The sequence below is a fragment of the Candidatus Pelagibacter sp. HIMB1509 genome (genome assembly GCF_052047855.1).
Taxonomy (GTDB): Bacteria; Pseudomonadota; Alphaproteobacteria; order Pelagibacterales; family Pelagibacteraceae; genus Pelagibacter.
The window spans coordinates 1,375,847-1,424,097 of record NZ_JBNAIU010000001.1; the positions used below are offsets into that span (position 1 = coordinate 1,375,847).

Sequence of the window (48,251 nt, forward strand, 5' to 3'; positions counted from 1 at the left end):
GTTGGAGAACTACACATCCCTTTTTGCTCCAAAACTTTTGAAGATTTAAAATTGTATCTTGAAATGTAAGAATTTTCTTTTTTGATTTAGAAACCATATCTTTGCCAGATTGATCTTTCATCTAAAATATTTGCAAATTGGTCAATATGATTTGAAGATGAAAGTTTTTGACTTAACCACCCTTTTGTTTTTTCAAATTTTTTAATTACGACATCTTCTCCAAATTTTTCTTTTAAGATTTCATGTGCATCTCCAATACCATCTATTAATCCTAATTTCTTAGCTCTAGAGCCTGACCAAAATTCACCAGAAAATAACTCTACTTCTTTTTTATTTAATTTTGCTCCACGACTTTTTTCAACTACATTTATGAAATCTTGATGTAAATCTAATTGAATATTTTTAAGTCTTTGAATATCTTCTTCCTTTTCTTCCATAAAAGGATCAAGTGTGCTCTTATTCTTTCCAGCTGTGTGAACTCTTCTCTCAACACCTATTTTCTTAATTAATTCAGTGAAACCAAATGATGAATATATTACCCCTATAGAACCGATAATTGAACTTGAATTTGCATAAATTTCATCTCCAGCACATGAGATAAGATATCCCCCAGATGCAGCAACATCTTCTGCAAAAAAAATAACTTTCTTATTACTTTTTTTAGCTTGCTGACGAATAAAACTATAAATTAAATGTGACTGTACAGGTGAACCTCCTGGTGAATTGATTGATATTGCTACTGCAGCAGCTTTTTTTAGTGAAAAAGCTTTTTTAATAATTTCTTCCTGTCCTGCAAAATCAATACCTTGCTTAAATTTACCAGCATTACCAATGACACCATTTAATTTAATATGTGAAACAATTTTTTTCTTTTTTAAAAAGGAAAACATATTTATCTCTTACAGAATATTTAGTTGATTATAAAGACTACTTATAATTGAAGAAATAGGTGCGTCAAATGATAAGTAATAAATATAACTTATTTATATTAGTTTAAAATTAATATGGGAACTGTAGTACAGCTTAAAAACCAGATAAATAATTCATATTTCCAATTGAAGGATTCTGTTGAAGAAAAACTAGCTTTGACTGAAGAGAGAATAAAATCCAAATTGACTAGTGATGTTCAATTAGTTCAAAAAATGACTAATTATCATATAGAAACTGGTGGCAAAAGACTTAGAGCTTTATTGACATTAGGAAGTGCTAAGTTATGTGGTTACTCAAAAGGTTCGAGAGATGTAAATTTAGCAGCTTGTGTAGAACTTATTCACAGTGCAACTTTGATGCATGATGATGTTATCGACGAAGGTGAAATTAGAAGAGGCAAAGAAACTCTAAATAAAGTTTGGAGTAATCATTCTTCGGTTTTAATTGGAGATTATCTCTTAAGCAGATGCTTTGAGATGATGGTGGAAGATGGAAACTTAGAGGTATTAAAATTATTATCATCAACTTCATCTAAAATTGCTCAGGGAGAAGTATTACAACTACAACATAATAATGAAGTTGATATGCTTGAAGAAACATATCTAAAAATTATCTCTGCCAAAACCGCAGAATTATTTGCTGCTTCAACAAAAGTAGGTGCAATTTTGGCTGAAGTAGAAAATAAAGAAAAAGATGCGCTAGAATTTTATGGAAGGAATTTAGGGTTAACTTTTCAAATTGCAGATGACACATTAGATTATAATTCTGAATTAAAGTTATTTGGAAAAAAAATAGGAAAAGATTTTTTTGAAGGAAAAGTGACTTTACCAATAATTTTGCTTTACCAAAAATTAGAAAACAATGAAAGAAATAGGCTAAAAGAAGTATTTAATAAAAAAGAAAGAACAAAAGAAGATTTTAACAATATTATATCTTTGATTAATAAATATAAAATTATAAATGAATGCTACCAAAAAGCTCAGCACTATATTAATTTAGCATCAAATTCTTTAAGTGTGTTCAGGGATACTAAAGAAAAACAAATTCTTAAAAAACTTACATCTTTTAGTTTAGCAAGAAATTTTTAAGGACTTAATAAAGCTTTATTCCATAATCCATTCTGGCTTTTTGTATAGAGCAATCTTTCATGAATTCTATTTTCTCCATCTAGCCAAAACTCTATATTTTTTGGATTTAAATTCCATCCAGACCAGTGTTTTGGTCTAGGAACTTTTGTTTCATCAGAATATTTATTTTTGTACTCCTTAATTGAATTTATTAATTCATCTCTATTTTTTAATTCTTTGCTCTGATTTGATGCCCATGCACCAATTCTACTTTCATATGCTCTGGAAGAATAATATTCATTTGCAATATCATCAGAAACTAATGATACAGTCCCAGTAATTCTGATTTGTCTTAAAAGACTTTTCCAATGAAAACACATCGAAGCGTTAGGATTTTCCTTTAGTTCATTACCTTTTCGACTATTTAAATTAGTGTAGAAAACAAATCCATCTTTATTAAAGCCCTTTAGGAGCACCATTCTGACTGATGGAACATTATTTTTACTTGAGGTTGCTAGCGCAACTGCATTTGGATCATTTGGTTCAGTCTGTTTAGCTTTTTCCATCCATATTTCAAATAACTTAATTGGATCATCTAAATTTAAAAAGCAGCTGTTGATACCAAGTTTGTTTTTTTCATTCATAATTTAAACAAAATAATCTATATAATATAGATAATGTCATTTAACACTTTTGGAAAGCTATTTCGTTTCACAACTTGGGGTGAATCTCACGGTCCTGCTATTGGCTGCATAGTTGACGGTTGTCCTCCAAACATAAATCTAGATGAAAAAGATATTCAATTAGAATTAGACAAAAGAAAACCTGGACAATCAAGATTTACCACACAAAGAAAGGAAGATGATAAAGTCCAAATACTTTCAGGTATATTTGAAGGAAAAACTACTGGCACACCAATTTCTTTAATTATCTACAATAAAGATATGAGATCTAAAGATTATGGAAATATAAAAGATAAATTCAGACCAGGTCATGCAGACTTTACCTATTTCAAAAAATACGGAATTAGAGATTACAGAGGTGGAGGAAGATCTTCAGCTAGAGAGACGGCTTCAAGAGTTGCGGCTGGTGCTATAGCTAAACTAGTACTTCAAAAAAAATTAGGAAAAAAATTTAAAGTTATAGGTGCTGTAACTCAATTAGGTATCTTAGGATGTGATACGTCACAGTGGAATGATAAAATTATTTCAAAAAATCCATTCTTTTGTCCAGATAAGTCTATGATTAAATTATGGGAAAAATATTTACTTGGTGTAAGAAAATCAGGGTCATCATGTGGTGCTGTAATAGAAGTAAGAGCAAGAGGTATTCCCGCAGGTCTTGGTGCGCCTATTTATTCAAAATTAGATTCTGATATCGCATCGGCGTTTATGAGCATTAATGCAGTTAAAGGAGTAAATGTTGGTGCTGGAATGAATTCTGCACAACTAAGTGGCGAGCAAAACTCCGACGAAATATCATTAAAAAATAATAAATTAAAATTTAACTCTAATAATGCAGGCGGGATCTTAGGCGGAATTTCTTCTGGGCAAGAAATAATAGCATCATTTGCTGTTAAACCTACATCTTCAATTTTAACTACAAGAAAAACTATTAATAAATTCGGAAAAAATACGACAATATCAGTTAAAGGGAGACATGACCCTTGCGTAGGAATAAGAGCTGTTCCAGTTGGAGAAGCTATGATGAATTGTGTTTTATTAGACCACTACCTAATGAATCAGGCTCAGTGCAGATAAATAATTAGTTTTTTACTACTCTAATCGAATCCTTATTAAATAAAACTTCTAAAACTTTTTTTGTAATTTGTGGACTATTAAGTCCAGCAATATCATACATATTTTTTTGATTATCTTGCTCTATGAATTCATCTGGAAGAGTCATAGATCTAAATTTTAAACCTTTATCAAATATTCCTTTTTCAGCTAATAAATTTTTAACATGGGATCCAAACCCTCCAATAGAGCCTTCCTCAATTGTAATCATTAATTCATGTTCTCTTGCAGATTTTAAAATTAAATCTTCATCTAAAGGTTTAGCAAATCTGGCATCTATAATTGTTGTTGAAATACCCTTTGCTTTCAATTCTTCTGCAGCTACTTTACATTCCTCAAGTCTAGTTCCTAAACTCAACAAACAAACCTGAGTTCCTTGGTGAATAATTTTTCCTTTACCTATCTCTATTTTTTCCTCTATTGAAGGAAGTTCAACTCCAACACCTGTTCCTCTTGGATATCTTATTGCACAGGGTTTATCATTAATATCAACCGAAGTATTAATCATTTTTACTAACTCAGCTTCATCACTAGCTGCCATCACGATAAAATTTGGCAAAGTTGACAAATAAGTAATATCAAAAGAACCTGCGTGCGTTGATCCATCTGCACCAACTAATCCAGCTCTATCTATTGCAAATCTTACAGGTAGACTCTGTATTGCTACATCATGTACAACTTGATCATAGGCTCTTTGAAGAAAGGTAGAATAGATGGCGGCATAGGGTTTATATCCCTCTGTAGCAAGACCTGCAGCAAAAGTAACTGCATGCTGTTCAGCTATACCAACGTCAAACATTCTTTTTGGAAATTCCTTACCAAAGATATCCATACCTGTTCCACCTGGCATTGCCGCAGTTATTCCGACAATCTTACTGTCTTTTTTTGCATGTTTAACAAGTGTATTTGCAAATACTTTTGTATAAGCGGGTAAATTAGAACCACTCTTTTGTTGCTCTCCAGTTTCAACATTAAATTTTGATACTCCATGATAGTGATCGCTAGCTTTTTCAGCATAAGAATATCCTTTTCCTTTTTGAGTTTTAATATGTATCATAATTGGACCCTCATGCTTTGAGTCTCTAGCATTTCTTAAAATAGGGATAAGTGTGGAAAGATCATGTCCATCTATTGGTCCTGCATAATAAAAACCAAGTGAGCTAAATAGTGTTCCACCGGTGACAGCAGAACGAAAAAAATCTTCTGCCTTTCCAGCTTTAGCACTAAATCTTTTTGAAAAAGCTGAGGTGATTAATTTTAAAGTTTCTCTTAAGCTAAAATAGATTTTTCCAGTAAATAACTTTGCTAAATATGTTCTCATTGCACCTACTGGTTTTGCGATAGACATATCATTATCATTTAATATAACGATCATTTTAGTTTTTGATACGCCAGCGTTATTCATAGCTTCATATGCCATTCCTGCACTAATTGCACCATCTCCAATAACAGCTATTACGTTTGAAGATTTATTTTCTAATTTATTTGCTTCAGCCATGCCAAGTGCAGATGATATAGATGTGGAACTATGAGCTGCACCAAATGGGTCATACTCACTCTCAGATCTTTTAGTAAAACCTGATAAACCGTTGCCTTGTCTTAAGGTTGTAATTTTTTGTTTTCTTCCCGTTAAAATTTTATGTGGGTATGCTTGGTGTCCTACATCCCAAATTAATCTATCATTAGGTGTATCAAAAACATAGTGCAGAGCTACAGTTAGTTCAACAACCCCTAGACCTGCACCTAAATGTCCACCGGTTTTAGATACTGCACTGATCATTTCTTCTCTAACTTCATCAGCTACTTGTTGTAAATCATTTTCAGAAACTTTTCTTAAATCGGATGGAAAGTTAATATTATCTAAAAACTTGTAATTATTTTTCATTTATTTCTATTCAATATAAATTCTAATGTATCGTTTAAATTTTCTGATTTTGAACCATAAATTTTTAAATTTCTATTAATATCTAAAATAATCTTACCACAAAATTTGATTGAAGCATCATAGCCCAGTAAACTTATAAGTGTAGCTTTGCCTTTTTTTTGATCTTTTTTTGTTCTTTTCCCAGCAATTTTAGAATTACCTTTAAAATCTATTAAATCATCTGCTATTTGAAAAAGAAGACCAATATTAGAACCAATACTCTCAAAAAATTTTATTTCCTTAAGACTTTTCTCCTTAATGATTGCTGGTACTGCACAACAAAAACTAAAAAGTTTTCCTGTTTTTTTAATTTCCATATCTATAATTTGTTTTTTTGAAACTTTCTTTTTTTCAAAATCTAAATCTAAATATTGACCACCCGCTATACCCAAATGTCCTGAACACATAGAAAGTTTATCTACTAATTTAACTTTAATTTTGTCTCTCAACTTTAACTTAGAGCTAGTTAAAATTTCAAAAGCCATTGTTAATAATGAATTTCCAGCGAGGACAGCTGTCGATTCACCAAATTTAATATGAGCTGATGGTTTACCTCTTCTCATATTATCATTATCCATACATGGTAAATCATCATGAATAAGAGAATAAGCATGAATACATTCCACGGCAGCACCTATAGCAATTAGTGTGTGATAGTTAATTGAGAATAACGATCCAATATCAATTAATATTTTAGATCTAATTTTTTTTCCTCCAGGAAATAATCCATACTTCATTGCATAAATTAATTTGGAATTTTCTTGTTCCTGAATGTATTTTTTCAAGAATAAATTGGTATCTTTTGCAATTTTATTAAGTTGATTTTTCACTTTTTCTTAATGATATCCTTAATTTTTTTATTTGTATTTTCACTAATAGATCTCAAATTTTTTTGAAATTTTTTTTCAATTAAATTATTTAATTTTAGTAACTCTTGATAACTTTCTACAGAATTGTCTAGGTCATCTCTTTCTTCTAAAGATTTTATCATTTGATTTGCTTCATCTGTTAACTCTTCAAGCGTTCTATTATCATAATCGAGTGGTAAATTTTTATCTTTCATATATTAATCATTACTATTACATGAAAAATATTCAATCAAACATCAAAAAAGCGAAAAATTACTTAGATAAAAGTCATTGTGTAGCTGTTCCAACAGAAACTGTTTACGGACTCGCAGGTAACGCATACTCGGACACTGCTGTTAAAAAAATTTTTAACCTAAAAAGAAGACCTGCTAACAATCCACTAATTGTTCACTACTATAATTTAAAAAAAATTTCAGATGACTGTGAGATAAATGATAATTTTATTAAACTTTATAAAAAATTTTCTCCAGGACCAATAACATATATATTGAAGCTCAAAAAAAATTCTAAAATATCAAAGTTTGTAACTAATAATAAAAAAACAGTTGCTATACGATTTCCAAAACATCCTATATTTAGAAAATTACTCAAAAATTTAAAATATCCAGTTGCAGCACCAAGTGCTAATATTTCTTCAAGATTAAGTGCTGTAAAAGCGGCAGACGTCAAAGATGAATTTGGCAACAAAATAAAATTTATTTTGAATGGTGGCGTTTGTAAAATTGGTGTCGAGTCTACAATATTAAATGTAATAAATAAACCTAGATTACTAAGATATGGAGGATTGAGTGTTTCAAAGATTAAAAAAACTTTGAAACAAAAAATAATAATTAATATAAATTCAAAAGATAAAATTTCTCCTGGTCTTTTTCCTTTACACTATTCTCCAGGGTTACCTTTAAGAATGAATGCAAAAAAAAGCAAAAAAAATGAAGCTTTTGTACTCTTAAAAAAAAGAGAAAATATATCTAAAAATATTTATTATTTAAGCAAAACAAATAACTTAAATGAAGCTGCCAAAAATTTGTACAGTGTTTTGAGGAAAATAAAAAAAGATAAATATAAATCAATAGCTGTAGAAAAAATACCAAATGAAGGAATTGGAAAAACAATAAATGACAGACTCAAGAGAGCATCAAACTTCAAATGAAAAACTCAATAGAAGTAATAAATCTATCAAAATCATATAAGACTAAAAAAGCAGTTAATAATATAAATTTCAAAATTAATGAAAATGAAATAGTAGGACTGTTAGGTCCAAATGGTTGCGGAAAAACAACAACAATCGGAATGATACTAGGATTATTAAAACCCACAAGTGGCCAAGTCTTAATTAACGGTAAAAATATTGAAAATAATAAAATTTCAATTCTACACAAAATGAATTTTATTTCTCCCTACATTGAATTGCCTAAAAAATTAACAGTAAACCAAAATTTAATTGTATATGGGAAACTATATAATATTCAAAATTTGAATGAGAGAATTAATTTTCTCTCAGAAAAATTAAGATTGGGAGAACTTTTAAATAAAATTACGGGAGAGCTGTCATCAGGACAAAAAAATAGGGTAAGTCTTGCAAAAGCATTAATTAATGATCCTACTGTGCTCTTGTTAGATGAGCCAACTGCTGCTCTAGACCCCGAAACAGCAGATTTTATTAGAACCTTTTTAGAAAAGTATAAAGAAGAAAAAAAAATATCTGTTTTGCTGGCTTCTCATAACATGGATGAAGTAAAAAGATTATGTAATTCCGTTATGATGATGAAAGATGGTATAATCGTAGACAGTGGTACCCCAGAAGATTTAATAAAAAAATATGGACAAAAAAACTTGGAAGAAGTTTTTTTAGAAATTGTTAGGAAAGATAAATGAATATTACAAGAATATATGGATTATTTTTAAGGCATTTTTATTTAATTACTAGGTCGTTCCCGAGAATACTTGATTTAATATATTGGCCTTCTATCCAGATAACTCTTTGGGGTTTTATTTCCAATTTTTTTGCAGCACACAGTTCATACTATAGTGGAGCTGTTGGAGTTATATTGTCTTGTGCAATTCTTTATGATTTTCTTTTTAGAACAAGCATTGGTTTTAATATGTTATTTTTAGAAGAAATTTGGAGTAGGAATTTTACTAATTTATTTATTGCTCCAATGAAAATTAGTGAAATAATTACTGCACTTGTAATCACCGCTTTAATAAGAGCTTTAATCGGATTAATTCCAGCGATACTTTTAACCTCACCATTATTTGGCATATCTATATTAAACTTGGGATTACCATTAGCTTTTCTTTTTTTAAGTTTGTATATTTTTGGAATTACTTTGGGGCTTTTTGTATCAGCTGGGTTGCTAAGATTTGGGCCATCTTTTGAGAATATTGCGTGGTCTACAATGTTTTTATTGGCACCTTTTGGCTGTATCTATTATCCAGTTGAAATTTTACCTGAAATATTTCAATCAATAGCATACACATTGCCATTAGTTTATATATTTGAAGAAACCAGAAATATCTTAGTCAATGGAATTGTTAGCTATGAAAATATTCGTATCGCACTTTCACTAAATGCATTTTATTTTACAGTTGCTATAGCAACTTTTTATTTTTCGTTTGATAAAGCTAGAGAAAAAGGGACATTAATTAATATTGGAGAGTAAATGGTGCGCCTGCAAGGAGTCGAACCCTGAACCTCCAGAGCCGAAATCTGGCGCTCTATCCAGTTGAGCTACAAGCGCATTTAGTATTAATATTATATTTTATGGAAAAAAGCATTAATTTTATAGTTGAAGAAGAAGAAAAAAATTTAAGAGTAGATGTATTAATTAACAAAAGAGACGAAATTATTAGTAGAACCAGAGTTAAAAATTTAATTTTAAAAGAAAAATTAAAACTAAATAATGAAATAATTAAAAATCCATCTAAAAAAGTTTCGATTGGTGATGTTGTAAATCTTACGATTCCAGAACCAGAGATTGCATCTCTAAAACCTTATGATTTTAAATTAAATATTGTTTATGAAGATTCTGATTTATTAGTAATTGATAAACCTTCAGGAATTATAATGCATCCTGGAGCAGGAAATTATGACAAAACAATTGTAAATGCATTAATGCATTACAATAAAGAATCTTTATCAACTATTGGGGATGAATTAAGACCTGGAATTGTGCATAGAATTGATAAAAATACTTCAGGTTTAGTTGTTGTAGCAAAAAATAATGAGACCCATGAAAATTTATCAAAACAATTCAGTAAGCACACAATTATTAGAGAATACCAACTTTTAATATGGGGAAAGCTAAGACCATCTTTTGGTAGGATAGAAACATTTATTACTCGTAGTTCAAAAAATAGACAACTTATGGAAGTGAGTAGTTCAAAGGGTAAGAAAGCTGTAACAAACTATAAAACAATTGAAATTTTCGAAAATAAAAAAATACCAACATTAAGTTTAGTTGAATGCAAATTAGAAACTGGTAGAACTCATCAAATAAGAGTGCACATGAACTATAAAGGAAATAGTTTAGTTGGTGATGACAAATATAAAAAAAAATATAAAAAATTAAAAAACGTTGATTTTGACATTCAAAATTCAATTACAAATTTAGACAGACAATTTCTACACGCAAAGACTTTAGGCTTTCTTCACCCTAGAACTCAGAAAGAGCTGATTTTTACCTCAATTTTGCCTCAAGAACTAAATAATATTTTAAAAATGCTTAGAAACACTGAAGAATAAATTATTGAAAATTAAGTATAATTAACTAAATAAACTCTGCTATGAGCACAACTATGAGCAACAATCTTCCTACACTATCCAATGAGGGTGGTCTTTCTGCATATTTAGAACAGATTAAAAAATTCCCAATGTTGGCCGCAGAAGAAGAATATATGTTAGCCAAAAATTGGAAAACAACTGGAAATATTAAAGCTGCTGAAAAATTAGTAACTAGTCACTTAAGATTAGTTGCAAAAATTGCTATGGGATACAAGGGTTATGGTCTGCCAATTAATGAAATGATTTCAGAAGGAAATGTTGGTTTGATGCAGGCTGTTAAAAAATTTGAACCTGAAAAAGGTTTTAGATTAGCAACTTATGCTATGTGGTGGATTAAAGCGTCCATCCAAGAATATATTTTAAGGTCTTGGAGTCTTGTAAAAATTGGAACAACAACTGCTCAAAAAAAATTATTTTTCAATTTAAAAAAAATTAAAAACCAAATATCTCCTGAAACTGAAGGTGATTTAAGGGATGAACACGTAAACCATATTGCTAACAAACTAGATGTGAGTAAAGAAGAAGTTGTTTCAATGAACAGAAGACTTTCTGGAAAAGAGTTTTCATTGAATGCTCAAGTTGGAGAGGATGGTGATGAATGGCAAGACTGGTTAGTAGACAAAGAGCTTGATCATGATTTAAAATTTGCTCAACATGAGGAAATGGAGCAAAGAAAAGACTTATTAAAAGATTCTATTACAGTGCTTAATGATAGAGAAAGAGAGATATTGTATTCAAGAAGACTAAATGATGATCCAACAACCCTGGAAGATTTAAGTAAAAAATATAAAATAAGTAGAGAAAGAGTTAGACAAATAGAAAATAAAGCATTTGAAAAACTTCAAAAACAAATGTTACTTCTAGCTAAATCAAAAAATTTATTACCAGCGAATTAAGCTTCAAAAGGATTTTCAATTAAAATAGTATCATCTCTTTCAGGACTAGTAGAGACGCTAGATATTTTTGCACCAATAAAATCTTCTACTGCAAAAATATATTTTTTTGCATTATCAGGTAAGGAGTCCATATTTTTAATTCCACTAGTAGACACTTTCCAGCCTGGAAAAGATTTGTAAATTGGTTTTATTTTAATTTGATCCTCGACAGCAGCAGGCAAATAATCTAATTTTTCTCCATCGAGTTCATAAGCAACGCACATTTTAATTTCATCTAACTCATCAAGAACGTCCAATTTTGTTAAAGCTATACCATCTATACCTGAAACTTTAATTGTTTGTCTTACTAGAACACCATCAAACCAACCACATCTTCTTTTTCGACTTGTAACAGTTCCAAATTCTTTTCCACGTGTACCCAAAAGTTCACCAACTTCATCAGTTAGTTCTGTTGGAAAAGGTCCTTCCCCTACTCTTGTTGTATAAGCTTTTGTAATTCCTAAAACATAGTTTATTGAATTAGGGCCACATCCTGTTCCAGTAGCTGCGCTCGAAGCAACTGTATTAGATGAAGTTACAAAAGGATAAGTTCCATGATCTACATCAAGTAAAATACCTTGGGCACCTTCAAATAAAATTTTCTTTTTTTGCTTTTTAAATTGGTCAATTTTAAGCCATACAGGCTGTGAAAATTTTAATATTTTAGGAGCAATTTTAAGTAAATCAGATTTAAGTTGATCTTTTTCAAAAATTTTTTTTCCAAGTCCTTTTCTAATTGCGTTATGGTGTATCAATACAGAATCTAATCTTTGATCTAAATTTTTTTCCGATCTTAAATCCATAACCCTTATTGATCTTCTTCCTACTTTATCCTCATAAGCAGGTCCAATTCCTCTTCTGGTAGTTCCTATCTTACTTTTTCCTGCTGTGTCTTCTCTAATTTCATCCATTTCTCTATGGAAAGGCAAAATCAGATTTGCCGATTCTGATATTATAAAATTATCTACATCTACTTCTACTCCTTTAGATTTTATCTCTTCAATTTCTTCCAATAAGGCCCAAGGATCTACAACAACACCATTACCAATTATTGATATTTTACCTTTTCTAACAATACCAGATGGAAGTAATCTTAGCTTATAAGTAACGCCATCAATAACAAGAGTGTGGCCCGCATTATGACCACCTTGAAATCTAATAACTACATCTGCCTGTTCAGATAACCAATCAACAATCTTACCTTTTCCTTCATCGCCCCATTGAGATCCAACAACAACTATATTTTTCATTAATTAAATTTTTTATTTACTTTTATAGAAATGAGATGGTTAATTGGACCATGACCTCTTCCATAATTTGGGTTTGTTTTAATAGCTGAATTTACATACTTAATTCCAAGCTCACAAGATTTCTTTGCTGGTTTTCCACACGACACAAATGTAGTGACTGCACTTGATAAAGTACAACCTGTACCATGAGTATTGTTTGTTTTGTAACGCGTACTGTTAAAAATCTTAATATCTTTTTTATTAACAAAAACATCCTTAACTATTTTATTTTTTGAATGTCCTCCTTTAATAAGTACATTTTTAGCTCCAAATTCCATAAGCTTGTTTGCAGCGTAAATCATATCTTCAACAGATATGATTTTTGTTTCAGTCAAAATTTCAGCTTCAGGAATATTAGGAGTAACTAGTGAAACTTTTTTTATTAATTCCGATTTTAATAACTTTATTGCTTTATTATCTATTAATTTAGCACCACCTTTTGCAACCATGACGGGGTCTAAAATAATATTTTTAACTTTAATTAAATTTAAAGCCTTAATTACCATCTTGATAACATTAGATGAGTGTAACATCCCTATTTTGATTGCATCAGGCTTAATATCTTTGGAAGTAAAAACAATTTGATTGAAAATTTCTTTTGGATTGATACCTACTATTGATTTTACACCTGTAGTATTTTGAATTGTAACTGCAGTTATAGCTGTCATCGCATAAGAACCTAGAGCTGTAACAGTCTTAATATCAGCTTGTATACCAGCTCCACCAGATGAATCTGAACCTGCAATAATTAAAATTTTCGAATTTGGTTTCAATTTATTTTATTTTTTTGGATATCATGTTTACACATCTGGATAAAAGTATTTTATTTTCACTTTCTGCCATCACTCTAATTTTAGATTCTGTTCCTGATTTTCTAACTAAAACTCTTCCTTGACCATTAATTAATTTTTCTGAAAGTTTTATAACTTTTTTTATTTCAGGTTTATTAATAATATTTTTATCTTTAACAGTTATATTTTCTAATAATTGAGGAGTTTTTTTAAAACTCTGAAAAAATTCACTCGTTTTTTTACCTTTTCTCAGAGCAAAAAGAACTTCTAAAGCTACAAGCAGCCCATCTCCGGTTGTTGCAAATTTACCTAAAATAATATGTCCTGATTGTTCACCACCTAAATTAAATTTAAATTTTCGCATTTTTTCTTTAACATATCTATCACCTACATTAGCTCTTAAAAATTTTATTCGATTTAATTTTAAATATTTTTCTAATCCATAATTTGACATTAGTGTTCCAACAACACCACCTTTTAGCATTTTTTTATTTTTCCATCTTGTTGCTAAAGCAGCTATTATTTGATCACCATCTACAATGTTACCTTTTTCATCGCACATTATAATTCTATCAGCGTCTCCATCTAAAGAAATGCCAATATGAGCTTTATATTTTTTTACAGCTGTTCTAATTTTTCTTGGAAAAGTTGAACCGCAATCTTTATTAATGTTCAAACCATTTGGCTTTACACCTATCGCTATAACTTTAGCACCTAATGATCTTAATAATTCAGGCCCTGCTTTATAACCAGCACCATTGGCACAATCTATGACAATTCTTAATCCTCTTAAATTGAACTCTTTTGTGAAATTTTTTTTTAATATTTTAATATATTGTTTAGTTCCTGTTTCTAACCTTTTAACTCTTCCTAACTTTTCAGGACTAGAAAGGTTATTTGATATTTTTTTATCTATAAGAGCTTCTATTTTTTTTTCTATTTTATCTGATAATTTCATTCCATCAGGACCAAATAATTTTAATCCATTGTCGTAATGAGGATTATGAGAAGCTGTAATCATAATACCCATATTGGCCTTCATTTCTTTTGTAAGCATAGCCAATCCATTAGTTGGTAAAGGGCCCAAAGTGTAAACATGCATGCCAGCAGAAGCCAAACCAGAAACAAGCGCTGGTTCGAGTGTATATCCTGACAATCTTGTATCTTTTGCTATTATTGCTGTTTGTTTTTTTTTCTTTTGGGATTTAAAATATGTACCACTAGCTAGTCCAAACTTAAAAAACATATCTCCATTAATATTTTTGCTATTAACGGCTCCTCTTATTCCATCTGTTCCAAAATATTTTTTTGCCATTATTTATTTGTTATCTCTTTGAAAACTTTAATTGCTTGCATAACTTCATTAACATCATGAATTCTTAAAATCTGAACTCCTTGTGTCATCAAATATAATGATGACGATATTGTTCCTCCAATTCTAGTAAAGCTATCATTTTTTTTGGAAATATCTCTAATAAATCTTTTTCTAGAATTTCCTACAAGTATAGGAAATCCTAATGAATGAAAAATAGAAACACTTCTGATTAAATTCATATTATGTTTCAGTTTTTTTCCAAACCCGATTCCAGGGTCTAAAATTATATTGTTATGTTTAATACCTTTAGACCTTAGAAGTTTTATTTTCTCCTCAAAAAAATCATAAATATCTAGTAATTCATTATTATATTTTGGATTTTTTTGCATATTTTCTGGTGTTCCAAGCGTGTGCTGAATGACAAAAGGAACTTTATTTTTTTTTAATACGTTTATTGTTTCTGTATCAAAACTTAAGCCTGAAACATCATTAATTAGTTTTACACCTAATTTAATTCCATTTTTCATTATATCAGATTTTCTAGTATCCAAAGAAATCGGAATTTTTTTTACAATAGATTTTAAGATTTCATTAATTCTTTTCCATTCATCTTCTTTATTTACTGTCTTTGAACCTGGTCTTGTTGACTCTCCTCCAACATCGATTAAATCTGCGCCATCGTTATATAGTTTAAAAGCATGACTTATTCCTCTTTGTTTTGTATTAAATTTTCCTCCATCAGAAAAACTATCAGGGGTAAGATTTAAGACACCTAGTATATTTGGAACTTTTTTAAATTCTAAGTTAGAAAAATTTTTTTTTTTAGTTTTAATTTTTTTTAAATCTAAATTAACTTTTTTCTTTAAATCATTTGGTAAATATTTTATTTGATTAATTGAAATTTTTTTCTTTGATTTTCTAGTTATTATTTCAATATGATCAAACGATATTTCCCTAATTTGATGTAATGGTATAGCTTTTTTTTTACTTACTAAAATTTTTGATTGATTACCATAATAGAAATTACACGCTCTTGTGTAATATCTTTGCATTATAAATTAATGAACAATTTTTGGTTTTAGACCCATGGCTCCTAAAGCCGATTCATGATCATCTTTTGAGTCTTGATTTTCTAAAATTTTATCTTTTGGATATAAGTTTTTGTTAATTATGTTCTCAATCTCTTCACCTGTTAAGGTTTCGTAAGTAATTAATGCTTTAGCAATTTTATGTAGATCGTCAATTTTCTCAGTCAAAATTTTCTTTGCTTGATTATATCCTTCGTCGACTAGTTTCCTAATCTCCTTATCAATTTTTTGAGCAACTTCTTCAGAAACTGATTGTGTTTGAGTAACCGATCTACCTAAGAAAACTTCCTCTTGATTTTCTCCATATTCAACTGGACCCATCTCCTCACTCATACCATATTTAGTTACCATCGCTCTTGCAAGTTGAGTAGCTTGATTAATATCTGAACCACTTCCTCCACCTGCTCCTGTAGAAATGTTATCTTTTCCAAAAATTAACTCTTCTGCAACTCTTCCTCCAAAACAAACTGCTAGTCTAGCTTTTAAATATTTGATTGAATATCCATGTTTATCTCTTTCTGGTAAATTCATAACCATTCCCAAAGCTCTTCCTCTTGGAATGATAGTGGCTTTGTGAATTGGATCGTAACTAGGCATATTAAACGAGACTAAAGCATGACCACCTTCGTGATATGCGGTAAGTTTTTTTTCATCCTCAGTCATCACCATTGATCTTCTTTCAGCACCCATTAATACTTTATCTTTTGCCTCTTCAAATTCTAATAAAGTTACAATTCTTTTATTTTTTCTAGCTGCTAATAAAGCAGCTTCGTTAACTAAGTTAGCTAAATCTGCTCCTGAAAAACCGGGGGTCCCTCTTGCAATAGTTCTTAAATTTACATCGGGTGCCATCTTAATTTTTTTCACATGGACTTTTAAAATTTTTTCTCTTCCAATAATATCTGGGTTTGAAACAACTACTTGTCTGTCAAATCTTCCAGGTCTTAATAGTGCTGGATCAAGTACATCAGGTCTATTTGTTGCTGCAATTATGATAACTCCCTCATTAGTATCAAACCCATCCATCTCTACTAATAATTGGTTTAAAGTTTGCTCTCTTTCATCATTACCTCCACCTAAACCTGCACCTCTACTTCTTCCAACTGCATCTATTTCATCAATGAATATTATGCACGGAGAATTTTTTTTACCTTGTTCAAACATATCTCTTACTCTTGATGCTCCAACACCAACAAACATTTCAACAAAATCTGAACCAGAGATGGTAAAGAAAGGAACTCCTGCTTCACCTGCAATAGCTCTTGCTAACAAAGTTTTTCCTGTTCCTGGAGGTCCAACCAATAAAGCACCTCTAGGTATCTTTCCACCAAGTCTACTAAATTTTTTAGGGTCTTTTAAAAATTCTACAATTTCTTCTACTTCTTCTTTTGCCTCTTCTACTCCAGCAACATCATTAAATGTTACTTTGCCTTTAAGTTCATTCATCATCTTAGCTTTTGACTTGCCAAATCCCATTGCTCCACCTTTTCCACCTTGCATCTGTCGCATAAAAAATATCCAAACAGCAATTAATAAAAGCATTGGGAACCAAGAAAGTAATACACCAAATAAAGATGGCATTTTTTCTTCTAACGGAGCTGCTGAAATACTTACTCCTTTATCTGATAATTTTTCAATTAAATTTGGATCGTTTGGAGCATAAGTTGAAAATGAATTTCCATTCGAGTAAACACCCTTGATGTTGTTTCCCTGTATCTCAACTTTTAAAACTTCTCCATTTTCAACTGAAGTTAAAAAATCTGAAAAAATTATTTGATTTCCTCCTCTAATATTTGATTGAGGATTTTTAAACATGTTATAAAGACCAATGGTTAAAAAAACTATTATTCCCCACATAGCCAGATTTTTAAAATTCATGGTGTAAAGATAAGAATTATTGCAAATTAAACAAGTGACAAAATAACTATAAATTTAGTGATATTAACGCTCTTTATATACAATTACAGTTTTCTTGATTTTTTTTATTACACAATTTCCAAGTGTAGACTTAAAAGTAATTTTACTCTCTAGATTTTCTAAAATATTGGTAATTTTTTTACCTCTGGGCGGAAAATACTTTTTCCCAACTAATTGTAAGATTTTTGAAAATGACCTGAACAAAACTTCTTGAGGAAAGTTAAAAAATTCTTCTTTTAATACAACTTTATTGTGAGAAATAATCGAATTTTCTTTTAAATTTTTTTCACAAAAAAACTGGATTGATTGGTCGACACTTTTTAAATTATTAATTGATAATTTAAATTTACTTTTATCTAAACCTTCACTTTCAAGATTTTTAATTAAATTTCTTACTCTCACTCTTGTAAAAATTTCATCTTCATTTGAAGGGTCTTCTATATATTTATTAAACACCTTTTTAGAGATGAGGATTAAATCTTTTTTTTCAACGTTTATTAAAGGTCTTAAGATATTTACATTATTCATCATAGACGTTTTATCTAAAGATACTATACCCTTTAAACCACTTCCTCTTAAAAGCCTTATAAAGAAATTTTCATAAACATCATCTTCATGATGACCAAATAGAATGTTATTAATCTTAAATTTTTTTGATTGATTAATTAAGAGATTATATCTTTTTTTTCTTGCAAGAGATTGAATATTATTTTTGGGTTTTTTCCCATTCCATTTTAAAATATCTAAATCTATAGAAAAATCCTTCAAAAGATTTTTTACAAATAAAGCTTCTACAGATGAATTATTTCTCAATTTATGATCAACTAGAAAATATTTTACTTTTAAAGATTTTTTAATTGAATAAATTTTTGAAAAAAAAGCTAAAGCAAGACTATCGGGGCCACCTGATACAGCAACTGTAAAATTGTTATTTAAATTTAAATTATCTTCAAATTTATTATAGATTTTATAAATTCTTTTATCTCTTAACTTATTAAGAAGTTGTTTATGAATCTTGCTTGACGCATTCAAATTTTTTAGACTCATATTTTGCTTTTTGTATTACAGACTGATTTGCATTCGGATATTGCAACTCTACACCATTAATCATCTTACAGCCTTGATCTTTTTCACCAATTTGAACCATTGAAACTCCAAGTTTTAATAAATTTATTGGAGCTTTCTTTCCTTTTGGATATTTTTGATAACCTTCTAGATAAGCTGAAGCAGCATCAGTATAAAGTTGTCTTATTCTGAAAGTTTCTGCATACCAATATTGAGCACTACCTGCTAATTCATCTTCAGGATTTGATAATACAAATTCTCTAAAAGCTCTTTCGGCTGTACTGTAATCTCCAACTTTTAAGAAACTTGTTGCAAATTCATATTGTTCTTTTGTAGTTAAATCTATTGGTAAAATTTTATCTTCAGCTTGAAAAGTTTCTTCTACAATGGAAGCGGTAGTGTCAACTGATTGAATCTGTTGATTCTTCTCTGAAGTTTCCATATCTTTATAAGAAATTGTACCTAACTCCTGAGGCTGTGAGCTTCCAGGTAGAATTTGCTTTTCAATTTTGGGCGCAGAACTCAGTTGTTGACTGCTGTCAATTACATTAACAGAACTTAAATCATTTTCTATATCTTGAAACCTTATCTGATTATCAGATTGTAGCTTGGATACTCTATTTGAAAGTTTATCAAGCTTAAAATTAATTTCCTCAAATTTATTAGTAAGTTCTCTAAACTGCTCCTCTACCTCTGATAACTTTAATAAATGTCTAGTCAAAACATCCTCAGAATTATTATCGAGACTTGATACTGATTGATTATTTGTTGTACTTTCTATTTCAATTGATCCTGAGTAAACGGCTCTTTCGAGAGTTTTTAAATCTTTTTTAATTAAATCTAAAATTTCATAAATATTGTGGTTATCTGAGTAAGCAATTCCTGAAAAAAAGAAATTTAGTATTATTATTAAATTAAATGATGTTGATCTAAAAAGTGATCTCATTAAATTTTTATATGATTATAAAAAGGCAAAAAAAAGACCCTAAAAGTTTTAAATTTTAGGGTCTTTTTTAAAAATTCTCTAGTTTGCTTTAACAGTAACTGATCTTCTGTTTTTAGACCATGCTAAAGGATTTGATCCTGAATCAACAGGTCTTTCTTTACCATAACTGATTACAGTAATTCTGTCTGATGAAACACCATAAGTCATTAGATAATCTTTTGCAGCATTAGCTCTTCTTTCACCAAGTGCTAAGTTATATTCTCTTGTACCTCTTTCATCTGCATGACCTTCTAAAACTACTGTGATGTTAGAATTTTCTCTTAACCAAGCTGCTTGGGCTCTTAATGTTTCTCTAGAAGCAGTTGTTAATATAGACTCATTTGTTGCAAAGAACACTCTATCAGCAACACCGTCTGCTAAATATTTTACGCTATCTGTTCCAACGTAAACATCACCTTGCATTTGACCTGCAATTTTTTCAATCTTAGTTACTTCTTCTTTTTTAGTTTCTTCTTTTGGTGCCTCTTTTTCAACGGCTACTTCTTTTTTAGTTGCACACGCTGTTAAAATTATCCCAGCAGAAATAACTAGTAACGTGTTTTTGAAAATTTTGTTTAATCTCATTAATTTGCTCCTTGCTGCTTTTTCAAATAATACTTTTTTCACAACTAAATAGATGTTTCAACCCAAAAAATCAAGAAATTTAATAGTTTTTAACGATAAATTGATATTAATTACTTAATAAAGACGACCAAGATGGGTCGGACGCATCTGTCTCAGTTGTAATCAATCTTTCATTGTAACCAGTTAAATCAATAGACCACAATTTAGCAGAAAAACCTTCACCTTTAGAATTAGTTTTTGTTTCTCTATAAAATATCAAAACTCTCCCATTGGGTGACCAAGATGGGGCCTCTTGATAATAGTTTTCTGTTAACAATCTTTCACCAGTTCCATCTGTTCTCATCACTCCAATATAAAATTTTCCTTTATGTAATTTTGTAAACGCTATCAAGTCACCTCTAGGAGACCAAACTGGTGTTCCGTACAAACCATTACCAAATGAAATTCTTTTCACATCACTTCCATCATTTTTCATGACATAAATTTGTTGGTAACCACTTCTGTCAGAGTTGAAAGTTATATATTTTCCGTCTGGAGAATAAGAAGGTGATGTATCAATTGAGGGATGATTGGTTATTCTCTCTACCAATCGAGTTTCTAAATTCATCGTATAAATATCTGATTTTCCATCTTTTGCGAAACTCATGATTATTTTTTTACCATCAGGTGAAAATCTAGGAGCAAATGTCATTCCAGGAAAATCTCCCACAACTTCCTGCGTTCCTGTTTCAATATCTAAAAGATAAACTCGTGGCATATTTTTAAAATAAGATAAATAAGTAACCATTTGACTTGCAGGATTAAATCGTGGAGTAAGCACAAGTTCATTTCCTAAAGTTAGAAATTTATTATTAGCACCATCTTGATCCATGATAGCTAATTTTTTTATTCTTTGCGTTTTTGGTCCTTCTTCAGCTACATAAATTATTCTTGTATCAAAATACCCTTTTTCTCCTGTTAATCTCTCATACACTTTATCTGATATGATATGACCAACTCTTCTCCAATTTGTTGGTACCGTTGTAAACGCTAAAGCCATTATCTCTTTTGCGGCAAGCACATCCCAAAGTCTAAACTCAACTCTTAATTTATCATTAATAAAATTTACTTTACCGGTAATAAGAGCTTGAGCTTTAATTAAATTCCAATCCTCAAATCTTGGTTTTAAATTTGCTATATCTGGAGCCTGTAAAAATGCTTTTTTATCTAAGGGATTAAATAAACCTGAGGTTCTTAAATTATTTTCAACAATTAGTGATATTTCAGATCCAATGTTCTCTTTATCTAAAATCTGTTCAAAATTCTTTCTAGATGTTTCATCTATTGACAATGGGGAGACTGCAAGTGGAAGAGGGTTTAAGTTCCCCCTTGTGATATCAACTTCAATTAATGCTAAAGCTTTTATTGGAAAAAAAACAAAAATAAAAATTATAAATTTTTTAATCATAAATTATTTATACTAACCTCCTAACATCTCTCTTGCATCAAAATTTAATTGTAATTCTTTCCATCTCTCATAGCCAGAAGCTGGAACTCTTAAAGGTTGACATAATCTTACTGCTCTTAAGGCACTTTCTGCTAAGACTTTATAAAAACCTTGTCCAGGTTTATTCATTCTAGCATGATCCAATATCTCAGTTTTTGTGACTGAACCATCTGGTTTAAGTTTTAATTTTATTCTGACTAGTAAATTTTCATCATATGGCAAACCTAAAGGTATGCTCCAACAACCAAATATTTGGGCTTTTAAAGCATCTTCCTCACTTAGAGTAAGCTTAGAGTTTTCAACGTTTCTTACTTGATCTTGTGTAACATCATTATTGATTTTCACTTTTTCCGCTGTTTCTTCTTTTGATTTATCTATCAATGCAGCAATGTTATTTGGATCAAATAAATCTTTTTTTTCAAACTCAGATACTTGCTTTACTTCATTATCTACCTTTTCTGGATTTTGTTTTTTTTCCTCTTTAGTCTTTAATTTTTTTACCTCTTTATCTGGCAAAGGGACAGCTTCGGGATTTTGTTTTTCTATCGTTTTGTTTTTTTTCTCTGAAACAACAGTCTTGGTTTTAGTTTTTTTTACTTTTTTGGGTGGAGCTTGTTCTGAAACAAGTTTTTTTTCTTTTTCTTTTACTTTTTCAATAATTTTTTTTGCTTTAGGCGCAAAAGGAATATTTGTTTCTTCTGTTATTTGAATTAATTCAACAGAAACTATGGGTGGAAGGTCTATTGGTTTTTTTGACAGAAAAGGCAAACTTAAAGCTGTAAGGACAACTAAAGATATGTGTAAAGCTGAGGATATAGCTATACTACTACTCTTCACTGTAACTACCTTTGTTTAAGGGGCTCAGAGATTAGCGCAACCTTTGTAAAACCAGATCCAGATAATAAACCCATTATCTCTAAAACTCTTCCATAGTTTATTGTTTTATCACCTCTTACATAAATTCTTGTGTCAGTTCTATTTTTTGAAACAGCTAAAACTTTAGCAATTATATTGTCATACTCTACTTTTGATTCTTGAATAAAAATTTCACCTTTCGCATTAATAGAAAGTGTTAAAGGTTCTGTTTCCTCAGGCAAAGAATCTGCTGAACTCTCAGGTAGATCAACCTGAACACCTACTGTTAAAAGCGGTGCAGTGACCATGAATATAATTAATAGAACCAACATCACATCAACAAAAGGTGTTACGTTAATCTCACTCATTGGTTCTTTTGATGAGCGATTTAATTTAAAAGCCATTTAAATTATTGTTAAAAATCTTTTTGAAAAATTCTCTAATTTTTCTAAGTATTTTTTTGCGTCAGTATTAAATTTATTATAAGCAACTACCGCAGGTATCGCAGCTAACAATCCTAATGCAGTAGCAAACAACGCTTCGGCAATACCAGGCGCAACTATTGCAAGACTAGTATTTCTAGAAATAGCAATTGACTGAAAAGAATTCATAATTCCCCAAACTGTTCCAAATAATCCAATAAATGGTGCGGTTGAACCAACAGTTGCTAAAAAAGTAAATCCTTTTTCAATCTTTGACATTTCTTTTTCTATTCCACCCTCAAGGAAGGCTGTCATTCTTTCACTCAAATTTGTTTTAGATTTTTTCTTTAGTAAGTTTTCCATGGCATTTTGGAATACTAAAGACATTGGGTCTTCTAAATTATTTGGTAAACTATTATAAAAATTTTCAGCAGATTTAGAGTTCCAAAATTTTTCTTCAAATTCCTCTGAAGATTTATTTATTTTTTTAAATAGTCTATATTTTTCTATAATCACCGCCCATGAGTATACTGAGCATAGTATTAAGCTAATCATTACTGCTTTAACAATTATGTCTGCTTTTAAAAATAAACTAAGAAGTGAAAAATCTGTATTTGTTCCTAAGTCTATTGCATTTGCGGCTATGTCTGCTTCCATAATCACTCATCACACTTAATTGTGTCATGAATTTGACTATATAATTTTAAAGATTAGTCATTTTTATATGTTTCATTAAAATAACTAGCTATCAGAATTGCATCAGCTTTATTGGAGTCTTTTTTTTTAGATAAATTTGAGGAAAAATAAGGAAATATTTCAATAGCTCTTGTCCTGCTAGCATCCTTTTCTGAATTAATTAAATTAAAATATTTTTTCCATTTTGCAGGTCTTACAAAATAAATTGGTAACTGCATTGCACTGCAAATACCTTTTAAAATTCCAAAAGATTGACCAAAATTAAACATACTAGTTACACCTTGACCTGGCATAGCTGAAACTTGTTCTATAACAACTTTAATATTTTTTTTTTCATATGTTTTTATTCTAAAAGAAATTTCATTATATATTTGAGATCCGTTCACTTGCTTTTTATTTTTTTTCCCTTCGGTCATTGTTGGCATCTCAAGCACATCTTTAATTATTCCATCCTCTAAAAAACATATAGATCCTGATATTCCTGGATCAATTCCTATTATTAACATTAAATATTTCCCAAATTTACGTTTGAAAAAACGTTCTGAACATCATCGTCATCTTCTAGATTTTCTAAAAATTCAATCACACTCTCTTTTTCATCATTTTGAATATCAACACTATTGATTGGCACCCACTCAATCTCTGTGGAAATAAAATTTGCAATTGTATTTTCTAAATTTTTTTTAACATTATAAATTTCATTTGAAACACACTGAACTTCATGAAATTCCTGGTGAGAAATACATTCCTCTGCACCAGCTTCTATAGCCAATTCAAAAATTTTGTCTTCTGATATTTCATTTTTATCAATCTTTATTATCCCAAGTTGTTTAAAGTTATGAGATGCTGATCCTTGCGTACCTAAACTTCCACCAGATTTTTGAAAAATGGTTCTCACATTGGAAGCTGTTCTATTTTTATTATCAGTTAAAGTTTCAACAATTACAGCAATTTTATTTGGTCCAAATCCTTCATATCTCAAATTTTCAAAATTTGCACCAGATGCAGCAGAAGATTTATCTATTGCCCTTTCAATATTATCTTTTGGCATATTTGCTGATCTAGCAGCCTGTACTGCTGATCTTAATCTTGGGTTCATTGCAGGATCTTTGTCTCCGAGCTTTGCAGCTACAGTAATTTCTTTAGACAACTTTGAAAAAATTTTTGAACGTTGCTTATCAGCTTTTCCTTTTTTATGTTTAATACCTGCCCAATGAGAATGACCTGCCATATATAAATTAAATATTTTTTAGTTTATCTCCAAATATATAACTATTAATGTTTTTAGCTAAACCAGTATTTATATCACAATCAACAATAACACCAGACAAAGTCCCTTCCCCAACTGCTGGAAAATGTTTGACCGAGTCTTTTTTTAGAAATCTGTTTAAGGAATTTTCTTTGTCCATCCCAATTACAGAGTCATAATCCCCACACATACCAGCGTCTGTCTGGTATCCAGTACCATTGTTTAGTATTCTTGCATCATTAGTTGGAATATGAGTGTGAGTTCCAACAACTAACGTTGCATGACCATCAAAAAAGTGACCTATAGCATTTTTCTCACTAGTAATTTCACCATGAAAATCAACCACTAATAAATCGTAGTCATCTTTTAATTTATACTCACTTAAAAATTTTTTTGAAGTTTCAAAAACATCATCACACTTTTTCATAAAAACATTGCCCATAAGGTTAAGTACACCGATTCTAATATTTTTATCAGTTTTGAAAATTTGAAATCCTCGGCCCGGTGCAGGTTCAAAAAGGTTTTTAGGACGTAACAATCTCTCTTCTTTTTCTATGTACTTCATGATTTCTTTTTGATCCCATACATGATTACCAGTTGTTATTACGTTAACACCACAGTTATAGAAATCTTTGCAAATTTCCTCCGTCAAACCAACCCCTTGAGCTGCAGCATTTTCACCATTAGTAATAACAAAATCAATTTTTTTTGTTTTAATTTCACTAAGTAAGCTACTTGTAAGTTTAGAGCACCCCGAAATACCAACAACATCGCCTAAAAATAAAATTCTCAAAATATTAAACCTTTTTCAGTAATTATTAAATCAAGCTTCTTATCATAATTATCAACTGGTACTTCTTTTAATTCTTGAAAAGAAAAGGCAAATCCTACTTTAAATACCTTTTTTTTAATTTCAATTTTTTCAATATAACGATCATAAAAACCACCTCCATAACCTAAACGATTAAAATATTTATCAAAAGCTAATAGTGGAACTAGTAATATATCTGGATAAACTTTCTTTTGAGATAATGGTTCAATAATCCCGTATTTGTTTATCTTTAATGGATTATCTTTGGACCATTCATAAAAGTCCATTTGGTTGTTTTTCTTGATGATCGGTAATGAGGTAATTTTTTTATTTTTACTAAATAAATTTAAAACTTCTAAATCATCTATTTCATGATTGCATGGATAATATCCTCCAACAATTTTTGTTTTAAGCTTATTATCGCTTAGAAATTTAATTAATTTTAAAGAATTAATTTTCAAATTTTCTTGAAAATTTTTTTTTCTAAGTGATGTAATCTTTCTTCTTAATTTAGATTTATTCACAAATTTATTGAGATAAATTTTCTTGTTTTGCTTTTTCGACAAAACTTGAAATTTTCTCTGCAGCAGTATCAATTAAATCTTCATATTTTTTTTGATTAGTTTCAATCTCGATTTTTAATTTTTCATGATTTAAATTTAACTCTTTTATTTCATCCTCTTTTTTATCTTTATATTCATAAATTAGAGTTTTTAATTCTTTAAATTTATTTGATAAATCTTTTAATTCTTGTTTCTTTTGTTCAACTTTCTTTTTTGTTTCGTAGTATTCATCCATTATTTTAACTGCTGTAATTAATAAAAGTTTATTCTCTCCTAAATTACCAAGATCATTTTTTAAATGATTAAATTTTTGATTTATTTGAATTAACAATTCCTCTAGATGTTCCTCTTGTCCATCATCACAAGATAGTAGAAACTCTTTATTATTAAATTTAATACTTACATTTGCCATTTATCAATCTCTTCCAACAAAGTATCTGTTTCTTGATTTAATTCATCAATTTTCTCTGAAAACTCTATTTGTTTTCTTTCTTCCGCCTTTTCTTTACTTCTGAACTCATCTAATCTTTTAGACAAAATTTCGTTCTTATCTATTAGCTCTTTATATTTTTTTTCTAACTCATTTTTTTCAATCTCTAATTGATTTTTTTGCAAGTTAAGATTTTCAATATTATTTTCCAAAACCGGATTAGTTAGATCTAAATTTTTTAATTCCTCTAAAGCTAGATTAAGTTTTTTTTCTTTTTCGTTTATAGAATTCATATATATATACTTATAATATTAAATAGAATCTTCTTAGTCTAGTCAGGATAATTTTGAGTAAAATACATAACGATTTAGCAAATTGTATCAGATTTTTATCTATTGATGCAGTTCAAAAAGCTAATTCTGGTCACCCTGGGATGCCAATGGGCATGGCGGACGTTGCAACGGTACTTTTTAGGCATTTTTTAAAATTCAATCCGCAAAATCCAAATTGGATAAATAGAGATAGATTTGTTTTATCAGCCGGGCATGGTTCAATGCTTCTTTATTCATTGTTATATTTAACTGGTTATAAAAGTATTTCGTTGAATTCGATAAAAAAGTTTAGACAACTAAACTCTATTTGCGCAGGTCATCCAGAGTATCATCCAAAATCTGGAATTGAAACAACCACTGGGCCACTTGGACAAGGAATAGCGAATGCAGTTGGATTTGCAATAGCTGAAGAAGTGCTCAAAAAAAAATTAGGTAAAAATCTTATTAATCATAAAACTTATGTTCTTGCTGGCGATGGTTGCTTGATGGAAGGTATTAGTCACGAGGCAATGAGTTTAGCTGGTCACTTAAAATTAAAAAATTTGGTGATGCTTTTTGATAATAATAATATTTCGATAGATGGTCCAACAAGTCTTGCAGTATCAGACAATTTTAAAAAAAGATTTGAAAGCTATGGATGGGATTACATATTAATTGATGGTCATAATGAAAATCAAATTTATAGAGCTTTAAAAAAAGTTCAAAATGCAAAAAAACCAACAGTAATTTCTTGTAAAACAAAAATTGGATATGGATCTCCAAATAAATCTGGCAAGTCGTCTTCACATGGTAGTCCTTTGGGATTAGATGAAATTAAATTAGTAAGAAAAGTACTTAAGTGGAAATATAAACCTTTTGAGGTTCCAAATAAGTTATTGAAAGAATGGAGAGCTATAGGAGGCAAGGGTCAGTTAATTGAAAAAAAATGGAACAAATTAATAAAAAAACAAAGTAAAAAATTAAATCTAATCAAAAATAATAATAACTTTAAAAATATTTTAAATTCAGAAAAAAAACTTGCAATTAAAGAACCTAAAAGCTTAGCAACAAGAAAATGTTCTGAGCTAACTTTAAGTGCATTAACCAATGCAAATAATAATCTTATTGGTGGCTCTGCAGATTTAACTGGATCAAATAATACAAAAACAAAAAAACATAAAATTATTACACCAGGAAATTTTGATGGAAATTATATTCACTATGGTGTCAGGGAACATGCGATGAGCGGGATAATGAATGGAATCTCACTCCACAGTAATTTTATTCCTTATGGTGGAACTTTTTTAATATTTTCTGATTACTGTAAACCATCAATAAGATTATCAGCTCTAATGCAACAAAGAGTTATTTATGTAATGACACATGATTCAATTGGCTTAGGTGAAGATGGGCCGACACATCAACCAATTGAGCAATTGTCTGGTTTAAGATCTATTCCGAACCTAAATGTATTTAGACCTGCAGACAGAATTGAAACAATTGAATGCTGGGAACATGCATTAAAAACTGCAAAAACTCCAAGTGTATTGTCTCTAACAAGACAAAATTTAGATCCAATCAGAAAAAAATATTCCTCAAATAATAAATGCTCACTTGGTGCTTATGAAGTGCTTAGAACAAATAAGAAAATTAAATTAACAATTTTGGCAAGTGGTTCAGAAGTAAATCTTGCAATCGAAGCGAGTCATAAACTTGCCAAAGATAAAATTTATTCTAAAGTTATTTCAGTACCTTGTATGGAGCTTTTTGATAAACAAAGTAAAACTTATAAAAATAAAATACTAAATGAAACCAAAAATAAAATCTCTATAGAAGCTGGCTCTAGTGATTGTTGGAAAAAGTATGTTGGAGAAAATGGAAAAAATTTTGGAATTAATGAATTTGGTAAAAGTGCTCCGTTTAAAGAAATATATAAATATTTTGGGCTAACAAAAGAAAATATAACCAACAAATCAAAAAATTTAATTAAAAATTAATTATGACAATTAAAGTTGGAATTAATGGAATGGGTAGAATTGGACGAATGGTAGTTCGATCAATAATTGAAAACGAAAACAAAAATATAAAAATTCAACACATAAATAATAGATCAAATTCTGAGACTAGTTGTACACTGATAAAATATGATTCAATTCATGGTAAATTTAATGCTGATTTAGATTTTGACGAAAGTCACTTAATAATAAATAGTGAAAAAATCACATTTTCACAGGAGTCTAATATTGAAAATATAGACTGGAAAAAATTTGATGTTGATTATGTTTTTGAATGTACAGGAAAGTTTAATTCTAAAGAAAAACTTTTAGCTCATATAAAAAATGGAGCAAAAAAAGTAATAGTATCTGCCCCATGTAAAAATGCAGATAAAACAATAGTATTTGGTGTGAATGAAAAAGATATAACCAGTAAGGATCAAATAATCTCAGCCGCATCATGCACCACAAACTGTTTGGCTCCAGTTATACATACACTTAATGAAAATTTTGAAATTGAAAAAGGGTTTATGACCACTATCCATGCATTTACAAGTGATCAAAGAATTCTAGATAATTCTCATAAAGACCCAAGAAGAGCGAGATCAGCAAGTCAATCAATTGTCCCAACATCTACTGGTGCATCAAAAGCAATTGGCGAAATAATTCCTAGCTTGAAAGGAAAATTAGAGGGAGTTGCAATGAGAGTACCTACCCCAAATGTTTCACTTGTAGAATTAGTTTTCTGTACAAAAAAAAATATCAATAAAGAAAATATAAATAAATCATTTGAATTAGCATCAAAAAATAATCTTAAAAATGTATTAGAAATCACTCATGAAAAGTTAGTATCAATAGATTTTAATCATAACCCTGCATCTGCGATTGTTGATGGATCTCTTACCAATGTTGTTGGAGACAATATGGGCAAAATTTCAGCCTGGTATGATAATGAATGGGGTTTTTCAAATCGTATGTGTGATATTGCAGAATTTATTCATCAAAATTCTTAATGCAAAGTGTTTCTAAACTAACCAACCTTCAAGGTAAAAAAGTTATTTTAAGACTGGATTTAAATGTCCCTCTTAACAATGGTGAGATAACTGATACAACAAGGATTGATAAAGTTCTTCCAACAATCGAATTTTTATTAGAGCAAAATTCAAAAATAGTTATCTTATCTCACGTTGGTCGACCTAAAGGAAAAGTAATTAAAGATCTTTCGTTAAAACCAATTCAAAAAGATATAGAAAAAAAATTAAATAAAAAAATAAAACTTATTGAAAAAAATATTTATGAGATAAAAAAAGATATGCTTGATAATTATAATGAAAAAATTTTATTAATTGAAAATATTAGATTTTATTCAGATGAGGAAAAAAATGATACTAATTTTGCAAAACATTTAGCAAGCTTAGGTGAAATTTATGTAAATGATGCTTTTTCATGTTCACATAGAGCGCACGCATCTGTTTGTGAAATTTCAAAATTTTTACCATCTTTTTCAGGATTACAATTAGATTTAGAGATTAATGCATTAAAAAAAATTACAACTAGCATAACTAAACCTGTTACATGCATAATTGGAGGATCTAAAATTTCTACAAAAATTAATATTATTAAAAATCTAATTCCAAAATTTGATAACATAGTAATTGTGGGTGCAATGGCGAATAACTTAATTGAACACAATGGATACAATATAGGAAAATCTCTTAAGGAAGAAAATGTTAATTCTGTAGTTAATGAAATACTTTCATATTCAAAAGAAAAAAATTGTAAATTAATTTTTCCAGAAGATGTGGTGGTGGCCAATGATTTAAATGGTCACCCTAAAGTTAAAGAATTGAATCAAATTAAATTAGATGAAATGATTTTGGATATAGGTCCAAAGACTGTTGAAAGTATATGTAATATTATTGATAATACAAACACCATATTATGGAACGGTCCTGCTGGATATTTTGAAAATCCTAATTTTGCTAATGGAAGTAATGCAATTGCAAAAAAAATAGTTGAAAAAAATAAAGAACATAAAATTTACTCTGTTGTAGGTGGAGGAGATACCGTTTCATTAATTAATTCTTTAAATGCTGTTAAAGACTTTAATTTTGTTTCAACTGCAGGTGGAGCATTTTTGGAATATCTTGAAGGAAAAGAACTTCCTGGTATAAGCGCTTTAAATTGATATGTCAGAACTAAATAAAATAGCTCTTAAAATACTTTCAAATGGCAAAGGAATACTTGCGGCGGATGAAAGTAACGGAACTATGACAAAAAGACTTGAAGCTGTTAATGTTGAATCTACACCAAAAAACAGACTCGCTTTTAGAGAAACTCTTTTTAGTTCAGAAAGTATGAAAGATTGTATCGGTGGTGTGATCTTATACGATGAAACAATAAACCAAATTTCAAATTTAGGTAAATCGATTCCTGAATTAATCTCTGCTTGTGGAGCAGTACCTGGAATTAAAGTAGATACAGGTGCAAAAAATTTAGCAAACTCTCCAGAGGAAAAAATTACAGAAGGGCTAGACGGGCTTAGGGAAAGATTAAAAAAATACTATGAGCTTGGTGCAAGATTTACAAAATGGAGAGGTGTTTATTCGATAAGCAATGACTATCCTAGCAAACTTGCAATTCATTCTAATGCTCATGCACTTGCAAGATATGCCGCTTTAGTTCAAGAATGTGAAATGGTTCCTATAGTGGAACCAGAAGTTTTAATGGATGGTGACCATTCAGCTGATGAGTGTTTGAAAAAAACTTCAGAAGTTATAAAAAAATGTTTTGATGAATTAATTATGCATAAAATTGATTTATCAGGGATCATATTAAAACCAAATATGATTTTAGCTGGAAGTAATTCAAAAAACAAAATCTCTAATGAAGAAGTTTCAGTCAAAACACTTGAATGTCTTAAAAATTCAGTACCTACAGAAGTACCAGGAATTGCTTTCTTGTCTGGAGGTCAATCCGAAATAGAAGCAACAGAAAATCTAAATTTAATTAGCAAAAACAATAGTACAAATTTTATAATGACCTATTCATATGGTAGAGCTTTACAACAAAGTGCTCTTAAATTTTGGTCTAAAGATACAACTAAAATCACCGAAACACAGCATGTATTTAACCATAGAGCAAGAATGTGTACTTTAGCTGCTCAAGGCAAATGGGCAAGCGATCTTGAGAATAAATAAAAAAAAATTTATCTATCTTATCTCTCCAAATAAAATTGAGAAAAATTTTTACCAAAATCTAAACAAAGTATTAAAATCAGATAAAATTAGTTTTTTTCAAATGAGGTTTAAAAAATACTCTTTTAAGAAAAAAATTTTGATAGGAAAAAAAATTAAACAACTATGTAAAAATAATAGAGTAAAATTTATTGTTAATGATAACCCAATTCTTGCAAAAAAATTAAACGCTGATGGATGTCATTTGGGGCAAAAAGATATGAATATTAAAGAGGCCAAAAAAATAATTGGAAATAAAATTATTGGAATAACATGTCACAACTCAATTAAACTTGCAAAAGAGGCAATTAAAAATAAAGCTAATTACATTGCATTTGGTGCTTTTTTTCCAACAAAAACAAAAAAAACTAAATACAGTGCTAACATAGAAACTTTGAATAAAGTAAAGAAATTAACAAATATTCCTATCGTGGCTATTGGTGGAATAACAAATGAGAACTATAAAAAACTTTTATTGAACAATGCAAATTTTTTAGCTATCTCAGGCTATATTTGGAATAATAAAAAATACAAACCTGCAGAAGCTATAGAAAGTTTAATATGAAAATAAATGCAAGTGAAATTAGAGTTGGGATGCTTTTAGAATATAAAAATGATCTTTGGCAAGTTCTAAAAACACAACATGTAAAACCTGGAAAAGGTGGTGCGTTTGCACAAGTTGAAATGAAAAGTGTTGGTAAAAATACCAAACTAAATGAAAGATTTAGATCTAGTGAAACTGTAGAAAAAGCATCACTAGATGAGAATAAATATAATTATATGTATGAAGATGATGCCAATTATTTTTTTATGGAACCAAAAACTTTTGAACAAATTGAAATTAAAAAAGAAATTATTGGAGAACAAGGTAAATTATTAACTGAAAATCTTGAAGTATCTGTAAGTTTTTATAATGAAAATCCAATTTCAGTTGAACTACCAAATCAGGTACAGTGTAAAATAGAAACTACTGATGCAGCATTAAAAGGTCAAACTGTATCTTCATCTTATAAACCTGCAACCTTAGATAATGGTTTAAATATTCAAGTTCCACCATTTATAGAGGCAGGAGACGAGGTAATTGTTGATACTCGAAATTTAGAATACATTAAAAAAATTTAAAATGATATCAATATCATCAAATCTTAATTTAATGATAAAGGCTGCTGAAAAAGCGTCTAAATCTGTGATCAGAGATTTTGGTGAAGTGGAAAAATTACAAGTTTCCAAAAAAGGCCCTTACGATTTTGTTACAAAAACAGATAAAAATGTTGAAAAAATTTTAATTGAAGAATTATCTAAATCAAAAAAAAATTACTCATTCATTACAGAGGAAACTGGCAAGATAAATAATAAGGACAAAGAAAATTTTTGGATTATAGATCCAATAGATGGGACTACTAATTTTCTTCATGGAATTCCGCACTTTGCTATTTGTATTGCTCACATGTCTAACAACGAAATTATAAGTGGATTAATTTTTGATCCAATAAAAGATGAAATGTTTTTTTCTGAAAAAAACAAGGGAGCATATCTAAATAATCAAAGACTAAGAGTGTCAAAAAAAAATTCTATTGAAGATTGTTTATTTTCAAGTAACCATGAAGGTACAAAATTTAGTGATCTAAATATGAGATGTAGTGGATGTGCGGCGCTTGATCTTGCATATGTATCCTCTGGAAGACTCGATGGTTTTTTTCATAATAAAATTAATATTTGGGATGTGGCGGCTGGTGCTTTAATGGTTGAAGAGGCTGGTGGAATAGTTAACGAAATTAACAAGTTTGATATGAAAAATATTGATATCCGAGCTTCAAGTAGTGCAATTAACGATAAAATGCTTGAAAAATTAGTTAACTTTTAATTGTTTTAAAAATTTCTTTTGCTATAAGTCTCCGCATGAAAAAAAATATTCATCCAAACTATCATACTATTAAAGTAGAAATGACTGACGGCACACAATTTGAAACAAAATCAACTTGGGGTGCAGAAGGTGATTTACTTAAACTTGAAATTGATCCAAAATCACACGCTGCTTGGACGGGTGGAAAACAGAAATTAATGGATAAAGGTCGAATAAGTAAATTTAATAAAAAATTTCAAAACTTTAAATCAGAAAAGAAAAATTAAATGTCAAATGCACCTCTAATGCCAATGGCTACTGCCGTTTGGTTAGTAGAAAATACAACTTTAACATTTAAACAGATTGCAGATTTCTGCAAACTACACGAAGTAGAGATACAAGGTATAGCAGATGGAGAGGTTGCGAAAGGAATTAAAGCTTATAACCCAATTATTTCAGGACAACTTTCAAGAGAGGAAATAGAATTATCATCTAAAGATGAGAATAGACCGCTACAAATCAAAAGTAGTGATATTGAGATTTCAAATGATGAAAAGAAAATAAAAAAATATATCCCTCTTTCAAAAAGACAAGATAAACCAGATTCTGCTTTATGGCTTATCAGGCAACATAATATTTTAAAAGACTCACAAATAGCTAAATTGGTTGGAATTACAAAAAATTCTGTAACTTCAATAAGAAATAAAAGTTACTGGAACTACAATAATCTTAACCCAAAAGATCCTGTAGCATTAAATTTATTTTCTCAAAAAGATCTGATAGACGCAATAGAGAAAGCTGAAAGAAGAATTAAAAGAGAGAAAAAAGAAAAAGAAAAACGAAATAAAGTTAGTCAAACAAGCATATAATGAGCAAAACTAATAGACATAAATTAATAAAAGTGATAACAAACCACTTTTTTGGAGGTAGTTATTAAAATAGAAGTTAAAGATAATAATGTTGAACAAGCATTAAGGGTATTAAAAAGAAAACTGCAAAGAGACGGTTTCTTTAAAGTTATTAAATTAAAAAACACATACGAAAAACCTTCTGAAAAGAAAAAAAGAATTCTTCAAGAAAACATTAAAAGAGTTAAAAAGTTAAATAAACTCAAGAATAGAATTTAAATATATCGCGGGGTGGAGCAGTCTGGTAGCTCGTCAGGCTCATAACCTGAAGGTCGGCGGTTCAAATCCGTCCCCCGCAACCAATTTATCTATAATTTAAAATTAGATTTTTTGCTATCGATTAGAAATGCTTTGACTGTTTCAACAGTAAGCTGATTAAAAGACTTACCGAACTTTTCAATTTTTTCAATTAAAGTTGGTGGGATAGTAATTATATGACATCCCAATTGTTTAGCTTGCAAAAAATTATACGGTTCTCTCACACTAGCCCATAAAATTTCTACATTATTAAATTTCTTTGCTAATTTTATACTTTTAACAAATTCTGGAATTGGATCTTTGCCAGTATCTCCTGCTCTGCCGGCAAAAATAGATATAATTACATTTGTTTTTTTATTTATCACTTTAAGTATTTTTAAAGTTTGTTTGGCCGTGTATACCGCTGTTATATTTAACTTAATATTTTTACTATTTAGCTCTTTAATAACTTTACCTGAAAATTTATTTTTTGAATTAACTACTGGAACTTTGACGTATACATTTTTTCCCCAAGTATTTATTTCCTTTCCTTGTTCAATCATAGATTTTTGATCATCAGCAAACACTTCAAATGAAATTGGTTTATTTTTACAAACTTTAAGTATTTGTTTAGAGTATGATTTGTAATCTTTTGCTCCAGCTTTTCTCATTAAGCTTGGATTTGTTGTAAACCCTTTTACAATTTGTTTCTTATTAAATTTTTTAATTGAAGATAAATCTGCAATATCACAAAAAATTTTTGTATTCATTAAATCTATAAATTCTTAGTAATATCTTCAGTCATTTTTTTTGCGTCTGCAAATAACATCAATGTATTTTCTTTATAAAATAAATCGTTATCAATTCCTGCATATCCTGGGGATAAACTTCTTTTAACAAACAATACTGACTTACATTTTTCCACATCTAAAACTGGCATTCCATAAATTGGGCTTTGTGGGTCTGTTTTTGCTACAGGATTAGTAACGTCATTTGCACCAATTACAAATGCAACATCTGCGTTTGCAAAATCGTTATTAATCTCCTCTAATTCGAATACTTCATCGTATGGCACATTTGCTTCTGCCAACAATACATTCATGTGTCCAGGCATTCGTCCTGCAACTGGATGGATAGCATATGAAACCTTAATATCATTTTTCTTTAACGTATCTACCATCTCTCTAAGGGCATGTTGAGCTTGCGCAACTGCCATTCCATATCCTGGAACAATTATAACTGAAGAAGCATTTTTCATTAAAAAAGCTGCATCATCTGCATTGCCACTTTTTACTGGTCTTTGTTCTTTACTTTGACCTCCAGTTGTTTGGTCGGTAGCACCAAAACCACCTAATATTACGTTAAAGAATGATCTGTTCATTCCTTTACACATTATATAAGAGAGTATTGCGCCAGATGATCCAACTAAAGCACCTGTAATAATTAAAGCTGTATTTTCTAAAGTAAATCCTATTCCTGCTGCAGCCCAACCAGAATAAGAATTTAACATTGAGATTACAACTGGCATATCTGCACCACCTATAGGAATTATGATTAAAAATCCTATTAAAAAAGAAACTGCAATTAATATCCAAAATAGATTAGATGATTGTGTCGAACAAAGATAAATTGTTAATATTACAATCAATATTAACAATAAAGCGTTTAATAAGTGCTGACCTTTAAAGGTTATAGGAGCACCTGACATTATTCCTTGTAATTTTAAAAACGCTATAACAGAACCAGAAAAAGTGATTGCACCAACAGCTGATCCTATTGCCATTTCAATTAAGCTTGCAAGCTTAATATTTCCAGGTGTTCCAAGATTAAAAGCTGCAGGATTTATAAATGCTGAGATTGCAACAAATACCGCCGCTAGTCCAACTAAACTGTGAAAGCCGGCAACCAATTCTGGCATTGCGGTCATTGGTATTCGATATGCTATAAATGCGCCAATACCTCCGCCAATTGCTAAAAATATTAGAACATAAATAAATCCTGATGAAAAATTTCCGACAGAGAGAAATGTGACTGTTACAGCAATGACCATTCCTATTATTCCAAATAAGTTTCCTTGTCTTGAGGTTTCTGGAGATGATAATCCTCTTAAAGCTAAGATAAACAATACCCCAGATACTAAATATAAAATTGCAGATAGATTTGCAGACATTAACTATTTATCCTTTTTCTTTTTTTTATACATTTCTAACATTCTTTGCGTGACTAAAAATCCACCAAAAATATTAACTGCTGCTAAAATAATTGCAAAAAATCCATAAATACTAGATGATGAAAAAACTACCCCATCACTTCCAGACAAAGCTGCAATTATTGCTCCCACAATAATTACTGAGGAAATTGCATTCGTAACTGACATTAATGGAGTATGCAAAGAAGGTGTTACACTCCACACAACATAGTAACCAACAAATATTGATAATATAAATATGCTTAATCTGAATATGAAGGGATCTATTTCCATAATATTATTTAATAAGTGTTTTCTCTATTATTTCATCTTCTAAATTAATATTTAGTTTCTTATTTTCTTTATCATATAAATTAGAGATAAAATTAAATACATTTTTAGCATACAAATTAGAAGCTGATACAGGTAATTTGTTTAATATATTTGCCTCACCTAAAATTTTAACACCATTTTTTTCAATAATTTTATCAACCTCAGTAAATACAGTATTTCCTCCTTGAACTGCTGCTAAGTCATAAATTACTGATCCTGATTGTAAATTTTTAAACATTTCCTCTTTGATTATCTTTGGAGCATCTCTACCTGGGATTAAAGCAGTACATATTATTATATCAATTTTTTTTAATGTTTCTGAAAGCAGTTCTTCTTGTTTCTTTTTAAATTCATCTGACGCTTCTTTTGCATAACCACCGTCTGTTTCTAAATTCTCAGATCCTTCAACTGTAAGAAATTTTCCTCCTAAACTCTCAACTTGTTCTTTTGAGGCCATCCTTACATCTGTTGCAAATACTACTGCTCCCATTCTTTTTGCAGTTGCAATAGCTTGTAATCCAGCAACTCCAGCTCCAACTACTAATACTTTTGCTGCAGGAATTGTTCCCGCTGCAGTCATCATCATTGGAATTGCTCTCTCATAAACCTGAAAAGCCTCTACTACTGCTTTGTAACCAGCTAGGTTTGCTTGTGATGATAAAATATCCATTGATTGCGCTCTTGTAATTCTTGGTAGCAACTCCAAAGAAAAACAATTTATTTTCTTTGACTTTAAATTCTCTAATTTTTCTTTATTTACAAAAGAGTTTAATGAGCCAATTAAAGTTTGATTTTCCTTAAAAAATGATAATTTTTCCTCAACAGGTAATCCTAATTGAATAACAATCTCAGAATTTTTAATTATTTCTTCTTCATTATCTGAAAAATTAACTCCTAAATTTTTATAGTCTTCATCTCTAAAACCTAAGTAAGTTCCATATTTATTTGGTAAAGTTAAATTAAATCCTAAACTAATATATTTTTTTGCAATTTCTGGGGTAATCGCAATTCGTTTCTCAATATTATGGTTTTCTGAAATTGAAGCTAAATTCATTATAAAAATAAATTAAAATACTATAAAAGAAATATTGCCATTAAAACTAAAACTGAGATTACTGCGACAGTTCCCCACAAAACAAATTTTGTAAAGTTATTCCAAGTATTTTTATGGTTTTCATTATCCATAAAATTACTTTTGTCTTGCTTTAAACTTTGGATTGGTTTTATTTATTACGTAAACTCTTCCTCTTCTTCTAACCAATTTAGAGTTTAAGTCTCTTTTCTTGATGGATTTTAAAGAACTTTTAATTTTCATGACCTTTACATATACCAAATATAAGCTAAATCAAAATAATTTTTTACTCCAAGTTTCAGGAGTTTTATCACTAATAATCTCTAATTCATAATTATACTCAAAATCACTTGGTCCATTTTTAGAAATAAAACTTATTAATTTATCTAAAGATGCATCTATATTTACTGAAGTATGAAAATTTAAAAGTTTCCTAGCTTTATCAGATGAACAATTAGCGTATTTTACCTCATTTGGTCTATCTGGTTTATAAATTGCACTTTTATTAAATTTCATTTTGTTTGAAATAATTTCATACAATTCATTTATGGTCATAAAATCTTCATCGGGACCAATATTTATTACCTCGGATTTTATATTTTTATCAAATAGCATTTTGTCTAAACAAAAAATACAGTCATCTACATCAGAAAATGATCTTTTTTGATTACCGTCACCATAAATAATAGGTTGTCTATTTTGTAAAATTAGATTTATCATAATTGAAGCGACATTTCTAAAAGGGTCGTTAAATTTTTGTTTTGGACCAATTATATTGTGAGGTACAGCTATATTATATTCTACACCATGCGTTTTACTTAATATACTCAAAATATTTTCCGCAGCAACCTTGGAGACTCCATAAGGATCTACAGGATTTACCAAATCAGTTTCTTTAAAAGGTGGTTTAATATTTCCATATCTAGCCATTGATGAACAGAATACAATTCTTTTAACTTTATTTTTTATTGCTGCTGTGAACACAGATGTTGAACCTGTAACATTGTTAGAACAAATTAAAGTGGGTGAGAATGAGGAAAGGCCTTCATGAGCGTAAGCAGCAGCATGACAAACAACGTCTGCGCCCTTCATTGCTTTAGTTAATTCTTCTAGATTTTCACAATCAATTTTGAAAAAGTTAATTCTGTTGTCAACATTTTTTAAATCTCCACCTACTAAGTTATCATTACCTGAAACTTTAAAACCTTTTTTTAAATAATAATCTGCAAGATTTGATCCAAGAAAACCAGCAACTCCAGTGATAAATATATGCATAGTTGAAAAGCCTGGCAATGTCCTACTCTTCCATGTCTTAAGACAAAGTACCATTGGCGCTGAAAGGCTTGACTTCCGAGTTCGGAATGGAATCGGGTATTACACTTTCGCAATAATCACCAGGCAAGTCGTTATACAATTAAATATTTCCTTATCAAGATGTTTTTTATCTATACTTAATAAGTGTTTTTAAAGCCCTATAGGCATCTACAAACCTAATTTTCTTGCCTTCCTCATAACTTCTTCCATTATAATTAATTGGCACCTCTTCGATTTCATAACCCAATTTAGATATTTTCGTTGTTACTTCAGGGCAAAATGCAAAATCTTTTTCTTCAAGATTAATTTTATCAAAAACTTCTTTATCAAAAACTTTGTAACAAGTATGAGCATCTGTAAGTTTTTGTTTATTTAATATATTTGAGATTATAGTAAGAAAATGATTTCCAAAAACACGTAATTTAGATGTAAATCCCTTGGCATTGTATCTTTTTTGATTTAATACTCTTGATCCATATACTACTTTAAATTTTTTATCTAAAATTGGTTTTATTAATTTACTAAAATCGTTTGGATCATACTCTAGATCAGCATCTTGAATAATAATTATTTCCCCAGTAACATACTTTTTTGCAGTTTTTACAGCTGATCCTTTTCCTTCATTTCTAAGATGCCTTAAAATTTTTATATTTTGAATTTTTTTATAATTTTTTAAAATTTCTTCAGTGCCATCATTTGAATTGTCATCTACAATAATGATTTCTTTAGTCACAGATAGTTTTAAATTTTGGATTTTATCTAATATTTCTTTTATAGTTCCTTGCTCATTATAACATGGAACAATTATTGATAATTTCATAATTAGATAAAACTTTTTTTAAAATCTTTTATTGTTAAATCTAATCCCTCCTTAAAACCAATTGTTGGTCTCCAGCCATAAGACTTAGCTAAATTAATATTTAATAGTTTTCTTTTTATACCATCTGGCATTTTTTTGTTTTTTTTAATTTTAAATTTTACATTTAAATGTTTCATAATTTTTTTGGCGTAAGTTTCTATTGAGTAATCTTTACCAGAACCAATGTTGATGAGTGTTTCTTTTGTTTTTTTTTTCATAAAGTATAGACATGCCATAGCAATATCATCAACATAGATAATTTCTCTTTTAGGTTTACCACTTCCCCAAATCTCAATATATTTTTTTTTATCTTTTTTTGCATATAATATTTTCTTAATAAGTGCTGCAAAAAAGTGGGAATTTTTATTATGATAGTTATCTTTTGGTCCATATGAATTGCAAGGCATTAGACACTTATAATTTGTTTTATATTCAATATTATAACTTTCACATAATTTAATACCTGCAATTTTAGCAATCGCGTAAGGCTCGTTTGTATATTCAAGCGTTCCAGATAATAATAATTTTTCTGAAATAGGTTTTGTAATACCTTCTGGATAAATGCAACTTGAGCCAAAAAAAATTAAATTTTTTACTCCACTTAAATAAGCGCCATGAATTAAATTATTTTGAATTTGCAAATTTTCATAAATAAACTTTCCTCTGTATTTATTATTTGCATAAATACCTCCTACTTTTGCAGCAGCAATAATTACTAAATTTGGTTTATTTTTTTTAATAAAATTAAAAACTTTTGTTTGATTTAACAAATTAATTTTTTTTTTATCAACTGTTAAAATATTTTTATATCCATTTTTATATAATATTCGATAAATCGCTGAACCAAGATGACCATTGTGACCTGCAATAAATATTTTACTATTTTTTTTAATCATTATTTTTTAACTCAAAATTAACCATTTCTTTAATTAGTTGAGCTAAACTAGTTTCAGGTTTCCATTTAAGTATTTTTTTTGCTTTTGAATAATTACCTTGCAGATTATTTACATCTAGAGGTCTAAAATATTTTTTTGAAATTTTAATAACAACCTTGCCTTCTGAGGTAAAACCTATTTCATTTATACCTTTACCTCTCCAATTTAATTTGAGTTTTAATTCTTTAGCAACTAAATTAATAAATTGTTTAATTGAAAACTGTCTATTTGTAGCAATTACAAAATCATCAGCTTTTTTAGCTTGTAAAATTTTCCACATCGCTGCTACATAATCTTTGGCGTGACCCCAATCACGTTTTGAATACAAATTTCCTAAGTACAAACACTTTTGTTTTCCTAATTTAATTTTTGTTAAAGCTTTAACAATTTTTTTAGTTACAAAAGTTTCTCCCCTCAAAGGGCTTTCATGGTTGAATAAAATTCCATTTGCTGCAAAAATACCATAAGCATCTCTATATATTTTGGTAATTGAATGAGCAAAAACTTTGCTAGCTGCATAAGGACTTTTAGGATCAAATTTAGTATTCTCATCCTGAATATTTTGTACCCCACCAAACATCTCTGATGTTCCTGCTTGGTAGAATTTAATTTTTTTTCTTTTTAAAAATGACTTTATTACTTCTAAAATTCTTAAAGTTCCAATTCCATCAACATTTGAAGTGTATTCTGGTATTTCAAAAGATACTGCTACATGAGATTGTGCTGCCAAATTGTAAATTTCATCAGGCATTATTGCTTCTATTAGTTTAAAAACTGAGGAGCTGTCAATCACATCACCATAATGAAGTATTAGTTTTTTATTTTTTTTAAATGGTTCTTCATAAATGTCATCTAATCTTGAAGTATTAAATGAAGAAGATCTTCTGATTACACCATGAACAACATATTTTTTTTTAATTAAATATTTAGCAAGATATGCTCCATCTTGACCAGTTATTCCAAATATTAATGCTTTTTTCATTTAAATTTTTTTTTGTAAATTAGGTCACTCAAACTCAAAAATATATTTTCACCTTCTATCTGAGACCAAATATCAATTACGTTAATATTATTCTTTTTTGAAAAATAATTAAATTTACTATCTGTATAAGATAGAAATACTAAATTAGAATATTTTTCAATATCTTTCATTTGAATTTTTTTTACACCCTTTATTTTTGTATCAATATACTCATCAAAATAAAAAACTTTTAAATTCTTTTTCTTCAAATGATCAATTAAAGGTAATATAAAGGTCTCTTCTAAAGATGGTGTGTTAGATTTATAACCAATTCCAGCAAAAACAATTGATTTTTTTTCTGTAAATTTGATTAATTCTAGATCCTTTTTAAGATAATTTAATGATAATAAATTAGTTTTGTGCGCAGCATCAGCTAATAAATTATTATATTTATTATTTTTAGAAAATGCTTTCAAAGCAAGTGTGTCTCTTGGTAAACAAGGACCAGAATAAGGACCTCCTGATTTTATGTATTTAAAACCAATTCTACTATCTTTACCTACGACATTTAAAATTTTTCCAACATTAACTCTTTTTTCATCATTAAAAGAATTTTTTACCATATTAGAAAATGAAATTTTCAATGTTAGAAAACTATTTATTAAAAGTTTGGTCGCTTCGGCCTCTAAAAAGTTTAAAAAATTATAATCTTTAGATTTATAAATCTTCTCATATATTTCTAAAATAAATCTCTTCGCAAATTTATTTTCACAGCCAATTAAAACCAAATCAGGACTCTCCAAACCTCTTACAACGTCTCCTAATGCCACAAAGTAAGGATTGTAAATAATAGCAAAATCAATGTTATTGATTAATCCTTTGCCTTCCAAAAAAGGAATTATAGTATTATTTATAGATCCTGGTGAAACTGTAGAATTAATATTAATAATATATGGATTTTGTTGATCAGCATTTCTTTTTTTAATTAATTTTGCAATTATACTAAGAGATCTTAAAATGTATTTATTGTCGAATGATTTATTTTTTAAGCTTGGAGTAGGAACTGTAATAAAACAAATTTCAGTATTTTCAAATGCCTTTCTTAGATCGCTAAAAAAATTTATTTTATTTCCGTTATTTATATAAGATTCAATTGCTTTTTCATTTGGAATAGGGTTTATACCTCTTTTTAATTTGTTAATTAAGTTTTTATCTATATCATAAGCCTTTATATTAAGTTGCGATGATGATAGAAACTCAGCCATAGGATATCCTAATTTTCCTAGTCCAATTACTAAAATGCTCATAAGCGATGAATAAATATTATATTAGTTTTATTGTTGCAACAAGAAACGATAATCATGGTGAAAACATGAAGCAAAAAAATCAATTTTTTGTAGATTTATGGTTAAAAAAAATAAAAGAATTCAAATTAAATGCTGAACTTATTATTGTAGAATGGAACCCAGACTTAAAAGAGAGGCCATTAAAAGATGTAATAAAAATTAATGATAATGAAAGTTTTAAAAGAATTAAAATAATTACTGTTGATAAAAAATTACACAACACTTTTGAGAGTTCAGATAAATTAAATTTTTATCAAATGGCTGCAAAAAATGTTGGTATTAGAAGATCTGATGGAGAATTTATCCTATGTACAAATATAGATATAATATTCTCTGATCAAATGTTTGCGTTTCTTGCTAAAGAAAATTTAAAAAAAAAGGTAATTTATAGATGTAATAGGTATGACATTGACTTTGATGATTTTAATAATTTAGAACTTAAAGATGAAAATTATATTGAAAAATTAACTTGTATTAATTTACAAAATTTTTCACATAATATAAAAAAAAATAAGAAATATTTTATATATCCTACTGTATCAAGTTTAATAAATAATATTAAAGATAAAAAGAGTTTTTATATATTGAATTTATTAATTATTTTATTTCATAAATATAAAAGAAAATTTAATATCAAAAAAATTAATTTAAATGAACCCTCCTTTGAAAAACTTAAGAAAAGAATATTTATACCTATAAAAGTTAATTTTTTTAAATTAATTAAGTTAGTGAATAATAATTTTTTAAATCTTATTCTAACTTTTTTATATTACCTATTCTATATAACTTTTGCATTAACATCTAAAAAACTTCATACTAATGCTTGCGGAGATTTTACACTTTTAGATAAAAAAAGTTGGTTTAATTTAAAGGGTTATTATGAATATGATGGATATTCTTGGCATATTGATAGTATTTTTATCTGGAATGCATATTTTGAAAAAATTAAATTTATAACTTTAAAACAGAAAATTTTTCACATAAATCACTCTATTGGTTCTGGTTATAACCCTGGTACTGATAATTTATTTATAAGATTAAAAGAAAATAATATAAATTATGTAGATGATAAAGAATTACAAAATTTTATAATAAATAGAGAAAAAAATAAATTTATTAATGATAATGACAGTTGGGGTTTTGGAGATAAATGTTTAAAAACTATAAATTTATAAATGATTATTCTTAATCAATTAATAGAAACTTTGAGTAAAAGAAGATCTTTTATTTTAGAATTAGTAAAACTAGAGAATACAATAAAAAAAAGAAATACTTATAATATTGGTTATTTATGGAATATAATTTTCAATCTAGCTACAATTTTCGTATTAAGTGTTATTTTTAACAAAGGCTTTTTTAAAGAAGGAAATTATTTATTTTATCTAATATTAAATTTTTTTTTATGGGGCTTCATATCAAATACACTTTCAAATAGTTGTGATATTTACAGAAGTAATAATAATTTTTTATTGAATAATAATATAGGTTTTTTTATTTTTAATATTAAGAACTTATTAATTTTCTTTAAAGTATTGGTTTTATCTTTTCCTATTGTGTTAATATTCATAATTATAGAAAATGTTTTTTTAATAAACATTTTGTTAACTTTAACTGCGCTTGTTTTAATTTTTGTAAATGTTTTATTTGCCTCAATATCTATATCTATTTTATCACTAAAAATTAGAGATTTTGATAATTATACAAACTTAATTTTACTATTAACATTTTATTTTACACCAATAATTTGGTCTGAGGATATTCTTGGTAAAACAGGATCAGCGATAATCAAGATTAATCCACTATATTATTTTTTTAAAATATATAATTTTCCAATGTTAAATAGTGAAATTGATTTAGATTATTTCATTTATTTTATCTTATGTATTATTTTTACAATAATTAATTTTTCAATTGCCTCAATAATTACTAAAAAATTTATATACAATTTAAAAAATTTTCTATGAGAATTATAGAACTAAAAAATTTAAGTCTATCTTATAAAACGAAATCATTTATTCCAAATGATAAAAAAAATTTGCATCTACCAAAAGATGAAGAATTTTATGCATTGAAAGATATAAATCTCTCTATTGAAAAAAAAAGTGTAGTGGGATTATATGGTCCGAACGGAGCAGGTAAATCTACTTTATTAAAAGTTATTGGGAAAATCTTAAAACCTAACAGTGGTACAGTATTTACTAAGTATGAACCTGAACTCATGTCTAGTTCTCAATTTAATTTATTAGATGAAGCTACAGGATATGAAAATGTAAAACTTTTTTTAAAATTAAAAAACATTGAAGAAAATTTAATTGATAAAAAAATTCAATCGATAAAAGAAATTGCAAATATAAACGAGTTTTTTTTTAAACCTGTAAAAGTTTATTCTTCAGGTATGAGATTTAGAATAAGTTTTGCCTGTTTGGAACAAATAAACAGCAAAATAATATTAATGGATGAGTGGCTTTCTACCGCTGATAAAAATATGAGGGAATATGTGTCAAACTCCATGAATAATAAAATTTCAAATACTGAAGCCACAATTATTGCAAGTCATAATTTTGAAACTTTAAAAGCAAATTGTACTCATATACTTTACATGAATGAAGGAAAAATTATAAAAATTGAAAAAAATCAATGAAGAATTTAAAAAAAATTTTCTTAAATAAATTCCATAATATTTTAGAAAAATTATATAAACAAACTACAAGAAAAATTTTTAATTTAACTTCTTCAGAAATAAGAAAAAAAAATATATGGATAAAACTCTCTTCATCTAGAGATATTCAATTAAACTTTTTAGATATTGGTTTTTATCCCAGTTTTGAATATAGAATTGAGCAATATTTTACTACAAAATCATTGTTCTACGGGATTGATTCAACAAATGAAACACAAAACTATAAAAAAAAAAATAATGAAATCATTTTAAAAAAAAAAATCGTATCTAAAAATTTTAATCCTTCATTTAAAACTTCTTTCAATGCAACCTCTGTATGTAATTTAACTCATGACACAATAAACCCCTCCGCACATGAAAGAGAAGATAAGATAAATGATTTTAAAATTGTAGATGAAATAAACTTAGATTTATATTTTGAAAAAAAAAAAATAGATTTTGTTAAATCTGACATAGATGGAAGAGACATGATTGTTTTAAAAGATTTTGAAAATAAATTTAAAAATAAAGAAATTTTAGGTATTTTAATTGAAGCGAATAATTCCATAGGAGATGGAATTAATTCATTTGGTGAAGTATATAATTTTTTAAATAATTTTGGGTATAGGTTATTTGATCAATCAAATTTAAAGGCCCTTAGACAAGTGGCTAGAAATCATAAATACAGAAAAATATATGAGGGAAATGAGCATGTTAACTCTGAAAAAGGACAAATAGTAATGTCTGATATGCTATTTTTTTTAGACCCTGTTGAAAATTATAATTCTCTATCAAAAGAACAAATATTAAAATTAGTATCATTACTTGATTGCTATGATTTACATGATGTTGCATTAGATGCACTTGAAAAATATCCAGAAATTATTGAAGAAAAAAAGTTAAAATTAGAAATAAAAAAAATACTTATAGAAAAGATTGAAAGTGAATACAAAAACTACAATCCTCTTAATTTAAAAGAAATTTATTTAAATGGATCAATAAATAATTCTAATGAATAAAGTTAATTTTGAATTTTTTATAAATAAAAAATTTATTAAATATATAATCAATGGTTTAGTAATAAATGTTATTAGTTTTACGATATATATTTTTTTTACATCTATATATTTTTCTTTTGATCCAATATTAGTAATAATGTTTCTATAACCAGTGGTAGTATTATTTAATTTTCTTGTACAAAAT

General features: G+C 28.5%; 57 protein-coding genes, 2 tRNA genes and 1 rRNA gene (1 of these 60 cut by a window edge). 22 read left to right on the top strand and 38 right to left on the bottom strand.

Translation table 11 applies throughout. The annotated features are described in order from the left end of the window. A protein-coding gene (locus tag ACTTBO_RS07385) for a glycine--tRNA ligase subunit alpha (RefSeq protein WP_440657075.1) crosses the window boundary here: on the bottom strand, positions 1-121 show its beginning. 776 nt of this gene lie to the left of the window's left edge; 121 of the gene's 897 nt are visible here — the first part of the coding sequence; its start codon is at positions 119-121; its stop codon lies beyond the left edge, outside the window. Continuing rightward, positions 87-890 carry a S49 family peptidase gene (locus ACTTBO_RS07390; RefSeq protein WP_440657076.1) on the bottom strand — a complete coding sequence of 268 codons (804 nt, stop codon included), beginning with the start codon at positions 888-890 and terminating at the stop codon, positions 87-89. Before ACTTBO_RS07390 ends, ACTTBO_RS07385 begins: the two co-directional genes overlap by 35 nt. Positions 891-1,004: 114 nt before the next feature. On the opposite strand from ACTTBO_RS07390, the gene ACTTBO_RS07395 reads away from it, so the two are divergent. Beyond that, positions 1,005-2,018: a polyprenyl synthetase family protein gene (locus tag ACTTBO_RS07395; protein WP_440657077.1), complete on the top strand. Its 1,014-nt coding sequence runs from the start codon at positions 1,005-1,007 to the stop codon at positions 2,016-2,018. Here ACTTBO_RS07395 and pdxH read toward each other — a convergent pair. Then, complete coding sequence (gene pdxH, locus ACTTBO_RS07400) at positions 2,015-2,641, bottom strand: pyridoxamine 5'-phosphate oxidase (RefSeq protein WP_440657078.1); 627 nt, start codon at positions 2,639-2,641, stop codon at positions 2,015-2,017. The genes ACTTBO_RS07395 and pdxH overlap by 4 nt on opposite strands. A gap of 33 nt (positions 2,642-2,674) precedes the next feature. Here pdxH and aroC point away from each other — a divergent pair, with 33 nt between their 5' ends. Then, complete coding sequence (aroC, locus tag ACTTBO_RS07405; protein WP_440657079.1) at positions 2,675-3,757, top strand: chorismate synthase; 1,083 nt, start codon at positions 2,675-2,677, stop codon at positions 3,755-3,757. Positions 3,758-3,761: 4 nt separating this feature from the next. Here aroC and dxs read toward each other — a convergent pair whose 3' ends face one another. The 3 genes from dxs to ACTTBO_RS07420 are packed head-to-tail and all read right to left on the bottom strand — an operon-like array spanning position 3,762 to position 6,780. Then, entirely contained in the window at positions 3,762-5,678 is a 1,917-nt protein-coding gene (gene dxs, locus ACTTBO_RS07410; protein WP_440657080.1) for a 1-deoxy-D-xylulose-5-phosphate synthase, read from the bottom strand. Beyond that, positions 5,675-6,547: a polyprenyl synthetase family protein gene (locus tag ACTTBO_RS07415; protein ID WP_440657081.1), complete on the bottom strand. Its 873-nt coding sequence runs from the start codon at positions 6,545-6,547 to the stop codon at positions 5,675-5,677. Before ACTTBO_RS07415 ends, dxs begins: the two co-directional genes overlap by 4 nt. Then, positions 6,544-6,780 (bottom strand): exonuclease VII small subunit, encoded by a 237-nt coding sequence (locus tag ACTTBO_RS07420; RefSeq protein WP_440657082.1) that lies wholly within the window; start codon positions 6,778-6,780, stop codon positions 6,544-6,546. Before ACTTBO_RS07420 ends, ACTTBO_RS07415 begins: the two co-directional genes overlap by 4 nt. A 20-nt stretch (positions 6,781-6,800) precedes the next feature. On the opposite strand from ACTTBO_RS07420, the gene ACTTBO_RS07425 reads away from it, so the two are divergent. From ACTTBO_RS07425 to ACTTBO_RS07435, 3 genes are read left to right on the top strand one after another with little or no spacing between them, the layout of a single operon-like run. Continuing rightward, positions 6,801-7,736 carry an L-threonylcarbamoyladenylate synthase gene (locus ACTTBO_RS07425; RefSeq protein WP_440657083.1) on the top strand — a complete coding sequence of 312 codons (936 nt, stop codon included), beginning with the start codon at positions 6,801-6,803 and terminating at the stop codon, positions 7,734-7,736. Further along, the gene (locus ACTTBO_RS07430) at positions 7,733-8,461 is read left to right on the top strand and encodes an ABC transporter ATP-binding protein (RefSeq protein ID WP_440657084.1); all 729 of its coding nucleotides are present in this window, start codon (positions 7,733-7,735) and stop codon (positions 8,459-8,461) included. The genes ACTTBO_RS07425 and ACTTBO_RS07430 overlap by 4 nt, the downstream gene beginning before the upstream one ends. Beyond that, the gene (locus ACTTBO_RS07435) at positions 8,458-9,249 is read left to right on the top strand and encodes an ABC transporter permease (RefSeq protein WP_440657085.1); all 792 of its coding nucleotides are present in this window, start codon (positions 8,458-8,460) and stop codon (positions 9,247-9,249) included. The genes ACTTBO_RS07430 and ACTTBO_RS07435 overlap by 4 nt, the downstream gene beginning before the upstream one ends. 1 nt (position 9,250) lies before the next feature. Here the strand turns inward: ACTTBO_RS07435 and ACTTBO_RS07440 are convergent. After that, positions 9,251-9,327, bottom strand: a tRNA-Arg gene (locus ACTTBO_RS07440). A gap of 23 nt (positions 9,328-9,350) precedes the next feature. Here ACTTBO_RS07440 and ACTTBO_RS07445 point away from each other — a divergent pair. Both ACTTBO_RS07445 and rpoH read left to right on the top strand, forming a co-directional pair. Continuing rightward, positions 9,351-10,331 carry an RluA family pseudouridine synthase gene (locus tag ACTTBO_RS07445; RefSeq protein WP_440657086.1) on the top strand — a complete coding sequence of 327 codons (981 nt, stop codon included), beginning with the start codon at positions 9,351-9,353 and terminating at the stop codon, positions 10,329-10,331. Positions 10,332-10,384: 53 nt separating this feature from the next. Continuing rightward, positions 10,385-11,266 carry an RNA polymerase sigma factor RpoH gene (gene rpoH / locus ACTTBO_RS07450; protein ID WP_262590531.1) on the top strand — a complete coding sequence of 294 codons (882 nt, stop codon included), beginning with the start codon at positions 10,385-10,387 and terminating at the stop codon, positions 11,264-11,266. Here the strand turns inward: rpoH and ACTTBO_RS07455 are convergent. The 18 genes from ACTTBO_RS07455 to ACTTBO_RS07540 form a co-directional block, all read right to left on the bottom strand. Then, positions 11,263-12,555: an adenylosuccinate synthase gene (locus tag ACTTBO_RS07455; RefSeq protein WP_440653681.1), complete on the bottom strand. Its 1,293-nt coding sequence runs from the start codon at positions 12,553-12,555 to the stop codon at positions 11,263-11,265. The genes rpoH and ACTTBO_RS07455 overlap by 4 nt on opposite strands. Beyond that, entirely contained in the window at positions 12,555-13,367 is an 813-nt protein-coding gene (thiD, locus tag ACTTBO_RS07460) for a bifunctional hydroxymethylpyrimidine kinase/phosphomethylpyrimidine kinase (RefSeq protein WP_440657087.1), read from the bottom strand. Before thiD ends, ACTTBO_RS07455 begins: the two co-directional genes overlap by 1 nt. Position 13,368: 1 nt before the next feature. After that, positions 13,369-14,700, bottom strand: a complete 1,332-nt coding sequence (gene glmM, locus ACTTBO_RS07465; RefSeq protein ID WP_440657088.1) for a phosphoglucosamine mutase — start codon at positions 14,698-14,700, stop codon at positions 13,369-13,371. Beyond that, entirely contained in the window at positions 14,700-15,752 is a 1,053-nt protein-coding gene (gene folP / locus ACTTBO_RS07470; protein WP_440657089.1) for a dihydropteroate synthase, read from the bottom strand. Before folP ends, glmM begins: the two co-directional genes overlap by 1 nt. Before the next feature lie 6 nt (positions 15,753-15,758). Then, on the bottom strand, positions 15,759-17,666 hold the full coding sequence (gene ftsH, locus ACTTBO_RS07475) for an ATP-dependent zinc metalloprotease FtsH (protein ID WP_440657090.1): 1,908 nt from the start codon (positions 17,664-17,666) through the stop codon (positions 15,759-15,761). 63 nt (positions 17,667-17,729) lie between these two features. Then, complete coding sequence (tilS, locus tag ACTTBO_RS07480; RefSeq protein WP_440657091.1) at positions 17,730-18,752, bottom strand: tRNA lysidine(34) synthetase TilS; 1,023 nt, start codon at positions 18,750-18,752, stop codon at positions 17,730-17,732. Next, positions 18,712-19,716 (bottom strand): tol-pal system protein YbgF, encoded by a 1,005-nt coding sequence (gene ybgF / locus ACTTBO_RS07485; protein WP_440657092.1) that lies wholly within the window; start codon positions 19,714-19,716, stop codon positions 18,712-18,714. The genes tilS and ybgF overlap by 41 nt, the downstream gene beginning before the upstream one ends. Before the next feature lie 78 nt (positions 19,717-19,794). Continuing rightward, positions 19,795-20,340, bottom strand: a complete 546-nt coding sequence (pal, locus tag ACTTBO_RS07490) for a peptidoglycan-associated lipoprotein Pal (RefSeq protein WP_440651922.1) — start codon at positions 20,338-20,340, stop codon at positions 19,795-19,797. A 106-nt stretch (positions 20,341-20,446) separates the two neighbouring features. Then, the gene (tolB, locus tag ACTTBO_RS07495; RefSeq protein ID WP_440657093.1) at positions 20,447-21,787 is read right to left on the bottom strand and encodes a Tol-Pal system beta propeller repeat protein TolB; all 1,341 of its coding nucleotides are present in this window, start codon (positions 21,785-21,787) and stop codon (positions 20,447-20,449) included. Between the two features lie 12 nt (positions 21,788-21,799). Continuing rightward, positions 21,800-22,663, bottom strand: coding sequence for an energy transducer TonB (locus ACTTBO_RS07500; RefSeq protein WP_440657094.1), 864 nt, complete (start codon positions 22,661-22,663; stop codon positions 21,800-21,802). A gap of 5 nt (positions 22,664-22,668) precedes the next feature. Then, positions 22,669-23,085 (bottom strand): protein TolR, encoded by a 417-nt coding sequence (gene tolR, locus ACTTBO_RS07505; protein WP_075506058.1) that lies wholly within the window; start codon positions 23,083-23,085, stop codon positions 22,669-22,671. Beyond that, complete coding sequence (gene tolQ, locus ACTTBO_RS07510; protein WP_440657095.1) at positions 23,086-23,760, bottom strand: protein TolQ; 675 nt, start codon at positions 23,758-23,760, stop codon at positions 23,086-23,088. A gap of 53 nt (positions 23,761-23,813) precedes the next feature. Continuing rightward, positions 23,814-24,305 carry a crossover junction endodeoxyribonuclease gene (locus tag ACTTBO_RS07515; protein WP_440657096.1) on the bottom strand — a complete coding sequence of 164 codons (492 nt, stop codon included), beginning with the start codon at positions 24,303-24,305 and terminating at the stop codon, positions 23,814-23,816. Further along, the gene (locus ACTTBO_RS07520; protein WP_440657097.1) at positions 24,305-25,030 is read right to left on the bottom strand and encodes a YebC/PmpR family DNA-binding transcriptional regulator; all 726 of its coding nucleotides are present in this window, start codon (positions 25,028-25,030) and stop codon (positions 24,305-24,307) included. Before ACTTBO_RS07520 ends, ACTTBO_RS07515 begins: the two co-directional genes overlap by 1 nt. A gap of 7 nt (positions 25,031-25,037) precedes the next feature. Then, complete coding sequence (locus ACTTBO_RS07525; protein WP_440657098.1) at positions 25,038-25,841, bottom strand: TIGR00282 family metallophosphoesterase; 804 nt, start codon at positions 25,839-25,841, stop codon at positions 25,038-25,040. Continuing rightward, positions 25,838-26,383: a 5-formyltetrahydrofolate cyclo-ligase gene (locus ACTTBO_RS07530; RefSeq protein WP_440657099.1), complete on the bottom strand. Its 546-nt coding sequence runs from the start codon at positions 26,381-26,383 to the stop codon at positions 25,838-25,840. The genes ACTTBO_RS07525 and ACTTBO_RS07530 overlap by 4 nt, the downstream gene beginning before the upstream one ends. Before the next feature lie 4 nt (positions 26,384-26,387). Then, a complete protein-coding gene (locus ACTTBO_RS07535) occupies positions 26,388-26,834 on the bottom strand; it encodes a cell division protein ZapA (RefSeq protein WP_440618064.1) in 447 nt (148 codons plus the stop codon). After that, a complete protein-coding gene (locus ACTTBO_RS07540) occupies positions 26,822-27,145 on the bottom strand; it encodes a 5-formyltetrahydrofolate cyclo-ligase (protein WP_440657100.1) in 324 nt (107 codons plus the stop codon). The genes ACTTBO_RS07535 and ACTTBO_RS07540 overlap by 13 nt, the downstream gene beginning before the upstream one ends. A gap of 53 nt (positions 27,146-27,198) precedes the next feature. On the opposite strand from ACTTBO_RS07540, the gene tkt reads away from it, so the two are divergent. From tkt to ACTTBO_RS07595, 11 genes are all read left to right on the top strand, one after another. After that, entirely contained in the window at positions 27,199-29,160 is a 1,962-nt protein-coding gene (gene tkt / locus ACTTBO_RS07545; RefSeq protein ID WP_440657101.1) for a transketolase, read from the top strand. A 2-nt stretch (positions 29,161-29,162) separates the two neighbouring features. Then, entirely contained in the window at positions 29,163-30,170 is a 1,008-nt protein-coding gene (gene gap, locus ACTTBO_RS07550) for a type I glyceraldehyde-3-phosphate dehydrogenase (protein ID WP_440657102.1), read from the top strand. Further along, positions 30,170-31,345, top strand: a complete 1,176-nt coding sequence (locus tag ACTTBO_RS07555; RefSeq protein WP_440657103.1) for a phosphoglycerate kinase — start codon at positions 30,170-30,172, stop codon at positions 31,343-31,345. Before gap ends, ACTTBO_RS07555 begins: the two co-directional genes overlap by 1 nt. Position 31,346: 1 nt before the next feature. Beyond that, entirely contained in the window at positions 31,347-32,357 is a 1,011-nt protein-coding gene (locus ACTTBO_RS07560; protein ID WP_440657104.1) for a class I fructose-bisphosphate aldolase, read from the top strand. Then, positions 32,344-32,958, top strand: a complete 615-nt coding sequence (gene thiE, locus ACTTBO_RS07565) for a thiamine phosphate synthase (RefSeq protein ID WP_440657105.1) — start codon at positions 32,344-32,346, stop codon at positions 32,956-32,958. Before ACTTBO_RS07560 ends, thiE begins: the two co-directional genes overlap by 14 nt. After that, entirely contained in the window at positions 32,955-33,515 is a 561-nt protein-coding gene (gene efp, locus ACTTBO_RS07570) for an elongation factor P (RefSeq protein ID WP_440657106.1), read from the top strand. The genes thiE and efp overlap by 4 nt, the downstream gene beginning before the upstream one ends. A 1-nt stretch (position 33,516) precedes the next feature. Beyond that, positions 33,517-34,257, top strand: a complete 741-nt coding sequence (locus tag ACTTBO_RS07575; protein ID WP_440657107.1) for an inositol monophosphatase family protein — start codon at positions 33,517-33,519, stop codon at positions 34,255-34,257. Between the two features lie 35 nt (positions 34,258-34,292). Beyond that, on the top strand, positions 34,293-34,523 hold the full coding sequence (rpmE, locus tag ACTTBO_RS07580) for a 50S ribosomal protein L31 (protein ID WP_075506043.1): 231 nt from the start codon (positions 34,293-34,295) through the stop codon (positions 34,521-34,523). Then, positions 34,524-35,105 (top strand): cell cycle transcriptional regulator TrcR, encoded by a 582-nt coding sequence (locus tag ACTTBO_RS07585; protein ID WP_440657108.1) that lies wholly within the window; start codon positions 34,524-34,526, stop codon positions 35,103-35,105. Positions 35,106-35,168: 63 nt separating this feature from the next. Then, on the top strand, positions 35,169-35,363 hold the full coding sequence (gene rpsU, locus ACTTBO_RS07590; protein WP_075484443.1) for a 30S ribosomal protein S21: 195 nt from the start codon (positions 35,169-35,171) through the stop codon (positions 35,361-35,363). A gap of 6 nt (positions 35,364-35,369) precedes the next feature. Next, a tRNA-Met gene (locus ACTTBO_RS07595) sits at positions 35,370-35,446 on the top strand. A 6-nt stretch (positions 35,447-35,452) separates the two neighbouring features. On the opposite strand, the gene ACTTBO_RS07600 is transcribed toward ACTTBO_RS07595, so the two are convergent. From ACTTBO_RS07600 to ACTTBO_RS07655, 12 genes are all read right to left on the bottom strand, one after another. Further along, complete coding sequence (locus ACTTBO_RS07600) at positions 35,453-36,151, bottom strand: transaldolase family protein (RefSeq protein WP_440657109.1); 699 nt, start codon at positions 36,149-36,151, stop codon at positions 35,453-35,455. Between the two features lie 5 nt (positions 36,152-36,156). Beyond that, positions 36,157-37,551, bottom strand: a complete 1,395-nt coding sequence (locus tag ACTTBO_RS07605) for an NAD(P)(+) transhydrogenase (Re/Si-specific) subunit beta (RefSeq protein WP_440657110.1) — start codon at positions 37,549-37,551, stop codon at positions 36,157-36,159. 3 nt (positions 37,552-37,554) lie between these two features. After that, positions 37,555-37,863 (bottom strand): proton-translocating transhydrogenase family protein, encoded by a 309-nt coding sequence (locus tag ACTTBO_RS07610; protein ID WP_440657111.1) that lies wholly within the window; start codon positions 37,861-37,863, stop codon positions 37,555-37,557. Positions 37,864-37,867: 4 nt separating this feature from the next. Further along, on the bottom strand, positions 37,868-38,956 hold the full coding sequence (locus tag ACTTBO_RS07615; RefSeq protein WP_440657112.1) for an NAD(P) transhydrogenase subunit alpha: 1,089 nt from the start codon (positions 38,954-38,956) through the stop codon (positions 37,868-37,870). A gap of 20 nt (positions 38,957-38,976) precedes the next feature. After that, positions 38,977-39,087 carry an aa3-type cytochrome c oxidase subunit IV gene (locus ACTTBO_RS07620; RefSeq protein ID WP_075484395.1) on the bottom strand — a complete coding sequence of 37 codons (111 nt, stop codon included), beginning with the start codon at positions 39,085-39,087 and terminating at the stop codon, positions 38,977-38,979. A gap of 4 nt (positions 39,088-39,091) precedes the next feature. Then, the gene (gene ykgO, locus ACTTBO_RS07625; RefSeq protein WP_008545413.1) at positions 39,092-39,217 is read right to left on the bottom strand and encodes a type B 50S ribosomal protein L36; all 126 of its coding nucleotides are present in this window, start codon (positions 39,215-39,217) and stop codon (positions 39,092-39,094) included. A gap of 30 nt (positions 39,218-39,247) precedes the next feature. After that, positions 39,248-40,267: an NAD-dependent epimerase/dehydratase family protein gene (locus tag ACTTBO_RS07630; RefSeq protein WP_440657113.1), complete on the bottom strand. Its 1,020-nt coding sequence runs from the start codon at positions 40,265-40,267 to the stop codon at positions 39,248-39,250. After that, a 5S ribosomal RNA gene (rrf, locus tag ACTTBO_RS07635) occupies positions 40,259-40,373 on the bottom strand. Before rrf ends, ACTTBO_RS07630 begins: the two co-directional genes overlap by 9 nt. A 42-nt stretch (positions 40,374-40,415) precedes the next feature. Next, positions 40,416-41,108: a glycosyltransferase family 2 protein gene (locus ACTTBO_RS07640; protein WP_440657114.1), complete on the bottom strand. Its 693-nt coding sequence runs from the start codon at positions 41,106-41,108 to the stop codon at positions 40,416-40,418. Positions 41,109-41,110: 2 nt separating this feature from the next. Then, complete coding sequence (locus ACTTBO_RS07645; RefSeq protein ID WP_440657115.1) at positions 41,111-42,043, bottom strand: NAD-dependent epimerase/dehydratase family protein; 933 nt, start codon at positions 42,041-42,043, stop codon at positions 41,111-41,113. Beyond that, a complete protein-coding gene (gene gmd / locus ACTTBO_RS07650) occupies positions 42,036-43,064 on the bottom strand; it encodes a GDP-mannose 4,6-dehydratase (RefSeq protein ID WP_440657116.1) in 1,029 nt (342 codons plus the stop codon). The genes ACTTBO_RS07645 and gmd overlap by 8 nt, the downstream gene beginning before the upstream one ends. Next, the gene (locus tag ACTTBO_RS07655; protein WP_440657117.1) at positions 43,061-44,350 is read right to left on the bottom strand and encodes a nucleotide sugar dehydrogenase; all 1,290 of its coding nucleotides are present in this window, start codon (positions 44,348-44,350) and stop codon (positions 43,061-43,063) included. Before ACTTBO_RS07655 ends, gmd begins: the two co-directional genes overlap by 4 nt. A 5-nt stretch (positions 44,351-44,355) precedes the next feature. Here ACTTBO_RS07655 and ACTTBO_RS07660 point away from each other — a divergent pair, with 5 nt between their 5' ends. From ACTTBO_RS07660 to ACTTBO_RS07675, 4 genes are read left to right on the top strand one after another with little or no spacing between them, the layout of a single operon-like run. Next, on the top strand, positions 44,356-45,564 hold the full coding sequence (locus ACTTBO_RS07660; RefSeq protein ID WP_440657118.1) for a hypothetical protein: 1,209 nt from the start codon (positions 44,356-44,358) through the stop codon (positions 45,562-45,564). Beyond that, positions 45,565-46,353: an ABC transporter permease gene (locus tag ACTTBO_RS07665; protein ID WP_440657119.1), complete on the top strand. Its 789-nt coding sequence runs from the start codon at positions 45,565-45,567 to the stop codon at positions 46,351-46,353. Continuing rightward, positions 46,350-47,030: an ATP-binding cassette domain-containing protein gene (locus ACTTBO_RS07670; protein ID WP_440657120.1), complete on the top strand. Its 681-nt coding sequence runs from the start codon at positions 46,350-46,352 to the stop codon at positions 47,028-47,030. The genes ACTTBO_RS07665 and ACTTBO_RS07670 overlap by 4 nt, the downstream gene beginning before the upstream one ends. Continuing rightward, positions 47,027-48,067 (top strand): FkbM family methyltransferase, encoded by a 1,041-nt coding sequence (locus ACTTBO_RS07675; RefSeq protein WP_440657121.1) that lies wholly within the window; start codon positions 47,027-47,029, stop codon positions 48,065-48,067. The genes ACTTBO_RS07670 and ACTTBO_RS07675 overlap by 4 nt, the downstream gene beginning before the upstream one ends. Here the strand turns inward: ACTTBO_RS07675 and ACTTBO_RS07680 are convergent. Continuing rightward, positions 48,044-48,251, bottom strand: a 208-nt coding sequence (locus ACTTBO_RS07680; protein ID WP_440657122.1) for a hypothetical protein, incomplete at its 5' end; no start/stop codon positions are given. The genes ACTTBO_RS07675 and ACTTBO_RS07680 overlap by 24 nt on opposite strands.

Bases quoted from the DNA above. Each gene is read 5' to 3' on its own strand.
- ACTTBO_RS07390 (WP_440657076.1), bottom strand. From the start codon at position 890: ATGTTTTCCTTTTTAAAAAAGAAAAAAATTGTTTCACATATTAAATTA.
- ACTTBO_RS07395 (WP_440657077.1), top strand. From the start codon at position 1,005: ATGGGAACTGTAGTACAGCTTAAAAACCAGATAAATAATTCATATTTC.
- pdxH (WP_440657078.1), bottom strand. From the start codon at position 2,641: ATGAATGAAAAAAACAAACTTGGTATCAACAGCTGCTTTTTAAATTTA.
- aroC (WP_440657079.1), top strand. From the start codon at position 2,675: ATGTCATTTAACACTTTTGGAAAGCTATTTCGTTTCACAACTTGGGGT.
- dxs (WP_440657080.1), bottom strand. From the start codon at position 5,678: ATGAAAAATAATTACAAGTTTTTAGATAATATTAACTTTCCATCCGAT.
- ACTTBO_RS07420 (WP_440657082.1), bottom strand. From the start codon at position 6,780: ATGAAAGATAAAAATTTACCACTCGATTATGATAATAGAACGCTTGAA.
- ACTTBO_RS07425 (WP_440657083.1), top strand. From the start codon at position 6,801: ATGAAAAATATTCAATCAAACATCAAAAAAGCGAAAAATTACTTAGAT.
- ACTTBO_RS07430 (WP_440657084.1), top strand. From the start codon at position 7,733: ATGAAAAACTCAATAGAAGTAATAAATCTATCAAAATCATATAAGACT.
- ACTTBO_RS07435 (WP_440657085.1), top strand. From the start codon at position 8,458: ATGAATATTACAAGAATATATGGATTATTTTTAAGGCATTTTTATTTA.
- ACTTBO_RS07445 (WP_440657086.1), top strand. From the start codon at position 9,351: ATGGAAAAAAGCATTAATTTTATAGTTGAAGAAGAAGAAAAAAATTTA.
- rpoH (WP_262590531.1), top strand. From the start codon at position 10,385: ATGAGCAACAATCTTCCTACACTATCCAATGAGGGTGGTCTTTCTGCA.
- ACTTBO_RS07455 (WP_440653681.1), bottom strand. From the start codon at position 12,555: ATGAAAAATATAGTTGTTGTTGGATCTCAATGGGGCGATGAAGGAAAA.
- glmM (WP_440657088.1), bottom strand. From the start codon at position 14,700: ATGGCAAAAAAATATTTTGGAACAGATGGAATAAGAGGAGCCGTTAAT.
- folP (WP_440657089.1), bottom strand. From the start codon at position 15,752: ATGCAAAGATATTACACAAGAGCGTGTAATTTCTATTATGGTAATCAA.
- ftsH (WP_440657090.1), bottom strand. From the start codon at position 17,666: ATGAATTTTAAAAATCTGGCTATGTGGGGAATAATAGTTTTTTTAACC.
- tilS (WP_440657091.1), bottom strand. From the start codon at position 18,752: ATGAGTCTAAAAAATTTGAATGCGTCAAGCAAGATTCATAAACAACTT.
- ybgF (WP_440657092.1), bottom strand. From the start codon at position 19,716: ATGAGATCACTTTTTAGATCAACATCATTTAATTTAATAATAATACTA.
- pal (WP_440651922.1), bottom strand. From the start codon at position 20,340: ATGAGATTAAACAAAATTTTCAAAAACACGTTACTAGTTATTTCTGCT.
- tolB (WP_440657093.1), bottom strand. From the start codon at position 21,787: ATGATTAAAAAATTTATAATTTTTATTTTTGTTTTTTTTCCAATAAAA.
- tolR (WP_075506058.1), bottom strand. From the start codon at position 23,085: ATGGCTTTTAAATTAAATCGCTCATCAAAAGAACCAATGAGTGAGATT.
- tolQ (WP_440657095.1), bottom strand. From the start codon at position 23,760: ATGGAAGCAGACATAGCCGCAAATGCAATAGACTTAGGAACAAATACA.
- ACTTBO_RS07515 (WP_440657096.1), bottom strand. From the start codon at position 24,305: ATGTTAATAATAGGAATTGATCCAGGAATATCAGGATCTATATGTTTT.
- ACTTBO_RS07520 (WP_440657097.1), bottom strand. From the start codon at position 25,030: ATGGCAGGTCATTCTCATTGGGCAGGTATTAAACATAAAAAAGGAAAA.
- ACTTBO_RS07535 (WP_440618064.1), bottom strand. From the start codon at position 26,834: ATGGCAAATGTAAGTATTAAATTTAATAATAAAGAGTTTCTACTATCT.
- ACTTBO_RS07540 (WP_440657100.1), bottom strand. From the start codon at position 27,145: ATGAATTCTATAAACGAAAAAGAAAAAAAACTTAATCTAGCTTTAGAG.
- gap (WP_440657102.1), top strand. From the start codon at position 29,163: ATGACAATTAAAGTTGGAATTAATGGAATGGGTAGAATTGGACGAATG.
- ACTTBO_RS07555 (WP_440657103.1), top strand. From the start codon at position 30,170: ATGCAAAGTGTTTCTAAACTAACCAACCTTCAAGGTAAAAAAGTTATT.
- ACTTBO_RS07560 (WP_440657104.1), top strand. From the start codon at position 31,347: ATGTCAGAACTAAATAAAATAGCTCTTAAAATACTTTCAAATGGCAAA.
- efp (WP_440657106.1), top strand. From the start codon at position 32,955: ATGAAAATAAATGCAAGTGAAATTAGAGTTGGGATGCTTTTAGAATAT.
- ACTTBO_RS07575 (WP_440657107.1), top strand. From the start codon at position 33,517: ATGATATCAATATCATCAAATCTTAATTTAATGATAAAGGCTGCTGAA.
- rpmE (WP_075506043.1), top strand. From the start codon at position 34,293: ATGAAAAAAAATATTCATCCAAACTATCATACTATTAAAGTAGAAATG.
- ACTTBO_RS07585 (WP_440657108.1), top strand. From the start codon at position 34,524: ATGTCAAATGCACCTCTAATGCCAATGGCTACTGCCGTTTGGTTAGTA.
- ACTTBO_RS07600 (WP_440657109.1), bottom strand. From the start codon at position 36,151: ATGAATACAAAAATTTTTTGTGATATTGCAGATTTATCTTCAATTAAA.
- ACTTBO_RS07605 (WP_440657110.1), bottom strand. From the start codon at position 37,551: ATGTCTGCAAATCTATCTGCAATTTTATATTTAGTATCTGGGGTATTG.
- ACTTBO_RS07610 (WP_440657111.1), bottom strand. From the start codon at position 37,863: ATGGAAATAGATCCCTTCATATTCAGATTAAGCATATTTATATTATCA.
- ACTTBO_RS07615 (WP_440657112.1), bottom strand. From the start codon at position 38,956: ATGAATTTAGCTTCAATTTCAGAAAACCATAATATTGAGAAACGAATT.
- ACTTBO_RS07620 (WP_075484395.1), bottom strand. From the start codon at position 39,087: ATGGATAATGAAAACCATAAAAATACTTGGAATAACTTTACAAAATTT.
- ykgO (WP_008545413.1), bottom strand. From the start codon at position 39,217: ATGAAAATTAAAAGTTCTTTAAAATCCATCAAGAAAAGAGACTTAAAC.
- ACTTBO_RS07640 (WP_440657114.1), bottom strand. From the start codon at position 41,108: ATGAAATTATCAATAATTGTTCCATGTTATAATGAGCAAGGAACTATA.
- ACTTBO_RS07645 (WP_440657115.1), bottom strand. From the start codon at position 42,043: ATGATTAAAAAAAATAGTAAAATATTTATTGCAGGTCACAATGGTCAT.
- gmd (WP_440657116.1), bottom strand. From the start codon at position 43,064: ATGAAAAAAGCATTAATATTTGGAATAACTGGTCAAGATGGAGCATAT.
- ACTTBO_RS07655 (WP_440657117.1), bottom strand. From the start codon at position 44,350: ATGAGCATTTTAGTAATTGGACTAGGAAAATTAGGATATCCTATGGCT.
- ACTTBO_RS07660 (WP_440657118.1), top strand. From the start codon at position 44,356: ATGAATAAATATTATATTAGTTTTATTGTTGCAACAAGAAACGATAAT.
- ACTTBO_RS07665 (WP_440657119.1), top strand. From the start codon at position 45,565: ATGATTATTCTTAATCAATTAATAGAAACTTTGAGTAAAAGAAGATCT.
- ACTTBO_RS07670 (WP_440657120.1), top strand. From the start codon at position 46,350: ATGAGAATTATAGAACTAAAAAATTTAAGTCTATCTTATAAAACGAAA.
- ACTTBO_RS07675 (WP_440657121.1), top strand. From the start codon at position 47,027: ATGAAGAATTTAAAAAAAATTTTCTTAAATAAATTCCATAATATTTTA.